This window comes from Streptomyces sp. NPDC046985, assembly GCF_040644415.1.
Classification (GTDB): Bacteria; Actinomycetota; Actinomycetes; order Streptomycetales; family Streptomycetaceae; genus Streptomyces.
In genome coordinates this window covers 57,672-114,977 of sequence record NZ_JBEYWK010000019.1, presented here as the reverse complement: position 1 = coordinate 114,977, position 57,306 = coordinate 57,672, and the positions used below count along the sequence as shown (strand labels likewise).

Sequence of the window (57,306 nt, the reverse complement as noted above, 5' to 3'; positions counted from 1 at the left end):
GCCGGCCCGGGTGGCGCCCGAGCTGGCCGCGCACCGCGGCGAACTGCTCGCGGAGGAGGCGGCGGAGGTCGCCGAGGTCGCCGTCGAAGGCCCGCTCGACCGGCTCGCGCACGAACTGGCGGACGTGGTGTACGTGGCGTACGGCACCGCCCTGGTGCACGGCATCGACCTCGACGAGGTGATCGCCGAGATCCACCGCTCCAACATGACCAAGATCGGCCCCGGCGGACGGATCTCACGACGCGCGGACGGCAAGGTCCTCAAGGGCGATCACTACGAGGCGCCCGACGTACGGGCGGTTCTGCGGGGGCAGGGCTGGGATCCGGCGGAGGACTGACCGGGCCGGGCGGACACGCGCCGGACCCGACCCCCACCCCCGACCCAAGGCGACAGGCTCACGCCGCTGGCCCGCTGGCCCGCTCACGTCGCTGACTGGCTGACTGGCTCATGCCGCTGGCCCGCTGGCCCGCTGGCCCGCTCACGTCGCTGACTGGCTGGCCCGCTGACCGGCTCGGCGCAGCGCGCCGGTCCGCCACCCTCACGGCACCGGGCTCGGCAGCGTCGGCGCGGGGGCGGCCGTCCGCTCGCGCGGCGCCGTCCGCGCGCACCGCACGGCGAGCACCAGCGCGAGACCGACCAGCGTGACCGCGTCCTTGAACGCCCGTCGCGTCGACGCGTCCAGATACGGGAAGGCGAACTCGGGCACCTGCGGCACGAGCGCCGCCCAGAACCAGGGCGAACGCGCCGCCGAGCCCGCCTCCAGCGCCCCGGCGACCAGCAGCGGCACCACCACGACCAGGTAGTGCTGGTAGGACGGCCGGGCCACCAGGTACGAGGCCAGCATGAGCAGCGCGGCCGTTTCGGCCAGCCGCGCCGGACCGGCGCCGCCGCGCCGCCAGCGCCGGGCGGCGCACCCCACGCAGGCCGCCGCCGCGACCAGGCCCACCGCCTCGGCCAGGACCGCCGGGACGCCGAGGCGCGGCAGCACGGCGGGCAGGGAGCAGTCGAACGGGCGCATCAGCGCGTCGCCGCCGCGCAGCAGGAACGGCAGCGTGCGGGTGAAGAACCCGCCGGGATCGGGCATGATCAGCGCCGCGCCCGCCGACAGCGCCAGCGGCAGCGCCGCCATCAAGGCCAGGGCGCGCCACTGCCGGGCCAGGAGCAGCAGCAGGGCGACCGGCAGCAACAGGGGTTTGACCGCCACGGACACCCCCAGGACCAGCCCGGCCGCACTCCACCGCCCGCGGTCGGCCAGCAGCAGCGCCAGCGGCAGCGCGAGCACGCTGACGGCCGTCCAGTTCCCGAGGCTCACCAGGTGGCCCATCGGCGACCAGCACAGCAGCAGGCCGAGCAGCCCCAGCACCGCGAACCGGCTCCGCGCCGGCACCCCGAAGAGCCGCACGGCACAGTGCCATCCGGCCGCGATCAGGCCCACGCACACCACCGGCGCGGCCAGCCGCAGCACCACGGCCGGCAGCACCGCCTGCCCTCCGGCGAACAGCACGGCGCTCGGCAGATAGAGGAAGCGCCGGTCGTCGTACGGGGCGCCGCCGTGCAGCCAGACCTGCCCGGCGTGGACGACGAAGGCGTTGTCCATGCCTCCCTGCGCGCTCACCACCGCCACCTGCGCGGCGCGGGCGGCCAGGACGAGGCCGAGGAGGGCGCGGGCGGCCAGAGGGGCCGGGCGCAGGAGCCAGGCGCGCAGCGCGGCGGCCGGGGACACCGCAGGCGCGCTCGTCCGGGGGGCGTCATGAAGCTGCATCGCACACACCTGTCCGGGAGGGCCGCCGTGCGCATGGCGCGGCCGCACGACTTCCGCATGGGCGCAGGCAGGAGCGCCTGCGGGGACGCGGCCCTCATTGTGAGTCGGCGGTCCGGACGACGGAGCGAGCGACGCCTCGTGTCGCATTCGCACGAAGGTTCGACACAGGCAATGGGCGCGGCGGCGCGATGGTCAGCCGCTCTCCGAACTCCGGGGAATCACAGCACCAGGCCCGGGACGCACGTCCGCTGGAGGGCGGACCTCGCGGTGCGCCTCCGGGGGCGGAGGCTGTCCGAGGGACCGCCTACCCTAAAGAGCATGAGCAGCATCGACCGGAGCCAGCCCGTGGACGTCAAGCGAACCTATGAGGTGCGCACCTACGGGTGCCAGATGAACGTCCACGACTCGGAGCGGCTGTCCGGCCTGCTGGAGGACGCGGGATACGTGCGGGCCCCCGAGGGAGCGGACGGCGACGCGGACGTCGTCGTCTTCAACACCTGCGCCGTCCGGGAGAACGCCGACAACCGGCTCTACGGCAACCTCGGCCGCCTCGCGCCGAGGAAGGCGAGCCGGCCCGGGATGCAGATCGCGGTCGGCGGCTGCCTGGCGCAGAAGGACCGCGACACCATCGTGAAGCGGGCGCCCTGGGTGGACGTCGTCTTCGGCACGCACAACATCGGCAAGCTGCCCGTGCTGCTGGAGCGCGCCCGGGTGCAGGAGGAGGCGCAGGTCGAGATCGCCGAGTCGCTGGAGGCGTTCCCCTCGACGCTGCCGACCCGGCGCGAGAGCGCGTACGCCGCCTGGGTCTCCATCTCCGTCGGCTGCAACAACACCTGCACCTTCTGCATCGTCCCGGCGCTGCGCGGCAAGGAGAAGGACCGCCGCCCCGGCGACATCCTCGCGGAGGTCGAGGCGCTGGTCGGCGAGGGCGCCTCGGAGATCACGCTGCTCGGCCAGAACGTCAACGCCTACGGCTCCGACATCGGCGACCGCGAGGCGTTCAGCAAGCTGCTGCGCGCGTGCGGCGCGATCGACGGCCTGGAGCGGGTCCGCTTCACCTCGCCGCACCCGCGCGACTTCACCGACGACGTGATCGCCGCCATGGCGGAGACGCCGAACGTGATGCCGCAGCTCCACATGCCGCTCCAGTCCGGCTCCGACCCGGTCCTGAAGGCGATGCGCCGCTCCTACCGCCAGGACCGCTACCTCGGGATCATCGAGAAGGTGCGCGCCGCCATCCCGGACGCCGCGATCACCACCGACGTCATCGTGGGCTTCCCCGGCGAGACCGAGGAGGACTTCGAGCAGACTCTGCACGTGGTGCGCGAGGCCCGGTTCGCCCAGGCGTTCACCTTCCAGTACTCCAAGCGCCCCGGAACCCCGGCCGCCGAGATGGACGGCCAGGTGCCCAAGGAGGTCGTCCAGGCGCGCTACGAGCGGCTGGTCGCCCTCCAGGAGGAGATCTCCTGGGCGGAGAACAAGAAGCAGGTCGGCCACACTTTGGAGCTGATGGTCGCCGAGGGCGAGGGCCGCAAGGACGGCGCCACCCACCGCCTGTCCGGGCGCGCCCCCGACAACCGCCTGGTCCACTTCACCAAGCCCGACCAGGACGTCCGCCCCGGTGACGTCGTCACGGTCGAGATCACCTACGCCGCACCGCACCACCTGCTCGCCGAGGGCGCGGTGCGCGACGTGCGCCGCACGCGCGCGGGCGACGCCTGGGAGAAGCGCCACGCGGCCGAGGCGGCCAAGCCCGCGGGCGTCATGCTGGGCCTGCCCGCGATCGGCGTCCCGGCCCCGCTGCCGGCCGCGGCGGGCTGCGGCTGCGACTGACCGGCGACCGACCGCCGGTGACTGACCTGGCCGCCTGTGACGTGACCTGGCCGTCTGTGACTGACCTGACCTGGCCTGACCGGCTGCGGCTGACCTGACCGGCTGCGACTGACCGCCTCCCGGCGGGCGGCCGCGACCGCCCCGCGCGGGAGTCCGGCGGCCGGGGCTACGCTGCGGATCATGCTTGTCGCCGCCGCCGTATGCCCCTGCCCGCCCCTTCTCGTGCCCGCGGTCGCCGAGGGGGCCGCGTCCGAGCTGGACGCCGCGCGCGCCGCCTGCGCCGACGCGCTGGGCGTGCTCGCCGCCGCCCGGCCCGACCGGCTGGCGGTCGTGGGACCGGAGGCCGCTGGTACGGCTGGGGCGTCTGGGTGCCGGCCGTACCCGGAGGGCGCCCAGGGCTCCTTCCGCGGGTTCGGCGTGAACGTCGAGGTCCGCCTCGGCCGGGACACGGGCGGGACGGCCGGGTGGGAGCTGCCGTCCTCGCTCGCGGTCGCCGCGTGGCTGCTGGAGCGCTGCGGCTGGTCCGGCGCCCCGGTCACGGGTCTGGGCGTGGCCGAGTCGCTGGCGCCCGAGCGCTGCCTGGCCGCCGGACGGGAGATCGCCGCGCAGGCCGACCGCGTGGCGCTGCTCGTGATGGGCGACGCGAGCGCCTGCCGGTCCGTCAAGGCGCCGGGGTACCTCGACGAACGGGCCGAGCCCTTCGACGCGGAGGCCGCCCGTGCCCTCGGCGCGGCGGAGGCCGGGGCGCTCGCCGCCCTGGACGCCGAGCTGGCGACCGAGCTGAAGGCGTCCGGCCGTGCCCCCTGGCAGATCCTCGCGGGCGCCGCGGAGGGCGCCGGACTGTCCGGCGCCCTGCTGTACGACGAGGCGCCCTACGGCGTGGGCTATCTCGTGGCCGCCTGGTCGTAACGGCCGCCTGCTCGTAGCACCGCCCGCCCGCTCCCGGAACGCCCCGTCAAGCGGGATGCCCGGCCGGGAGGTCAGATTCTCCCGGCCGGACGTTGAGTGGCCGCCCGAAGCACCGCCGTCAGGGCGCCCGGACCGGCGGGCCGCCCACCTGGGCCGTCAGGGTCGGCGGGGTCAGGTGGGGCATTTGGGCTGGCGGGGCCGCCCGAGCCGCCCGGACGGTTCAGGAGACAGGTGGAGGGGGCGGCTGCGGGGTCGTACGGCCCGGATCGTCGCCCCGCTCCGCGCTCGTGCCAGCGTCGCTGCCGGTGCTCGTCCCGGTGTCCCGGCCGACACCGGCGCCTTGATCCGCGCTGGCGCCTCGACCGGTGCCAGCGCCCTGACCCGTGCCAGCGCCCTGACCCGCGCCGGTACCGCCACCGCTTCCGGTGTCCCGCTCCGCGCCCGGGGGCGTCCCCGGGACCTTGTCGCCTCGGTGGGCGAGACGGTCCACCGCCTCCTTCGCCTTGCCCGTGCCCGACTGGATCGTGCCGCTGTACTTGCCCTTGGTCCTCTCGTCGAGCATCTTCGCGGCCTTGTCGAGGCCGTGCCCGACCGAGTCGCCGTGCCGCTGGGCGAGGTCGGACACCTTGTCCAGGGCCGGTCCGAGCCTGGCCCTCGCGTTGTCCAGCAGACCCATGGTTCACCTTCCCTGTCGGGCGTCAGGTGCGCGCGCCGTCGCCCGCTTCCCGCCCGGCGCCCTCCTCGGCGGACTGCTGACGGGGGATCTCCACTGCGCCCTCGGCGGAAGCGGAGCTTCCGGCAGCATCCGGGTCCGAGGACCCCTCCTCGCTCACGCCTCCGGCGCCGCCCTCGGTTGCCCCCGGGACGGCCGCCGCATGCTCCGCGTCCAGGGCGGCCGTCCCGGACGCGGCCTCCGTCGCGCCGCCCCGCTGCTCGGCGGCCGTCGCCTGTTCCGCCGTCTCCGACGCCTTCGACCTCCGGAAAAGTCGTGCAAATACGCCCATATCCACTCCATACGTTACTCGTGCGGGCGAGACCCCGCGTGACCCGGCCCGCGCGTGCGCCGTGTGTCGGCTGCCGCCTGCCGGAATCCGCCTACGGGAACCTCGCAACGGGCAACGACCCCGGCCGCGCGCTGTCACGTAACTCGTTCGAGTCACCCGCGGAAGGTTTGCGAAACTGGGGCGGTGAGCAGCGCAGCCCCCGCACCCCGTGTCATCGCCGTCGTCGGTCCCACCGCGGCCGGAAAGTCCGATCTCGGCGTCTTCCTGGCCCAGCGCCTCGGCGGCGAGGTCGTCAACGCCGACTCCATGCAGCTCTACCAGGGGATGGACATCGGCACCGCCAAGTTGACGCCCGAGGAGCGAGGGGGCGTGCCCCACCATCTTCTGGACGTGTGGGAGGTGACGGTCACGGCGTCCGTCGCCGAGTACCAACGGCTCGCGCGGGAGCGGATCGACGCCCTGCTCGCCGCGGGCCGCTGGCCGGTCCTGGTCGGCGGCTCCGGCCTCTACGTCCGCGGGGCCGTGGACAACCTGGAGTTCCCCGGCACCGATCCCGACGTGCGGGCCCGGCTGGAGGAGGAGCTGACCCTGCGCGGCGCCGGGGCGCTGCACGCCCGGCTGGCCGCCGCCGATCCCCAGGCCGCGCGGGCGATCCTGCCGGGCAACGGGCGCCGCATCGTCCGGGCGCTGGAAGTGATCGAGATCACCGGCCGCCCCTTCACGGCCAACCTCCCCGGACACGACTCCGTCTACGACACCGTGCAGATCGGCGTCGACGTGGCGCGGCCCGAGCTGGACGAGCGCATCGCCCGCCGGGTCGACCGGATGTGGGAGGCGGGGCTGGTGGAGGAGGTGCACGCGCTGGAGGCGCGGGGGCTGCGCGAGGGGCGTACGGCCTCCCGGGCGCTCGGCTACCAGCAGGTGCTCTCGGCGCTCGCCGGGGAGTGCACGCTCCAGGAGGCGCGCGCGGAGACGGTGCGCGCCACCAAACGCTTCGCGCGCCGCCAGGACTCCTGGTTCCGGCGCGATCCGCGCGTGCACTGGCTGAGCGGGGCCGCGGCGGACGTCGGGGAACTTCCGGGTCTCGCGCTCGCGTTGGTCGAACGACCGGTTACAGCCTGATCACGTGATGGCATCGGGACGCCCAGCCCGTCATCCGCGCCCGCGGGACCGTGCCATCATCGAGCTTCGATCGACCGAGCAGTCCTAGTTGGGAGGGCGCGTGGCGATGGAGGCCGGCCCTCGCGACACCGCGCACGGCACGCACGACGCCGAGCGCGTCGCCTTGCGGCACTCCGACCCGGAGCCGGACGAGGGCTCGTTGAGCCCCGACGGTCCCGACGACCTCGCGGCCGGCGTGACCGAGGACGGTCCCGGCCCCGAGGACATGTTCGCCGGGCCCGCGGTCGAGGTCGAGCTGCGCCCGCAGTGGCGGCTGCGCGTCTGGCAGCTCGCCCCCATCGTGGGGCTGGCCGTCGTCGGCTCGCTGATGTTCGCCTTCCCGCTGGCCTTCGACGGCGACAGCGGGGCGATGATCGCCATGCTGGGGCTGCTGATCTGCTCCTGCGCGGCCGGCTGGGGCATGATGGCCGCGCGCCGGGTGGGCTACGCCTGGCCCGGACTGCCCCCGCTCGACGGCGGCCGCCGCCCCGACTGGCGGGTGGCCGGCGCGTACGCGCTGCTCGTCGCGGTGGTCGTGGTCCTCGCGGTCTGGCGGGTCGCCCGGCTGCGCTGAGCGGCGCCTCCCTCGGATCGTGCCGGGCCCGTGCCTCCCTCGCTTCCGCCGGGGTCGCCGTCCGGTCCCGCCGGGGTCGCCGTCCGCCCGGTGAGCGCGGCCGTCCGGCGCCCGTTCCCAGCCCGTACGATCAGGGCATGAGCACCCGTATCGCCTTCCTCAAGGGTCACGGCACGGAGAACGACTTCGTGATCGTCCCCGACCCGGAGAACGCCGTCGAGCTGTCCCCGGCCGCCGTCGCCGCCCTGTGCGACCGCCGTGCGGGCGTCGGCGGCGACGGCGTGCTGCACGTGGTGCGGTCGGCCGCGCACCCGGAGGCCCGGCCGATGGCGGCCGAGGCCGAGTGGTTCATGGACTACCGCAACGGCGACGGCTCGGTCGCCGAGATGTGCGGCAACGGCGTACGGGTCTTCGCGCGCTACCTCCAGCACGCCGGGCACGTGACGGAAGGCGACCTGGTGATCGCCACCCGCGCGGGCCTGAAAGCCGTGCACCTCGCCAAGGACGGCGACGTCACCGTCGGCATGGGCGCGGCGCGGCTGCCCGAGGGGGACGTCACGGTGAGCGTCGGCGAGCGGAGCTGGCCCGCGCGCCACGTGAACATGGGCAATCCTCACGCGGTCGCCTTCGTCGGCGATCTCGCCGAGGCCGGCGCCCTGTCCTGCGCGCCGCCGGTCAGCCCGGCCGCCGCGTACCCGGACGGCGTGAACGTCGAGTTCGTCGTCGACCGCGGACCGCGCCACGTGGCGATGCGCGTGCACGAGCGCGGCTCCGGCGAGACCCGCTCGTGCGGCACGGGCGCCTGCGCCGTCGCGGTGGCGGCGGCCCGCCGGGACGGGGCCGACCCGGCCGTCACCGGCCTCCCGGCGACCTACACCGTGGACCTGCCGGGCGGCGCCCTCGTGATCACCGAGAAGCCGGACGGGGAGATCGAGATGACCGGCCCCGCGGTGATCGTCGCCGAGGGCGTCCTCGACGCCCAGTGGCTGGAGAACGCCGTCGGCTGACCGCCCGCCGGACGGACGCCGCCGGGCGGCGACCGGGGTGGGACGACCGTTTCCACGGCCCCGCGCCGGATGCGGCAACGAAGCGAAGGCGGATGCTCCGACAGGTGGCCGAAAGATGTAAACCTCTTTCTCGTCGCTCGAATGGGTGATCCGTTTCACGCTCTCCGAGAGAGGGGCGGTCGAGTGTGCTGGGGTCGGTAGCATCAAGCACCGGCCTGGACGGGGGATCCGCAGCCGACCCCTGAGCCGTGTAGGCCCTGGGGCGCCCCGTCCGCCGGTCGACGCGGCCGGAGGTGCACATGAGTGCGGATGCCACGAATCCCGCGGCCCCGGGACCGGTGGCGCCGGAGGCGCCCCGCAGAAGGGCCCGCCCGCGGATCGACCTGCGACGCCTGGGCCGGGCCGCGCTGCTCGGCCCGGCCGCCCGGGACCGCCTGCCGGACGCCATCGGCCACGTCGCCGAGGCGCACCGCGCCCACTTCCCCGACGCCGACCTCGAACCCCTGCGCCGCGCCTACGTCCTGGCCGAGTCCTCCCACCGCGGCCAGATGCGCAAGAGCGGCGAGCCCTACATCACGCACCCGCTCGCGGTGACCCTGATCCTCGCCGAACTCGGCGCGGAGACCACGACGCTGACGGCGTCTTTGCTGCACGACACCGTCGAGGACACCGAGGTGACGCTGGACCTGGTCGGAGACCAGTTCGGCGCGGAGGTCCGCTACCTGGTCGACGGCGTCACCAAGCTGGAGAAGGTCGACTACGGCGCCGCGGCCGAGCCCGAGACGTTTCGCAAGATGCTCGTCGCCACCGGCAGCGACGTCCGCGTGATGTCGATCAAACTCGCGGACCGGCTGCACAACATGCGCACCCTCGGCGTCATGCGCCCGGAGAAGCAGGCGCGCATCGCCAAGGTGACCCGGGACGTGCTCATCCCGCTCGCCGAACGCCTGGGCGTGCAGGCCCTCAAGACCGAACTGGAGGACCTGGTCTTCCAGATCCTGCACCCCGAGGAGTACGCGCACACGCGCCGGCTGATCGCTGAGAACGCCGCCCGGCCCGGCGACCCGCTCGCGGAGGTGGCCGAACAGGTGCGCGGGGTGCTGCGCGAGGCGGACATCGCCGCCGAAGTACTGGTCAGACCACGGCACTTCGTCTCCGTGCACCGCGTCGCCCGCAAGCGCGGACGGCTGCGCGGCTGCGACTTCGGGCGGCTGCTGGTCCTGGTGAACGAGGACGCCGACTGCTACGGGGTGCTGGGCGAACTGCACACCTGCATGACCCCGGTCGTCTCGGAGTTCAAGGACTTCATCGCCGTCCCCAAGTTCAACCTCTACCAGTCGCTGCACACGGCCGTCGCCCGTGCCGACGGACAGGTCGCGGAAGTCCTCATCCGCACCCACCAGATGCACCAGGCCGCCGAAGCGGGCGTCGTCGCGCTCGGCAACCCCTACGCGCCGCCCGCCCAGTTCGACGATCAGTCCGCGGGCGACGGCGAGCGCGTCGACCCCACCCGCCCCGGCTGGCTCTCCCGCCTCCTCGACTGGCAGCGAGCGGCGCCCGACCCCGACACCTTCTGGTCCACCCTGCGCGAAGACCTCGCCCAGGACCGGGAGATCACCGTCGTCCGCCCCGACGGCGCCACCCTGGGCCTGCCCGAGGGCGCGACCTGCGTGGACGCGGCCTACGCCCAGTACGGCGAGGACGCGCACGCGTGCATCGGCGCCCGCGTCAACGGCCGGCTGGCCACGCTCAGCACCGTGCTGCGCGACGGCGACGCCGTCCAGTTGCTCATGGGCCAGGACCCCGCCTCCGAGCCGTCCCGGGAATGGCTCGACCACGCCCACACCCCGGCCGCCCGCATCGCCATCCAGCGGTGGCTGGCGGCGCACCCGGCGCCCCCCCCGGACACGGCGACGGACGCCGAGCGCGCGGCCCCGCAGGACCTTCCCGCCTCCGGCGCGGACGCCACGCCCGCCCCCGTCCTCGCCCCCGGCGCCCCGGGCCCGGCGGCGGAGGACGGCACGGCGACGCAGGGCGCCGCCGAGCCGGTCACGGCCGCCCGGAGCGACGACAGCGCCGCGGCGGGCGCCGACCGGACCGGCACGGCGGGCGCCGACCGGACCGCCGCGGCGGCCCCCGACCAGGCCGGTCCCGCGAGCGCCGTCGTCGTCGACCGCCCGCACGCGCTCGTGCGGCTGGCGGGCTGCTGCACGCCCGTGCCGCCGGACCCGATGACCGCGTTCGACGTGCGCGGGGGCGTGGTGACCGTGCACCGCCTCGAGTGCCCCGCGGTCGACCGGATGAAGGAGGCGGGACGCGCGGAGGTCGCCGTGCGCTGGGGCGGGGCCAGCGCGTGCCGTGTCACGCTGCTCGCCGAATCGTTCGGCCGGCCCCATCTGCTGGCAGACCTGACCGAGGCCATCGCCCAGGAGGGCGTCCAGATCGTCTCGGCGACCATCGCCCCGCCCGCCCAGCAGCGCGTCCACCACACCTACACCCTGCACCTGCCCGACGCCGCCCGGCTGCCCGCCCTGATGCGGGCGATGCGCGACGTCCCCGGGGTCTACGACGTGAGCCGCACCCAGCCGCCTCCCCAGCAGCCCGACGTCTGAGCGTCCGCGGACCACCGGGCGCGGCGAGCACCCGAAGGCGACCGGGCGTCCAGGCGTCCGGCTGCCGGGCGACCGGATGCACGCCCCGCGAGGCCGCCGTTCGGGTGGGACCGGCGCGCGTCGCCGCCAGGGCGCCGCCGTGCGCTGATAGCCGTGGACGCATGCCGCGCACCCCCCGTCACCGCCTCGCCCGCCGTCTGCGCGCGACCGCCGTCGCGTCCGCCGTCACCGGCTGCCTGATCGCCGCGAGCGCCCCGCCCGCCCCGCTCGGCCTCGGCGACCGGCTCTACCCGTACCTGGGCAACCCGGGATACGACGTCTCGTCGTACGACCTGTCCTTCGCCTACCCCGGGGACAACAGCAAGCCGCTCCAGGCCGTCACCGTGATCGACGCCCGGGTGACCAAGACGCTGGACCGGGTGAACCTCGACTTCGCGCACGGCACGGTCGGCTCCGTGCAGGTCGACGGCCTGCCCGCCGCGTTCACCGCCGCGGGGGAGGACCTGGTGGTCACGCCGTCGGTCCCGCTGCCCGCGGGGAGCCGGATGCGGATCACGGTGCGCCACACCAGCGACCCGGCGCCCGCGCCGGGCCGCGACGGCGGCTGGGTGCGCACCGCCGACGGCCTCGCCCTGGCCAACCAGGCCGACGCCGCCCACCTGGTGTTCCCGTGCAACGACCACCCCTCCGACAAGGCGATGTTCACCTTCCGGATCAACGCCCCCAAGGGCTACACGGCCGTCGCCAACGGCCTGCCCGCCGCGCCCGTGCGCTCCGGCGGGTCGGTCACCTGGACGTACCGCACCCGGCACCCGATGGCCACCGAGCTGGCCCAGGTCTCCATCGGCCGCTCCGCCGTGCTGCACCGCACCGGCCCGCACGGCCTGCCCGTCCGCGACGTCGTCCCCGCCGGCGACCGCGCGGCGCTCGCCCCGTGGCTCGCCAAGACCCCGGGCCAGATCGCCTGGATGGAGAGCAAGGTCGGGCCGTACCCCTTCGAGACGTACGGCGTCCTCATGGCCTCCGCCGCCACGGGGTTCGAACTGGAGACGCAGACCCTCTCCCTGTTCGAGAAGGACCTGTTCACCGACCCGGAGTGGCCCCGGTGGTACGTGGAGTCGGTCATGGTGCACGAGCTGTCCCACCAGTGGTTCGGCGACAGCGTCAGCCCGCGCACCTGGTCCGACGTGTGGCTCAACGAGGGACACGCCACCTGGTACGAGGCGCTGTACGCCGACGAGAAGGAGCACCAGCCCCTGGAGACCCGGATGAGGGCCGCCTACGTCGACTCCGACCGCTGGCGCGCGGTCGGCGGCCCGCCGGCGCTGCCCAAGCCGCCCGTGGCCGGCCAGAAGATCGGCATCTTCCGCCCCAACGTCTACGACGGCGCCGCCCTCGTCCTGTACGCGCTGCGCCAGAAGATCGGCAAGGCCGCGTTCGAGCGCCTGGAGCGCGCCTGGGTACGGGACCACCGGGACTCCACCGCGACCACGGCCGACTTCGAGACGCTGGCCTCGACCGTCGCCGGACGCGACCTGGGCGGCTTCTTCAAGGGCTGGCTCTACGGCGCGAAGACCCCGCCGATGCCGGGCCACCCGGACTGGAAGTCCGTGCCGCCGAAGAAGACCGCCCAGCGGTCGCACGAGACGCCGATGTGAAGCGGTGTGAGGGGCGGCGACGGGGCGGGCCGCGCGGTGGCAAGCGGAATAACGCGGTGACGCCGTGAGCCGCGCCGTGGGACCATCGTCGGGCAGGCGCGGCTCGGCGCGACGGGAATTCTCCGGTCCGCCCGCACGTTGCACCAAACGGCGAAGTGGGCCCCGAGCGCCCGCCGGACCGGTCACGGCCCGCCGCCGCACGTAGGGTCTCCGACGACGTAAGGATCCAATGACCTCCTCTTCTTCCCCTTCCCAGGCGTCCCAGGACGGCAAGCGCCTCGCGCACACCTACCCCGACGGTCTTCGGGCCGATGCCCTGATGGAAGAGGACGTCGTCTGGGGCCAGGGGATCGACACCGAGCGCGACGGCGACCAGTTCGACCGCTCCGACCGCGCGGCCCTGCGCCGCGTCGCCGGACTGTCCACCGAGCTGGAGGACGTCACCGAGGTCGAGTACCGGCAGCTCCGCCTGGAGCGCGTGGTGCTCGTCGGCGTGTGGACCACCGGCACCGCGCAGGACGCGGACAACTCCCTCGCGGAGCTGGCCGCCCTCGCGGAGACCGCGGGCGCGGTCGTGCTCGACGGCGTGGTGCAGCGCCGCGACAAGCCCGACGCGGCCACCTACATCGGCTCCGGCAAGGCCGGCGAACTGCGCGACGTCGTCCTGGAGACGGGCGCGGACACCGTCGTCTGCGACGGCGAACTCAGCCCGGGGCAGCTCATCCACCTCGAGGACATCGTCAAGGTCAAGGTCATCGACCGCACGGCCCTGATCCTGGACATCTTCGCCCAGCACGCCAAGTCCCGCGAGGGCAAGGCGCAGGTCGCGCTCGCTCAGATGCAGTACATGCTGCCGAGGCTGCGCGGCTGGGGTCAGTCGATGTCCCGCCAGATGGGCGGCGGCAGCGGCGGCCTGGCCACGCGCGGTCCCGGTGAGACCAAGATCGAGACGGACCGGCGGCGGATCCGCGAGAAGATGGCGAAGATGCGCCGGGAGATCGCGGACATGAAGACCGGCCGCGAGATCAAGCGCCGGGAGCGCCGCCGCAACAAGGTGCCCTCCGTCGCCATCGCGGGCTACACCAACGCCGGAAAATCCTCCCTGCTCAACCGCCTCACCGGCGCGGGCGTCCTGGTCGAGAACGCGCTGTTCGCGACCCTGGACCCGACCGTGCGCCGGGCCGAGACGCCCGGCGGGCGGCTCTACACCCTCGCGGACACCGTCGGCTTCGTCCGGCACCTGCCGCACCACCTGGTCGAGGCGTTCCGCTCCACCATGGAGGAGGTAGGCGACTCCGACCTGATCCTGCACGTGGTGGACGGCTCGCACCCGGTCCCGGAAGAGCAGCTCGCGGCCGTGCGCGAGGTGATCCGGGACGTCGGCGCCACCGACGTGCCCGAGATCGTCGTGGTCAACAAGGCGGACGCGGCGGACCCGCTGGTCCTCCAGCGGCTGCTGCGGGTCGAGAAGCACGCCATCGCCGTGTCGGCCCGCACCGGCCGGGGCATCGCCGAGCTGCTCGCCCTGATCGACGACGAGCTGCCCCGCCCGGCGGTCGAGATCGAGGCGCTCGTGCCGTACACCCACGGCAACCTGGTGGCGCGCGCCCACACCGACGGCGAGGTGATCTCCGAGGAGCACACCGCGGAGGGCACCCTGCTCAAGGCCCGGGTGCACGAGGAACTGGCGGCCGATCTGGCGCCGTACGTCCCGGCCGCCGCGCGCTGAGCTGACCGCGCCGCCGCTTAGAGCACGGCCCGAGGGCCCGGCCCCCCGCGCACCGAACGGTGCGCCGGGGGCCGGGCCCTCCGCGTACGCCGGGCTGTCGCTGTCGCTGTCGCTGTCGCTGTCGCTGTCGCTGTCGCTGTCACCGGTCGCCGTGCCCCGTGCCGTACGTCATGCAGTCGCTGTCACCGGCCGCCGCGCGTCGTGTCGTCCGCTGTCACCGGCCGCCGTAGGTCCGGCTCATGTTCTGGTAGAGCGTCTGGGCGGTCTTGCCGAGTTGCGGTCCGGCGAGCCAGGTGTTGTCGGTGGGGCCTATGGAGGTGTTGGAGACCAGCACGGTCTTGCCGTGCACCTCGCGGAACCAGCCGCCGCCGGAGGCGCCGCCCGTCATGGTGCAGCCGATCCGGTACATCGTCGGCAGGGACGGGCTCAGCGACAGCCGGCCCGGCCGGTCCAGGCAGTGGAACATGTCCGCGCCGTCGTAGGGAGGCGCGGCCGGGTAGCCCCAGGCGCCCATCGCGGAGATCCCGGTCGCGGAGGGAGCGGAGAAGTCCACGTCCAGCGCGGCGCCGACGGTCTCCTCCAGCGACTTCGCGCCGGACTCGGGCTTCACGTGCAGCACCGCGTAGTCGTAGGGCGCGCCCGCGCCGCCCGACTCCGAGCCGCCCCGGATCCACTGGTCGGAGGTCGACGCCCAGTCCGCCCACCACGCGCCGTACGGCGCGACCTCGGTCCGGTCGGCGTCGCTCAGCTCGGACGAGGACTTGCCGAGGTCGTTGTAGTCGGGCACGAACGCGATGTTGCGGTACCAGCCGCCGTCGCCGCCCGCGTGCACGCAGTGGCCCGCCGTCCACACCAGGTTGGACTTCCCCGGGTGGTTGACGTCCTTGACGACCGTCCCGGAGCAGACCATCGGGCCCTGGGGCGAGTCGAAGAAGACCTTGCCGACCGGTGCGGCGTGCTCGTGGTACGGGGTCTTCTCGGCCTGCGCCCGCACCGGGCGCGGCGCCGGGTCGCTGACGCCCTGTCCGGCGGCGGCGGCCTCGGTGACCGTCTTGTCGGCCTCCTCGGCGGACTTCATCCGCTCCGGCTTCCACAGGCCCTCGATGACCGGGTTGACGAAGTCCTTCGCGGAACTGAGCCACTTGTGCCTGTCCCAGTTCTTCCAGCCGCCGTCGCGCCACCTGCCGACGTCGATGCCGTGCTTCTTGAGCCGCTCCGCGAGGTCGGCCGGGATGTGGACCCCGCCGCCGGTCGCGGTGCTGGAGGCGGCGCCGCTGGCGGGCGGCCGGTCGGCGCCGTCGTCCCCGCCGGAGCCGCCGCAGGCGGTCGCCGTGAGCGCCAGGGCCGCGGCGAGCGAGGCGGCGGCCACGGCCGGGCGCCGGGACGCGCGCCTCAGCGCGCGGGACGGATGTATGGAACGCATGTTGCGCTGCACCCCCGTTGGGTCGCTTCTCTGTCGTGCGCTTCACCGGACGGGAAGCGACACCCCACTGTGCACCAGCAGTTGAGCGCGGGCGGCGGTGGGACGGTGAAGGTCCGCGCTCAGCGTCCCGCTGCCCCGTTCACCTGTCGGCGAACCTCTTGCTGACCGAGTCGTATCCGGCCTGCGCCCGCGCCCGCGCTCGCCGGGTCGGTGGCCGCCTGCACGGCGGACGTCCCGCGCCGTGCCGTGCCTCCTCGGCGTGCGAGGGCGGACGGCCGTATGGGGCGCATGCGTCGACTCCCCTGCTGTGAACGAACGGATGAACGGTCGTGCCGGTGCCGCGGTGTCGTCCGCGCGGTCCCGAGCCGGGTTCTGGCCGGGCCCGCACGGCTGCCGCGGCGGGCGGAACGGCACCAGACGCTAGGCGTTCGTCATGGGAGCCCGCCGACGGGACGGCAACGGTTTCGCTACGGGGTGACGTGCCTGACGGAGCGTCAAAGGGAGGTCTGTGGGGAGTGCGGGGGTCACGCGCCGGCCCGGCGCCCCGCTGAGGCGTCGCCGGGGATCGGGCGGGGTGGCCGGTGTCTCGAATCGGGCGGGGTGGCGGGTGCCTTGGATCGGACGGGAATGGCGGGCGCATCGGCTCAGGCGAGGGTCGCGGCGCCTCGGCTCAGTCCGGGGCCGTGGGTGTTTCAGCTCGGTCCGGGGCCGCGAGCGTCTCGGCTCCGGTGGCGTGCCGGTGGGGGAGGGTGCGGCGACGGCGCGGCGGTGGGGGGGCGTGGGCGATGCGGCGTTGGGGGGCGGTGTGTGGGCGGCGCGGCGGTGAGGAGTGGTGCGTCGGCGGCGCGGCGCTCCCGCCGTGACTGGTCGCCGTACCGCACATGCGAGGCAAGATGCGGTGAGCTACCGGCAGAAGCGAGGATCTTCGGCCTCTGTGCCGCGTATACGCGTTTGTGCGGGGGTGGTGTCCGGGTACCGTCACCCAGGAGGTGGTAGCCGTGAGCCAGTCCCTCGCAGCCGCCGGTCCGGCCGCCGGACCGGCGGCGGAACTCGCCCTCACCGGCGACCTGAGCCGCCCGGCGCGCCTCACCGTGGCCGGACTGCTCGCCTGGCCCCAGCACCGGGCCCGGGTCGCCTTCGCGTGCGCCGCCAGCGGCGACCGGCGCCACCTCTTCACCGGACCGCTCCTGCACGACGTGCTCTCCTCCGCCGGACCCGTCTTCGACCCCGCCCGGCGCAAGGACCGCCTGCGCTTCCTGATCGCCGTGCGCGGCGCCGACGGCCACCGCGCACTGCTGTCCTGGGCGGAGATCGATCCGGACTTCGGCGGCGCTCCCGTCCTGCTCGCGGCCACCCTGGACGGCGTCCCGCTCGACCGCGCGGGCGCCCAGCTCGTCCTGCCCCAGGATCGCTGCGGGGCTCGCTACATCAGCGGCATCGACGCGATCCGCGTGGACGGCGGTTACACCGCGGCCGCGTGGAGCTGACGGGCCGCCGGGGGAGCGGCCCGACCGCCCGCAGGGCCCCACAGGGCCTCCGCCTGACCCGGCCGCACGCCTCACCAGCCCCATCCGCCCCACCGGCACCTGTTTCAGGGAGCGTCGTCACCTGCTGCCCGGCAGCCCGTAACCGCGCGGGCGGGACACGGTTGTAGCGGTGGGGGTCCTGCTGTCCGCGTCCGGGCCCCCGACGGCGGCAGGGGGGCCGGGCGGCGGCCTGGCGCCTGGGGACGGCGGGAGGACAGGGGACCGTGCACGTGACGGAGTCTTCACCCGGAGGGCGCGCGGCCGCTCCGGCGCGCGCCGCGCAGGAGGCGATCCCGCGGCGCCAGGCGGCGCGCGAGTCGGCGGCGCGCACCATCGCGCGGTCGCTGCCGATCGTCCCGGTCCGGGCCCGCGGCCTCACCATCGAGGGCGCGGACGGCCGCCGCTACCTCGACTGCCTCTCGGGCGCGGGCGCCCTCGCCCTCGGGCACAACCACCCCGTCGTCCTGCACGCCCTGCGCAAGGCCCTCGACTCGGGCGCGCCCCTGCACGCCCCCGGCCTGGCCACCCCCGTCGAGGACGCCTTAGTCGCCGAGCTGTTCGGCACGCTGCCCGCCGGGCTCGCGGACCGCGCCCGCGTACGGTTCTGCGGTCCGGCGGGGACGGACGCGGCGGAGGCCGCCCGCACGCTCGTCGAGGCGGCCACCGGCCGAACCGGGATCATGACGTTCACCGGCGCCCACCGCGGGACGACCGCCGGGGCGCTCGCCGCGTCCGGGCACGCACCCGACGTCCGGGCCGCCCGGCCGCCCGCCCGGCTGCCCTCCTCGCGGGACTTCCGCTGCCCGTTCGGCGTCGACGGCTCGCACGGGGCCGAACTCGCCGCCCGCTGGAGCGAGTCCGTCCTCGACGCTCCCGGACCGGGGGCGCCCCTGCCCGCCGGGATGATCTTCGAACCCGTTCAGGGCGAGTGCGGTGTGACGCCCGCGCCGGAGGACTGGATGCGGCGGCTGCGGCGGATCACCGCCGCACGCTCGGTGCCGCTGATCGTCGACGAGACCCGGACCGGGGTGGGGCGCACGGGCGCGTTCTGGGTGGTGGAGCACAGCGGCGTGACCCCTGATGTGATGGTGCTGTCCAAGGCCGTCGGCGGCAGCCTGCCGCTGGCCGTCGTGGTCCACCGGGACGACCTCGACGTCCGGGAGCAGAGCGACCGCGAGGCCGCCTTCCACGGCGACTTTCGCGGCAACCAGCTCGCCATGGCGGCCGGCGCCGCCACCCTGGCCCACGTACGCGAGAACCGCCTCGCCGCACGCGCCGGGGTCCTGGGCGCCCGCATGCTCGCCCGACTCCGCGCGCTGTCCGAGGAGCACTCCTGCATCGGTGACGTACGGGGCCGGGGCCTGATGATCGGCCTGGAACTGGTGGACCCCGACGCCGTGCCGGACCCGGCCGCCGCGGAGCGCCCGGAGGCGCACGATCCCCGGCCGGCCGCACCCGAACTCGCCGCCGCCGTGCAGCGGGAGTGCCTGCGGCGCGGCCTGATCGTCGGACTGGGCGGGCGGCACACGAGTGTCGTCCAGCTCCTGCCGCCCCTCACGATCACCGATGAGCAGTCGGCGGCGGTCCTCGACCGGCTCGCCGACGCGATCGGCGCGGCGGCCCGGGACCTGCCCCGGCATCTGGCGGGCCGCAGCGGCCGCCCGCCGGGTCAGGCCGGGCCACCCGGCCCGCTCGGTCCGTCCGGTCCGCCGGGGAGACCGCGGCGGGCTCGGGGACATGGGGAGGCACCGGGGTAGCCGCCCGGGGCGCCGGGCCTCGGGCCGCTGGGTCCCGGTTCGGGGCCGCCGGGTGCCGGTTCGGGGCCGCCGGGTGCCGGTTCGGGACTGCTGGGACTCGGCTCAGGACCGCTGGGCCTTGGCTCGGGTCCGCCGGGTCTCGGCTGCGGGCCTGACGACGGCTGAACCCGGGCACGGACCCGAGCCAGGCGGGCGCGGCTCGTCCGTGCGCCCCTGCCCCGTCCTCCCGGGGGCGGTTCGCCCCGGCCACGACCCGCCCGCTCCCGTCCGCCCCCGCCCCGCACCCTCCGCTTCAGCCGCCCCGCTCATCCGCTTCAGCCGTGTCCCGTCCGATCCGCCCTGGTCGGTCCCGTGCATCGGAGCCGTCGCCGTTACAGGCGCCGTCGCCGGGGCCGGGTGAAACGGTCTCGCCCCCGCCGCGCCGTACCACCACCGGCTGAGCCGGACCGTCTCTACTTCCCGAGGAACCCCGTGAACACCACTCCGCCCCCGACACCGCCCGACCGGTCCGCCATCCGTCAGGAGGCGACCGAGACGTTCCCCCGTCAGTCCAGCGGGGCGCCGCATCCGCCGCGCCCGGACCGTAGGGCCGCCGATCCCCTGGACGACCCCGACGCGCACACGGCCGCACAAGCCGCCGCCGTGGAGAACCTGTTGCGCTGCTGGGTGCGCGAGACCGTCACGCCCGCACCGGACGGCGGCACGCTGCGCATCCCGCTCCCGGCCACCGGAACCGCCCTCCTCGTTCCGGTCCTTCACTGGTCCGCTACCGGCTGGCACCGCTTCGGCCTTCCCGTCCTCGCCGGCGCCCCACGGAGCGCGCCGGCCGCCGACGCCGTGACGGTCGCCAGCCTGCTCGCCCGAGAGGCGTCGTCCTCTGACCGGGCCGACCCGGACACCGCGTCGGCTTGCGGCCCCGCTCCCAGCGCCGCGCCCGCCATCGGGGCAGCGCACGGCACCGCGCCCGGCCCTGACGCGACCGTCGCCCCCGACGCGATCTCCGCCCCCGACGCGATCTCCGCCCCCGACGCGATCTCCGCCCCCGGCGGGACCTCCGGCCCCGATGCGGCCCCCGCCTCCGGCGTGATCGCTGCCCCTGACGCGATCTCTGGCCCTGACGCGACCTCCGGCCCCGATGCGGCCCCCGCCTCCGGCGTGATCGCTGCCCCTGACGCGATCTCTGGCCCCGGCGCGACCTCTGGCCCCGACGCGACCTCCAGCCCGGACGCGACCTCCGCCTTCGGCCTCGGCGCGACCGCTGTCCCCGACACGATCTCTGACCCCGGCGCGACCTCCAGCCCCGACGCGACCTCCGGCCCCGACGCGACCCCCGCCTCCGGCGCGACCGCTGCCGCCGGCCCCGACTCCGCTTTCGCTGCCGCCCCCGACTCCGTTCCCCGCCCCACCCCGACCGGCGCCCCCGTATCCGCCCCCACCCCTCTCGCCGACGCCGACGCGGTCGATCTCGTGGCCCGGGTGGCCGACTCCGTCCGCCGCACCGCGCTTTTCCTCCGTGACCGCTGGGAACGCCCAGCCGACGGGACCGACCTCTTCCTGTCCGCCGAGCAGGCCCTCGTCCTCGGCCACCCGCTGCACCCGGCCCCGAAGAGCCGTGAGGGGCTGTCGGACGGCGAAGTCGAGCGCTTCTCACCGGAGACGCGCGGCGCCTTCGCCCTGCACTGGGCAGGGGTCGCCCCGTCCGTGCTGGCCTCCGACTCGGCCTGGACGGAAGGCGGCCGGCAGGTTCCCGCCGCCGCGCTCACCGCCCGGCTCGCCGGTTCCGGGCTGCCGCTGCCCGACGGGTTCGCCGCCCTCCCGCTGCACCCCTGGCAGTGGCGCGAGATCAGCCCGCGCGCGGACGTCGCCGCGCTGCTCGACGCCGGACTCCTGCGCGACCTGGGCGCGTACGGCCCCTCCTGGCGCCCCACCTCCTCGGTGCGCACCGTCTACCGCACCGGCGCCCCGGCCATGCTCAAGCTGTCCCTGGGTCTGCGGATCACCAACTCCCGCCGGGAGAACCTTCGTAAGGAACTGCATCGCGGCGTCGAGGTGCACCGCCTCCTGCGCACCGGCCTGGCCCAGCGGTGGCGGGCGGCGCATCCGGGCTTCGACGTCGTGCGCGACCCGGCCTGGCTGGCCGTCGACGACCGGGACGGACACGCGGCACCTGGACTGAACGTGATGATCCGGCACAACCCGTTCGGACCGGCGGACGACGTGTCCTGCGTGGCAGGGCTCGTCGCGCCCCGGCCCCTTCTCCGACCGGGCGCGGCCCCTGCCCTCGGCTCCCGCCTGGCCGATGTTCTCACCCGCATCGCCGCCCAGACCGGGCGCCCGCGCGGCGCCGTCGCCGCCGAGTGGTTCCTGCGCTACCTCGACCACGTGGTCCGCCCGGTGCTGTGGCTGGACGGCGAGGCGGGCATCGCCCTGGAAGCCCACCAGCAGAACACGCTGCTCCTGCTGGACGCCGACGGCTGGCCCGTCGGCGGCCGGTACCGCGACAACCAGGGCTACTACTTCCGCGCCTCCCGGCGCGCGGAACTCGCCGCCCTGCTGCCCGGGATCGGCGAGCGGAGCGACACCTTCGTCTCCGACGAGGTCACGGACGAACGGTTCGCCTACTACCTCGCCGTCAACAACGTGTTCGGTCTCATCGGCGCCCTGGGCGCTCAGCGGCTCGCCGACGAACGGCTGCTCCTGGCCGCCTTCCGGCGCTTCCTGCGCGACCGCGCCTCCGACCCCGCCGCCGCCTCCACCCTGCCCGCCCGCCTGCTCGACTCGCCGGTGCTGCGCTGCAAGGCCAACCTGCTGACCCGGCTGCGCGGCCTGGACGAACTCGTCGGCCCCGTCGACACCCAGTCCGTCTACGTCACCCTCGCCAACCCCCTGCACGCCTGACCCCGCCCTCCGAGAGGAGCGCGCCATGCCCCCCACCGACGCCCGAGCCGCCGACCGCGTCCCGGCCCCCACCGCCCAGGCGCACGCGGCCACGCCCGACCCCGACGCCGAGGACACCCTCCACCTGCGCCTGCCCGACGGCTTCCACGCGCCCCTCACGGCACCTGCACCTGCACCGGCAGCAACTGCACCGGCACCTGCACCGGCAGCACCGACAGCACCGGCACCGTCCGGCGTGGCGCCGCCGCCGTCCAGCGCTCCGCCCGCCGCCCGCGACCTCCTGGACGGCGTAGGCCAGTGGGGCCCCACCGCCACCCCGGCGGGCGCCTTCCAGCTCGTCCCCGTCCGGCTCGACCGCGACCTGCCGCTCGTCAGCCGCTGGATGAACGATCCGGCCGTCGCGGAGTTCTGGCAGCTCGCCGGGGAGCGGAGCGTGACCGAGGACCATCTGCGCGTCCAGGCGGACGGCGACGGACGCAGCGTGCCCTGCCTGGGCCTGCTCGACGGCACGCCGATGAGCTACTGGGAGATCTACCGCGCCGATCTCGACCCGCTGACCCGCAGCTATCCGGCCCGGCCGCACGACACGGGCGTCCACCTCCTCCTCGGCGCCGCCGCCGACCGCGGCCGCGGCCTCGGGACCGCCCTGATCAGGGCCGTGACGGGCCTGATCCTCGGCAACCGCCCCGCCTGCGCCCGCGTCGTGGCCGAGCCCGACGTGCGCAACGCGCCCTCCGTGGCGGCCTTCCGCAGCGCCGGTTTCCGGTGCGCGGCCGAGACCGACCTGCCCGGCAAACGGGCCGCCCTCATGATCCGCGACCGTACCCGGAGCGTGCCGCTGTGACCGTGACCGCTCCGCCCGCCTCGATGACCCGTTTGTCAGTCCCGAGCCGTAGGGTGGTCGCGCTATGACGAAGCCCTCCCTCCCTGAACTCCTGCACGCCGCCGTCGCCGCCGTCGGCGGGACGGAGCGCCCCGGCCAGGCGACCATGGCCCAAGCCGTCGCGGACGTCGTCGACGACGGCTCGCACCTCCTGGTCCAGGCCGGCACCGGCACCGGAAAGTCCCTCGGCTACCTGGTGCCCGCGCTCGCGCACGGCGAGCGCGTCGTCGTGGCCACCGCCACCCTCGCGCTCCAGCGCCAGCTCGTCGAGCGGGACCTGCCGCGCACCGTCGACGCCCTGCACCTGCTGCTGCGCCGCCGCCCGGAGTTCGCCATGCTCAAGGGCCGGTCGAACTACCTGTGCCTGCACCGCCTGCACGAGGGCGTCCCGCAGGACGAGGAGGAGGGCCTGTTCGACCAGTTCGAGGCGGCGGCGCCCAGCAGCAGACTGGGCCAGGACCTGCTGCGGATGCGCGACTGGGCCGACGAGACCGAGACGGGCGACCGCGACGACCTCACGCCCGGCGTCTCGGACCGGGCCTGGGCGCAGGTCTCCGTCTCCTCACGGGAGTGCCTGGGCGCGACCAAGTGCGCCTACGGCGCCGAGTGCTTCGCCGAGACGGCCCGCGAGCGCGCCAAGCTCGCCGAGGTGGTGGTCACCAACCACGCGCTGCTCGCGATCGACGCCATCGAGGGCGCCCCGGTCCTCCCGCAGCACGAGGTGCTGATCGTGGACGAGGCGCACGAACTGGTCTCCCGGGTGACCGGCGTCGCCACCGGCGAACTCACCCCGGGGCAGGTCAACCGGGCGGTGCGCCGCGCCGCCAAGCTGGTCAACGAGAAGGCCGCCGACCAGTTGCAGACGGCCGCCGAGGGCTTCGAGCGGCTGATGGAGCTGGCGCTGCCCGGCCGGCTGGAGGAGATCCCGGAGGACCTCGGCTACGCGCTGCTGGCGCTCCGGGACGCGGCACGGAACGTCGTCTCGGCCCTCGGCGCGACCCGTGACAAGTCCGTCCAGGACGAGGACGCGGTGCGCAAGCAGGCGCTCGCCTCCGTGGAGTCGGTGCACGACGTGGCGGAGCGGATCACCAACGGCTCCGAATGGGACGTCGTCTGGTACGAGCGCCACGACCGCTTCGGCGCGTCCCTGCGGGTCGCCCCCATGTCCGTGTCGGGGCTGCTGCGCGAGAAGCTCTTCACCGACCGCTCCGTGGTGCTGACCTCGGCGACCCTGAAGCTGGGCGGCGACTTCAACGGCGTCGGGGCCTCGCTCGGCCTCGCCCCCGAGGGGACGGAGGGGGAGGACGTGCCGCGGTGGAAGGGCGTCGACGTCGGCTCCCCGTTCGACTACCGCAAGCAGGGCATCCTGTATGTCTCCAAGCATCTGGCCCGCCCGGCCCGGGACGGCGACCGGGGGGACATGCTGGACGAGCTGACCGAACTGGTCCAGGCGGCGGGCGGCCGGACCCTCGGCCTGTTCTCCTCGATGCGCGCCGCCCAGCTCGCCGCCGAGGAACTGCGCGGCCGCCTTCCCGAGTTCCCGATCCTGCTCCAGGGCGAGGAGACGCTCGGCGAACTGATCAAGAACTTCGCGGCGGACGCCCGTACCTGCCTGTTCGGCACTCTCTCGCTGTGGCAGGGCGTGGACGTCCCCGGCGCGAGCTGCCAGCTCGTCGTCATGGACAAGATCCCGTTCCCGCGTCCGGACGACCCCCTGATGAGCGCTCGCCAGAAGGCCGTGGAGGAGGCGGGCGGCAACGGTTTCATGGCCGTCGCCGCCACCCACGCCGCGCTGCTGATGGCCCAGGGCGCCGGACGCCTGGTCCGCGCCACGGAGGACCGGGGCGTGGTCGCCGTCCTCGACCCGCGGCTGGCCACGGCACGGTACGGCAGCTATCTCAAGGCGTCGCTGCCGGACTTCTGGTACACCACCGACCGCAACCAGGTGCGCAGGTCGCTGACGGCCATCGACGCGGCGGCCCGGCAGGCGGAGGCGGCCCGGCAAGCCGAGGCGGCTCAGCAGGCGGACACGGCTCAGCAGGCGGAGACGGCCCAGCACGCGGAGACGGCGCCTGCCGCGCAGGAGTAGACCGTCGGCGCACAGCACAGGGCCCCGGAACCGGCGCAGAGGTTCCGGGGCCCGATCAAGGGGCGAGGCGAGGTGTCCTGCGCGGCTTCGGCGTCGTTCAGACGCGCCGCAGGACGGCGACCACCTTGCCGAGGATGGTCGCGTCGTCACCAGGGATGGGCTCGTACGCCGCGTTGTGCGGGAGGAGCCAGACATGGCCGTCCTCGCGCTTGAAGCGCTTGACCGTGGCCTCGCCGTCGATCATGGCGGCCACGATGTCGCCGTTCTCGGCGACCTGCTGGCGGCGGACCGTCACCCAGTCGCCGTCGCAGATCGCGGCCTCGATCATGGAGTCGCCGACGACCTTCAGGACGAACAGCTCGCCGTCGCCGACCAACTGCCGGGGGAGGGGGAAGACGTCCTCGACCGACTCCTCGGCGAGGATCGGGCCGCCGGCGGCGATCCGGCCGACCAGCGGCACATAGGACGCGGCCGGCTTGCCCACCGTGTCCGTGGGCTGGAGCGTGGCGGCCTGGTCGGAGCCGCGGACCTCGTAGGCGCGCGGACGGTGCGGGTCGCGGCGCAGGAAGCCCTTGCGCTCCAGCGCCATGAGCTGGTGGGCCACCGAGGAGGTGCTGGACAGGCCGACCGCCTGGCCGATCTCGCGCATGGACGGCGGGTAACCGCGCCGCTGCACCGAGTCCCTGATCACCTCGATCACCCGCCGCTGCCGCTCGGTGAGGCCCGAGCTGTCCGCGCGGATGCCCGGAGGTCGGCCTGGAAGGGAGCGCTTGGGCCCCTCTGGGTTCGCGGCTTCGTTCCTCGCATGCACCGGCTCGAGTCGGCCCTGGGAGCGGTCCTGGGCGGTGATGGCGGCGCTGTCTGCGGTGGTGGTCACGTCGGCCCCTCTCGATGGTCTCCCTCCGGCACAACGGTAGATGCTTTCGAAAGGTTGCGCCAAACACACGTTCGAGTGAAAAAGGGTCGATCGCCTGACTTGATCTTGTTTGGCGGTGTAGGGCCGCTGAAGGGCTCGGCGGACGAGGAGGCTCATCGCTGTACCCTTCACCGCCGGAGCGGAGTCCGCGCGCGGCGCCGCCCCAGTCTGTCATCCGGCGCCGGGCCGACCGGGCGGCGGTCGCGTCTCCGCCCGGGACGGCCGCACGTCCTCCGTGCGGCGCCCACGGTATCTCCGCGCACCCGCCTCCGGCGCGGGGCGCGGCGGTGTGTCCTGCGCCTCCCGGGCTCGTTCGGGGAGCCGCCCGGCGTGTTTTCCCCGGCGGGGCGGGCATCCGGCTTCCGGCGCGTCCGCGCGACACACGCGCATCACTCGGACGCGTACGGGTGAATCCCTACATGTAGTGGTCGAACGGCTACGGCGTCCCAGAACTTGTGGCTACCCGGGTCCTCAGCCCTCCGGAGATCCCCTATGCTGGGTGCTGCTTCGAGGGGCCCCTGCGGTTCGCGAGGCCGCCGAGTCTGCTGTGAGAAGGGTTGGAGTCCCATGCACTGCCCCTTCTGCCGGCACCCGGACAGCCGCGTCGTGGACAGCCGTACGACGGACGACGGCACGTCGATCCGACGGCGCCGTCAGTGCCCCGACTGCTCGCGCCGCTTCACGACCGTGGAGACCTGCTCGCTCATGGTGGTGAAGCGCTCCGGGGTCACCGAGCCCTTCAGTCGCACCAAGGTCATCAACGGCGTGCGCAAGGCGTGCCAGGGGCGGCCGGTCACCGAGGACGCCCTGGCGCAGCTCGGCCAGCGGGTCGAGGAGGCCGTGCGCGCCGCCGGCAGCGCCGAGGTGGCGACCCACGAGGTGGGTCTCGCGATACTCGGCCCCCTCCAGGAGCTGGACCTCGTCGCCTATCTGCGGTTCGCGTCCGTGTACCGGGCGTTCGACTCGCTGGAGGACTTCGGGGCGGCCATCGAGGAACTCCGGGAGGCGTCGCAGCGCCCCGCCGCCGAGCACGCGGACGACGGCGTCCGCGAAGCGGGCGCGGAGCGCCGGGAAGCGCAGGGCCGGGAAGCGCAGAACCGGGAAGCGCAGAACCGGGAGGCGCAGAGCCGGGAAGCGCGGCGCCCGGAACAGGAAGACGACCGCGGGAGCGGCGGGGCGGCGGACGTCCCCGTGACCGCGCGCGCCGCCGACTGAGCGGCCGATCGGCGGCCGGGTCCGCGGGCCGGATCAGGCGCGGCGGCGAGAGAAGACGGCTGCGGGCGAGGGCGAAAGCGGACGCCCGCAGCACCAGACAGGACACCGTGTTCCCGGAACATCGGGGCACTTCAGGGCGTTTCAGCCCGTAGAGGGAGGCGGCATGACAGAGACGGCGAGCGGTCCGGCGCGAGGTTCCCGCGCCAAGGGCTCCAAGGCGGGGAGCAAGGGGCTGCACATCGAGCGCATCCACACCACCCCCGGCGTGCACCCGTACGACGAGGTGAGCTGGGAGCGCCGTGACGTCGTCATGACCAACTGGCGCGACGGCTCGGTCAACTTCGAGCAGCGCGGCGTGGAGTTCCCCGACTTCTGGTCGGTGAACGCGGTCAACATCGTCACCAGCAAGTACTTCCGCGGCGCCGTCGGCACCCCGCAGCGCGAGACCGGTCTCAGGCAGCTCATCGACCGCATCGTGAAGACGTACCGCGCGGCGGGCGAGGACCACGCGTACTTCGCCTCGCCCGCCGACGCCGAGATCTTCGAGCACGAGCTGGCCTACGCCCTCCTGCACCAGATCTTCAGCTTCAACAGCCCCGTCTGGTTCAACGTCGGGACCTCGCAGCCCCAGCAGGTCTCCGCCTGCTTCATCCTGTCCGTCGACGACTCCATGGAGTCGATCCTCGACTGGTACAAGGAAGAGGGCATGATCTTCAAGGGCGGCTCCGGCGCCGGCCTGAACCTCTCCCGCATCCGCTCCTCCAAGGAGCTGCTGTCCTCCGGCGGCAACGCGTCCGGCCCGGTCTCCTTCATGCGCGGCGCCGACGCCTCCGCGGGCACCATCAAGTCCGGCGGCGCCACTCGCCGCGCCGCCAAGATGGTGATCCTCGACGTCGACCACCCCGACGTGGAGGACTTCATCAAGACCAAGGTCACGGAGGAGGAGAAGATCCGCGCCCTGCGGGACGCGGGCTTCGACATGGACCTGGGCGGCGACGACATCACGTCCGTCCAGTACCAGAACGCCAACAACTCCGTCCGCGTGAACGACACCTTCATGAAGGCGGTCGAGCAGGGCGGCGAGTTCGGCCTGCGCGCCCGGATGACCGGCGAGGTCATCGAGAAGGTCGACGCCAAGGCCCTCTTCCGCAAGATGGCCGAGGCCGCCTGGGCCTGCGCCGACCCCGGCATCCAGTACGACGACACCATCAACCACTGGCACACGTGCCCGGAGTCCGGCCGCATCAACGGCTCGAACCCGTGCAGCGAGTACATGCACCTGGACAACACGTCCTGCAACCTCGCCTCGCTGAACCTGATGAAGTTCCTCAAGGACGACGGCAAGGGCAGCCAGTCCTTCGAGGTCGAGCGCTTCTCCCAGGTCGTCGAGCTGGTCATCACCGCGATGGACATCTCCATCTGCTTCGCGGACTTCCCCACCCAGAAGATCGGCGAGAACACCCGCGCCTTCCGCCAGCTCGGCATCGGCTACGCCAACCTCGGCGCCCTGCTGATGGCGACCGGCCACGCCTACGACTCCGACGGCGGCCGCGCCCTCGCCGGCGCCATCACCTCCCTGATGACCGGCACCGCCTACAAGCGCTCCGCGCAGCTCGCCGCGGTCGTCGGCCCGTACGACGGCTACGCCCGCAACGCCCAGCCGCACCAGCGCGTGATGAAGCAGCACGCCGACGCCAACTCCGTCGCCGTGCGCATGGACGACCTGGACAGCCCGGTGTGGGCCGCCGCCACCGAGGCGTGGCAGGACGTGCTGCGCCTCGGCGAGAAGAACGGCTTCCGCAACTCCCAGGCGTCCGTCCTCGCGCCCACCGGCACCATCGGCCTGGCCATGTCGTGCGACACCACCGGTGTCGAGCCCGACCTCGCGCTGGTCAAGTTCAAGAAGCTGGTCGGCGGCGGCTCGATGCAGATCGTCAACGGCACCGTCCCGCAGGCCCTGCGCCGCCTGGGCTACCAGGAGGAGCAGATCGAGGCGGTCGTCGCCCACATCGCCGAGAACGGCAACGTGATCGACGCGCCCGGCCTGAAGCCCGAGCACTACGAGGTGTTCGACTGCGCCATGGGCGAGCGGGCCATCTCCCCGCTGGGCCACGTGCGGATGATGGCCGCGATCCAGCCGTGGATCTCCGGCGCCATCTCCAAGACGGTCAACATGCCGGAGTCGGCGACCGTCGAGGAGGTCGAGGAGATCTACTTCGAGGCGTGGAAGCTGGGCGTCAAGGCGCTCGCCATCTACCGCGACAACTGCAAGGTCGGCCAGCCGCTCTCCGCCAAGACCAAGGACTCCGCGCAGCAGAAGACGGAGCCGGCCCAGGGTGCGCAGCCCAAGGTCGAGAAGGTCGTCGAGTACCGCCCGGTCCGCAAGCGCCTGCCCAAGGGCCGCCCCGGCATCACGACCTCCTTCACCGTCGGCGGCGCCGAGGGCTACATGACCGCCAACTCCTACCCGGACGACGGTCTCGGCGAGGTCTTCCTGAAGATGTCCAAGCAGGGCTCGACCCTCGCGGGCATGATGGACGCCTTCTCCATCGCGGTCTCGGTCGGCCTCCAGTACGGCGTGCCGCTGGAGACGTACGTCTCGAAGTTCACCAACATGCGCTTCGAGCCGGCCGGCATGACCGACGACCCGGACGTGCGGATGGCGCAGTCGATCGTCGACTACATCTTCCGCCGCCTGGCGCTGGACTTCCTGCCCTTCGAGACGCGCTCCGCGCTCGGCATCCACTCCGCCGAGGAGCGCCAGCGCCACCTGGACACCGGCTCCTACGAGCCGACCGAGGAGGACGTCGACGTCGAGGGCCTGGCCCAGTCGGCCCCGCGCCAGACCGACCTGAAGGCCGTCGGCACGCCGAACGCCGAGTCCGAGGCGCCCCGCCCCGCCCCCCGGCAGGCGCACACCAGCGCCGAACTGGTGGAGATGCAGCTCGGCATCCAGGCCGACGCCCCGCTGTGCTTCTCCTGCGGCACCAAGATGCAGCGAGCCGGCTCCTGCTACATCTGCGAGGGCTGCGGCTCGACCAGCGGCTGTAGCTGAGTCCCCGCTGAGCCTCCTCTGAGGGGGCTCAGCGGGCGCCCGCCGGTCGGCGAGGTGACGTGTGAACCGAGGGCCCGGCGACTGCGCCGGGCCCTCGGCCGTCTCCGCCGGGGCCTGCCCGCAGGGGCGCCGTCTCCGCAGGGGCCCGCGCGCAGGGGGAAGTGTCCAGTCCGCGCCAGCGGGGCCGTCTCGTTCGCTGGGCCCCGTGCTTCCCCGCGCCGTGGTGCGCGGGGGACACTGCGGCCACCGGCGAAACGGGGGGCGGGTGAGGATGGCCGAGCAGGACACCGTGCGCGTGGGGGCGTTCACCGTCGGGATGGCCGAGGCGGAGGGCTGGGTTCGCAGGTACTTCGACGAGAGCCGGAACCGGGAGGTCGCCGCGACGGGCGGCAGGACCAGGCCGTACGCCTATCCCGTCTACGACCGTTTCGCCGCCGGCGGCGCCGAGTCCGAGCTGTCCGACGGCGACCTTCTGGCGCCGTCGCTGCTGAACGCGAGCCTCGGCATCAGGGCCGTGTACAACCTCCAGACCCTGCGTCCCCGGCTCGAGAAGGGGCTCGCCGCGATCCCCCCGACGCTCACGTTGACCGACGCGGCGGCGCGGGGCACGCTCGCCTCACTGCTGACCGACCTGTTCGGGGTGCTGGACGGCCCGGATCCCGCCGTCGGCCTCGGACTCACCACGCTGTCGAAGATCCTGCACCGCAAGCGGCCGCTCATGATCCCCCTCTACGACAGAAGGGTGAAGCGCTGCTACTGCGGCGACTCCGGCGACCATCCGGTCGAGCCCGTCTCCCGCTCCGCTCCGGACGGCCCCTTCTACGCCGCCGTGGCGGCCGGCATCGCCCGCGACCTCGCCGAACAGCCGGTTCAGTGGCGGTACTTGGCGTCCGTCGCCCCGGCGGACGTCTCCCTGCTCCGCGTCTTCGACGTCGTCGCCTGGGAACGCGGCGGCACCCGAGACGCCTGAGAGCCGCCGCCTCGCGCAGACCGCCGCCGCCCCTAGCACGGACTAGGACAGACGCGCGCGGCCCATCGTGCGCAGGAACGTCTCCGGGTCGTCCTCGAAGCCCTGCACGCCGGGGCGGAACTCCCAGGCGCCGGACGCGTCGCGGACGAACTGCGCGACCGTCGCCGCCGTCGCCCCGAGCACTCCGCCGAAGTCGTCCTCGGCGAGGACGGTGTAGCCCTCGCGGACGCGCAGCCCCGGGCCGACCACGTCGACGAAGGTGCGGCGCGCGGGGCGCTGCTGGATCACGACCCCGACGACCACGCGCGCGTAGTGCTCGGCGATCCGGTCGAGTTCCACGGTCATCACCTCGTCCCATCCGAAGCCCCGGCCGTCCAGGCTGTCCCGGTCGAGGTAGATCGTGCCGTCGGGGGAGCGGCTGTCGAAGTGCACCACGTAGGCGGGAGCGCCGTACGGATCGGCGGCCTCGTAGGCGCCGGCCACGACGTCGAGATCGGTGGGCGGCTGCCCCGCCGGACTCGGATCCCACTTCAGCGCGACCTCGACCTTGCGGATCCCCTTGCTGAGCCCGCTCACCGGACTCCCCCTTCCCCGTCCCCAGGCGTCCTTCCTGCCCCAACCCCCGTCGCACGGACGCTCTTTGTCCATCGTGCCACGCAACGTAAGGCAATGGAGAGGGTGTTGTGCCGCCGAGCGTGACCGGCGCCGGCCTCCGGGGCCTTACCATGGCGCGGTGCTGGTCAAGTGGATTCGCTGCACCGTGGTGGACCGCCGCGGCTTCGAGCGGGGGCAGCGGAAGTGGGCGGGGCTTCTGGGGGAGCCGGGGTTTCGCGGGCAGGGAGGCGGCTGGAGCCGCGGGCGGCCGGGGGTGGCCCATACCTTCGCCTTCTGGGAGAGCCGCGCCTTCTACGACTCCTTCATGGCCCGCTCGCACGACCGGCTGGCGGCGGCCCAGGCGGGCGCCTTCAAGGACGCGCAGGTCAAGCTGTTCGACTACCGGTTCGACGTGAAGACGGGCTTCCAGCCCCGGTTCGCGGACGCCGACCTGCTGCGGGTGGCGCTGTGCCGGGTGCACGAGGAACGCGCCGAGCACTTCACGCTGATGCAGGAGAAAGTCTGGAACCCGGCGATGGCCGGATCCCCCGGCATGATCCGGGGCCTGTTCGGCGAGGCGCCGGGCCACGAGTTCCTGGTGCTGTCGATGTGGCAGTCGTCCGCCGAGCACGGCAAGTACCGCGAGGAGCGGGTGGAACGGCTCGCCCTGCGCGCCCAGACGGAGACCGACGTCGTCTCCCTCACCGGCGACGTCGTCGACCTGGAGCCTGCCTGGACGGTGTGAGCTGCGACAGCGGCCCGCGCTGGCGGCCGACGGGGCCCGCTCGGTGTGACCTGCGCCGTATGGGGGCCGCTCGACTCTTCGGACGGCCCTCATCCGGCCTAGGGTTTCGGCATGGCACGACCACAGCGCATCGTCCTAGTCCGGCACGCCGAGTCGACGGGCAACGTCGACGACACCGTGTTCGAACGCGTACCCGACCACGCGCTGGCCCTGACCGAGCGGGGTCGGCGGCAGGCCGAGGAGCGGGGCGAGGAACTGCGCGCGCTGTTCGGGCGGGAGCGCGTCAGCGTGTACGTCTCCCCCTACCGCCGCACGCGCGAGACCCTCAGCGCCCTGCGTCTCGACCCCGGCCTGATCCGGGTCCGCGAGGAGCCCCGGCTGCGCGAGCAGGACTGGGGGAACTGGCAGGACGGTGACGACGTCCGCGTCCAGAAGGAGTACCGGGACGCCTACGGGCACTTCTTCTACCGCTTCGCCCAGGGCGAGTCCGGCGCGGACGTCTACGACCGGGTCGGGAACTTCCTGGAGAGCCTCTTCCGCAGCTTCGACGCCCCCGACCACCCGCCCAACGTGCTCCTCGTCACTCACGGCCTGGCCATGCGGCTGTTCTGCATGCGGTGGTTCCACTGGACCGTCGCGGAGTTCGAGTCGCTGTCGAACCCGGGGAACGCCGAGACGCGCACGCTCGTGCTCGGGGACGACGGCCGGTACACCCTGACCCGGCCGTTCGACCGGTGGCGGGACCCGGAGCCGTACGGGATCGGCGGATAGGGTGACGGACCGATGACCCCTGACTCCTCTCCGACGACCCCTGACTCCTCTTCCGGCGCGCGCCTGGAGCGCGCCCTCGCCAGTCTGCGCGGACTCTCGGTCGGAGACGCGCTGGGCTCGCAGTTCTTCGTGCCGGCGCACTATCCCCTGCTCCAGCGGCACGAGCTGCCGCCCGGCCCGTGGCAGTGGACCGACGACACCGAGATGGCCTGCTCCGTCGTGGCCGTCCTGGCGGCGCACCACCGCATCGACCAGGACGCCCTGGCGCAGTCCTTCGCCCACCGCCACGACTTCGACCGCGGATACGGCCCCGCTGTCAACCGCCTGTTGCTCCTCGTCCGTGAGGGAGGTGACTGGCGGGAGCTGGCCGCCGCGCTCTTCGAGGGCCGGGGCTCGTGGGGCAACGGCGCGGCGATGCGGATCGCTCCGCTGGGCGCCTGGTACGCGGACGATCCGGAGCAGGCCACCCACCAGGCCGAGATCTCGGCCTACCCCACCCACCAGCACCGCGAGGCCGTCGTGGGCGCGATGGCCGTCGCCGCGGCCGCCGCGCTGGCCGCCGCCCCCGGCGGGCCGCCGGCCCCCGGGGCGTTGCTCGACGGGGTGATCGCGCTGGTGCCGGCCCGCAGCGCCGTCGGCGCGGGCCTGCGGCGCGCCCGCGACATGCTGGACTACGCCGACGCGGCCACGGTCGCGGCCGTCCTCGGGTGCGGCCGGCGGACCACGGCGCACGACACGGTGCCCTTCGCGCTGTGGTCGGCGGCGCGGGGCCTCGGGGACTTCGAGCACGCCTTCTGGACGACCGCCCAGGTCGGCGGGGACATGGACACCACCTGCGCCATCGTGGGCGGCGTCCTGGCCTCCGGGGAGGCAGGCGCTCCGCCGGCCGCGTGGGCGCACCGGACTGAGGCGCTGCCCGGCTGGGCCCCGGGGTCCGGCTGATCCCTTCGCGTTCCGTGTCGCAAGGTCATTCGCACATGCGATTCTCGCTGAGCGGGGTGACCCGTCGGTGCGCTTCCTCGGGGTGAGCTTCCCGGGCGGTTCCCGGGGGTTCCGGGGTGTCGTACGGCTCCTGCGAGACGCCAACTCCTATGGTGCGTCCGCCTGACGCGCCCGCCGCCAAGAAGCGTACCGACTGGGTGGACGGACCCGCCTCCGCGGGCCATCCCGTGAGGGCGACGCGCCGATCTGCTCTGTGCGTCAGCGAATGAGCGCACGGGTTCCGTGAGGGGGCGACCGACCGTCCGGCGGCCGCCCCGCCGCGTCCGGCCGCACGCCCGGCGACCAGTCCGCGCGCGTGCCGCGTGCGCTGGGGGAACCGGGTGTCGCGGCCCGATCCGGGCGGCGTAGGCTAAGGGCGCCATGGCGTACGAACCACCCACCCACACCGTCGAGCGCTCCCTCCGCGCCACGACCGGAGCGAAGATCATTGCCGGTGTCGACGAGGTGGGCCGGGGCGCGTGGGCCGGTCCGGTCACCGTCTGCGCGGCGGTCACCGGACTGCGTCGGCCTCCCGTGGGCCTCACCGACTCCAAACTGCTCACCGTGAAGCGGCGCACCGCGCTGGCCACGGAGCTGCGGACGTGGGTGACGGCGTACGCGCTCGGACACGCCTCCTCGGAGGAGATCGACGAGCGGGGCATGACCGCCGCCCTGCGGCTCGCGGCCGTCCGCGCCCTGGAGTCGCTGCCCGTGCGGCCGGACGCGGTCATCCTCGATGGAAAGCACGACTACCTGGGCGCGCCCTGGCTGGTCCGCACGGTCATCAAGGGCGACCAGTCCTGTGTGTCCGTCGCGGCGGCCTCGGTGATAGCCAAGGTCTATCGCGACGAAAAGATGGCCGAACTCGGCGTCGACCATGCAGACTTCGGGTTCGCGGCCAACGCCGGATACCCGTCGCCCGTGCACAAGGCCGCGCTGGCGGAGCGGGGGCCCACCCCGTACCACCGGCTGTCGTGGGCGTATCTTGATGCGCTGCCCCGGTGGCGGCACCTCAAGAAGGCCCGCCTGTGGGCGGAAGGGGGCGTTCCGGGGAGCGAAGGCCAGCTCGGCTTCGACTTCTGACCGTTCCGACGGCCGGGACGCACCACCCGCCCTTCTGCGCCGCACGACTGTTTGATAAACATCAGCCCATGCCTCTCATCCCCGAGGAGCCTCAGATTCACGAGAGCGCCCAGGGTCCCCGCGCCACGCCGGTCACCGGCCGCACCGCGCCGACCCCCCGTCCTGTACCCGGCCCCCGTCCCGCGGCGCCGTCGCGCCCCGGACGCCCCGGCCCTCCGCGGCCCGCGCCGCCGATGCAGCGCACGCCGCGGGACGCGGCCGCGACCAAGCCCGCGCCCGCGCCCGCACCCTCCGGTCCGGTCGCTGCCGCCGCCTCGTCGGCGCCGCAGATCCAGTTGATCCCGGCCTCGGCCGAGGGCGCGCTGGACGCGGCCGAGGAAGCGGTCGACCTGCTGCTGGACGCGGGCCGCGCCCCCGGTGAGGTCCTGGTGGTCACCACCGGCGACCCGCACCCGTGGGCCGTCCACGAGCTGTCCTTCGGCGAGGCGTCCTACTGGACGCAGCACGACGCCGGCGACGACGTCTTCTACGCGGACGCCGCCGCGGTCTCCCGTGCCGCCTCCCGTCCGGTGGTCGTGGTCGCCGTCAACGGCGAAAGCGGCGCCACCGCCGACACGGCCCTGCCTCTGGCCCACTCCCGGGCCGGTGCGCTGCTGATCGTCTGCGGCGACCCGCAGCGGATCAACGCGGTGCTGGGCGCGGGCGTCTGAGCCGCCTCCGGCCGCGAGGCCGGGAACGGCCGGGCCTCCCCTCCCGGGAGGCCGCGCACGACGACAGCCGTCGCCGCCGGGTGACCGGGCGGCGGCTGCTTCGGCGTGCGCGGGTCGCGGCCCGCGCACGCTCCGATCTTCGGCGCGTATGCCCACGCGTGTGGGTGCGCGCAGGCGTGCGCTGGCGCATACGCGGCGTGCGAGGGTGATGGGCGGTGCGCCGCGCGCCAGGAGTGTGCCGCGCGCCAGGGGTGCGCCGTGTGCCGAGGGTGTGCGGTGTGCTCATTGTGCGCCGAGTATCCGGCGCATACACCGTGTTGACGGTGCGTCACGAGCCGTGGCTAGCGACCGTAGCCGTAGCCGTAGCCCTGACGACCGCCTCGCGGTGGCCGGTCCGGCGCGAGGCGTCAGCGTGCGGCGGCGCGGCGCAGTACTTCGGAGGCCGCGCCTCCGGTACGCGGCGGCAGGGGCGGCGTCTCGGCGGCGCCGAAGAGTTCGGGCGGTGAGCCCGTGTTCGGACGGCGGCCGCCGCGGCCTTCCCCCAGCACCTGCCAACCGTCCCTGGTCAGCGTGATGTACGCCCCGCAGCGCAGCCCGTGCAGGGTGCAGGCGTCCCGCAGGCCCCACATCCAGGCGCCGTCCTCCTCGGTCCACCGCGCGTCGCCGTCACGGCAGTAGAGCAGCACGGCGGTGCGCACCGGAGTGCGGCGCCGCAGATCGTGCGGGATGACGCGGCGCAACTGGTCGAGCAGCGCGTTGCGGAACATCCAGCCGTCGGCGGGGGAGGGGCGCCGCGTGAACGAGGCGCTCGCCCGCAGCCGTTCGTCCGGGTCGAGCACCGCGATCACGCCGGTGGCCGGTCCGGGCCGGTGGCGCGCGTGCAGCCCGCTGACGACCTCGCGTGGGTTGCGCAGCAGAGGGATGCCCGCCGCGGCCCACTCCGCGGGTTCGAGCACGCGATGGACGGATGCGGCGGACGTCGACAGTGATGCCGCCGAGGACGGAGCGAATCCGAAGGTCATGGTCCTCCCTTCGGCTACGCGCCCACACTGCGGGCGAGGTCGGATTCGGAGGGGGCGCACACCGCAGCAGAGCCCTACCGGACCACGGCCGAGCCGTACGGGGAGCGGACTCCGATTCTTCCTGTCGAACTGGGATGCGGCAACGAGCAATTGGGGCCACTGACCGTTATCGGGCCGCGCGCTCTATATGTCCCCACCGCGTGTGCCGTCTCCTATCCCTACCCCGCGTGCCGCCGCATGACGCCCGGCCCGCCCGCGCTCGGCCCTGAACGGCCGGGACCGGCGCCGTCATCCCGAGGTGTCGGCCTTCCTCGGCGGCTGTGTCGCGACCGCGCGGCCGGAGGAAGGCGGTGACCTCCTCGGCGGCGGCCCCGGCCAGTGGAGCTGAGGTCCCTGAACTGGGAAAACGTCACCGGGAGGCCGGACAGGGCGGGGCTCGCTCCGGTTCGTCCCGTTCCTCGGGCGGCCGGTCGACTAGTGGACATGCCGTCCGTCACGTGGGGTGAAGTGGCCGATTGTCCGTGGCGTCGGGTTGCATAGAGGCATGAACGATGTGGAGCTGCGTGCCGAAGCCGACGCCGTCCTCGCCGAGCTGGTCGGTGATCCGTCGGGGTCGGCGCGGCTGCGGGAGGACCAGTGGCAGGCGGTGGCGGCCCTGGTGGTGGAGCGCCGTCGCACGCTGGTGGTGCAGCGCACGGGGTGGGGCAAGTCGGCGGTGTACTTCGTGGCCACCGCCCTGCTGCGCCGACGCGGCGCCGGGCCGACGGTGATCGTCTCGCCGCTGCTGGCGCTGATGCGCAACCAGGTCGAGTCGGCGGCGCGGGCCGGCATCCACGCGCGCACCGTCAACTCGGCCAACCCGGAGGAGTGGGAGACGATCTACGGGGAGGTCGACCGCGGGGACGTCGACGTTCTCCTGGTGAGTCCTGAACGTCTCAACTCCGTGGACTTCCGCGAGCAGATGCTGCCCAAGCTCGCGGCCACGACGGGCCTGCTGGTGGTGGACGAGGCGCACTGCATCTCCGACTGGGGCCACGACTTCCGCCCCGACTACCGCAGGCTGCGGGCGATGCTGGCCGAGCTCGCTCCGGGCGTGCCGGTGCTGGCCACCACGGCGACCGCCAACGCCCGGGTCACAGCGGACGTGGCCGAGCAGTTGGGCACCAGCGGCGGCGAGGCGCTGGTGCTGCGCGGCCCGCTGGAGAGGGAGAGCCTGCGGTTGGGCGTGGTGCGGCTGCCGGACGCCGCGCACCGGATGGCCTGGCTGGCGGAGCATCTGGACGAGCTGCCGGGTTCTGGGATCATTTACACGCTCACCGTGGCAGCGGCCGAGGAGACCACCGCGTTCCTGCGGCAGAGCGGCCTCGAGGTGGCCTCGTACACGGGCCGGACGGAGAACGCCGACCGTCAGCAGGCGGAGGACGACCTGCTGCACAACCGGGTGAAGGCGCTGGTGGCGACGTCCGCGCTGGGAATGGGCTTCGACAAGCCGGACCTGGGCTTCGTCGTCCACCTGGGGTCGCCCTCCTCCCCGATCGCCTACTACCAGCAGGTGGGCCGGGCGGGCCGCGGCGTCGAGCACGCCGAGGTGCTGCTGCTGCCGGGCAAGGAGGACGAGGCGATCTGGCGCTACTTCGCCGAGACCGCTTTCCCGCCGGAGGACCAGGTCCGTCAGACCCTCGCGGCCCTCGCCGGGGCGTGCCGGCCGCTCTCCGTCCCGGCCCTGGAGGGCTCGGTGGATCTGCGGCGCAGCCGGCTGGAGACGATGCTGAAGGTGCTCGACGTGGACGGCGCCGTGCGGCGGGTGAAGGGGGGATGGACGGCCACGGGGTCCGGCTGGGTGTACGACGCGGAGCGGTATGCGCGGGTGACGGAGCAGCGTGCGGCCGAGCAACAGGCCATGCGCTCCTACGTCACCACCGCCGGCTGCCGTATGGAGTTCCTGCGTCGCCAGTTGGACGACGAGGAGGCGGCGCCGTGCGGTCGTTGCGACAACTGCGCGGGCGCCTGGGCCGACGCCGCCGTCTCGACGGAGACTCTGGCGGGGGCGACGAAGGAACTGGGCCGCCCGGGGACGGAGGTCGAGCCGCGCCGGATGTGGCCGACGGGCATGGCCGCGCTGGGCGTCGACCTCAAGGGGCGCATCCCGCCCCAGCAGCAGTGTTCCTCCGGCCGGGGTCTGGGACGGCTCTCCGACATCGGCTGGGGCAACCGGCTGCGCCCGCTGCTGTCCGAGCAGGCGCCCGACGGCCCCGTCCCCGAGGACGTGCTGAAGGCCGTGGTGACGGTCCTCGCCGACTGGGCGCGCTCCCCGGACGGCTGGATGTCGGACGGCCCGGACGCCCCTGCCCGGCCCGTGGGGGTCGTCGCCGTCCCCTCCCTGTCCCGCCCCCGGCTCGTCGACTCCCTCGCTCGGGGAGTCGCGAACGTCGGGCGCCTTCCTTTCCTGGGCGCCCTGGCGCACACCGGGCCGAGCGGCGCGCACACGGCACGACGCAGCAACTCCGCTCAACGGCTCCGGGCCCTGGACGCCGCCTTCACCGTCCCCGAGGACCTGGCCGCCGCCCTGGCCCGTACCCCAGGTCCCGTCCTGCTGGTGGACGACTACACCGACTCCGGCTGGACCCTCGCGGTCGCCGCCCGCCTGCTGAGGCAGGCGGGAGCGGCCCAGGTCCTGCCGCTGGTGCTCGCCGCGTCAGGCTGACGATCCCGACCGGGCCGCACCCGGCGTGCAGCCCGGCTCGTCTGCCTTTCCCTGCCGGTCATTCTTGTGCAGTGCCGACCGAGCCGGAGCGCCAGCAGTCCGGTGGAGGTCAGGGAGAAGGCGGAGGCGAGCGTCAAGACCTGGCTGCATGGACGGGGCAGCGCCCTGGCTTGCGGTCACTGCCTTCGGGCAGGATCGCGGCCATGAAAATCCTCGTGCTCGGCGGAAGTTGGTTTCTCGGTCGCGCAGTTGTGCGAGCTGCACTGGACCGCGGGTGGGAGGTGACGGTCTTCAACCGGGGCCGCTCCGGGGCCGCTCCGGAAGGCGCCTGGACGGTACGCGGTGACCGCACCGTCGCGGCCGACCTGGCGCGGCTTGCCGGTGAAGGACCGTGGGACGCCGTGGTGGACACATCAGCCTCCGAGATGGCGCCGCGTGACGTACTCGCTGGCGCGCGCCTCTTGGAGCCGTTCGCTGGCCGGTACGTCTACCTCTCCACCGTGAACGCCTACCGTGGGTGGCCGAACGACTCTCTGACGGAAGACTCGGAAGTGCTGGACGGCCCGCCGGACGCTGACGCCGGGTACGGCCGACTCCCTGAAGACTGGGATGGGCCGGATTGGTACTACGGCAGGCAGAAGGCAGGCGCTGAGCGGGCAGTCACCGCGGCGTTCGGCGAGGACCGAGCGGTCCTCCTGCGGCCGGGGGTCATTCTCGGTCCGGGCGAGTACGTCGGCCGACTGCCGTGGTGGCTGAACCGAGCTGCCCGCGGCGGTCGGATGCTCGCTCCGGGCGCCCCGGACAAGCCCATCCAGCCGATCGACGTACGCGATGTGGCCACGTTCGCACTCGACCAGGGCGCGGCCGAGCGGGGCGGCGCGTACAACTGCGTCGCACCGATCGGGCGGCAGACGATGAGCGACTTCCTCACGGCCTGCGTGCTCGCCACAGGCGGTGACGCGCGACTGGCCTGGGCGCCGGACAAGCTGCTCTTGGACAACGACGTGAAGCAGTGGACTGAGCTACCGCTGTGGCGAACCCACGCGGGCGTGTGGAAGATCGAGTCGACGCGGGCGCAGGCCGCAGGGCTGGTGTGCCGCCCGCTGTCGGAGACGGTGGCGGACACCTGGGCCTGGCTCCGCGACGGCGGGATGCCGGTGGAGCACCCGCGCTGGGCCGAGCACGGGATCACGCCTGAGAAGGAGGCCGTGATCCTGGCCGCGCTGGCTCGGCTCGGCCGGTAGGGGTCAGGTTTCGATCGCCAGCGGGCTTTGGGCGCCGAGCCGGCGTACCGGGGAGAGGGCGCTGAAGTCCTCGATCTGCTCGGCGAGGGAGAGCGCCGCCGGCGAGCCCCGGAACTGGGGGCGTGTGAGCTCGATCCGGGCGGCGACCAGTCGCTCCATCATGCCCGAGCCGCGCCAGCCCGGCGGCACCTGGAAGACGGGCGTCAGGGCTTCCTGAGCGCCCTCGACCTCGTCGCGCATCAGCCGTGCACGCGCCAGGTCGATGGCGGCCGGCCCTGAGACCACGATGGGTACCTCGGCCTGCGGTCGGCTGCTGAGCAGGCTGAGGGCCGCTGAAGCGAACTCCTCCGCGCCTGTGGGGTCGCGCAGGAGCAAGCAGGTGGTGGCGTTGCTCATGGCGGTGCGAGCGGCGTCGAATCCGAACTCCCCGCCGATGTCGTCGTGTAGCTCGTCGCGTTGGCCGCCCGTCTGTTCCAGGGCTGACCGGATGGCGCGCTGCGCCTGGTCGTCGGCGCGCAGGTGCCCATGTGCGCGAGCCTCGATGGCGTGGAGGCGGCGGCGAGCAGTGTCCCCCAGGCCGCCGAACTGCTGGCCGGCCTTGGCCAGCCGGACGGATTCGCTGGGGCGGCCGTCCCAGAACGCCATGAACGCCAGCATTCCGTAGGCGTAAGCCTGCACGGGGCCGTTGTCGATCGTCTTGCCGTACTGGGCAGCGGACCGCGCGAAGGACACCGCCGGTGTCAGTGCCCCGAGGCCGAAGGAAACGGCGGCGAGCAGCGCGCTGGCCTGCGCGGCGGCGTAGTAGAGGCGGGCGTGCTGCTCAGGGGACCGGGTACGTTCGAGGTTCACCTGCACTTGCTGAAGCAGGTTCTTCGCCTCCTCGAAGACTTCGGACGGCGCCGTGCAGCCGTACTTGCGGCTGAGTGTCAGCAGGTCGTCGTGGAGTTGGTCGAGGGTCAGCTCGTCCAGGCGCAGCGCGGCGGCCTCGCCGGAGTGAGAGGCGGCGTCCCGAGCGGTCATCAGCAATTCGCTTTCGTCGGACACAGGGGGAGAAGGAGCCCAGTCGGTGCCCTCACGCTCGTCCGTAGGCTCTTCGGCAGCCGAGCGCAGCAGGTTCCCGATGGTCCGCTGGAACATCTGCTCCAGGACACGGGCCGTGGGGGCGTGCGGCGCCGTTCTCACGCCTCCGACGACCAGCAGACGCTCGTAGTGGCGAGCTCCTGGGGGCGGAGCTACGTCGTAGCCCTCATCCCGTAATCGCTGCGCGACGCGCGCGTATTCTTCGCTGAACGCCCTGTGAGAGCGGATGCCCTTACTGGTCGTCAGCCGAAACAGAACCGTGCGCCGACCCTCGTCCATGTCCCCTCCGGAATCGGTTCCCCTCCATGGGATACCGCTTCGGTGCCCTGTTGGAACTGTCCACCCTCAGAAGGCGGCAAGAAGTCATAGCGGCGTCATCGTGTCACTCGAAAGGTCCGTCAGAAGTCATATTCGCGACATAGTCACAACCTGCCTCCTCGCACGACGCTGAGTGCTCGGTCCGCGACGAGGAGGGGTCAATGGGGACGGCTACAGCGCGGAGCACGATCTTTACGGCGAGGGAGGCATTAGCCGACTGCAAAGGGCTCCCACTCGGCATTGGTGACCAGTCTCGGCCCGGGGGCCTGATGCAGACCTCCTTCGAGATCGCCCGGCGCCCACAAGGCGAGGAGATTCCCCTGCGGGACGCCCTCCGGGTCGGTGCGACGAGGCGTATCACTCACGCCTTCCTCTCCTATCACAGCTTGTCCAGCCTGGCGTTCCCCGTCTCGCTCATTGTCTCCGAGTTGGTGACCAACGCCATCCAGCACAGCGGCGGGACGGCGGTCGACGTCACGATGCAGCACCAGGACGACTTGCTGTACGTCGGCGTGACGAGCAACGTGCCCGGCGACCTCGCCCTCCGCGAGACCAGCGACGACGCCGAGAACGGCCGGGGCTTACTGCTCATGACGGTCACGGTCGGCGGACTCGACGGCACGTGGGGCGTCAGCGACGACAAAAGGACCGTATGGTGCCTTCTCCCGACGCAGGGGAAGGCGCGGTGAGCACCACGGTCGCCCCCTCACGGCCGGTTGAGCAGAGGACACCGCCACTGGGTCCAGGCGGCTTGCGGAATGTCCTGGAGCGCGTAAAAGCCTGGCAGCCGCTTGACGTCGAGGAAGTGTTCGACGATCTCGCCACGGCGATCGGCGACCAGCCGCCGCCTGCGGCTACGACCGCGGAACCTCCCGGCCGCCGGCGCCCGGCGCCGGCCTCCCTCCCCCCGGCACGAACGACCGAAGGAAGTCCATGACGAACCCGACCATCGAGCCCGACGAGGCGACCCGCCTGCGGAACAAGGTGGTGGACGAGCTGCGCGCGGACGGCGACGTCTCCTCCCCGGAGATCGAAGCCGTGATGCGCAAGGTGCCCCGCCACGCGTTCATCCCCGACACCCCGCTGGACAAGGCGTACGACACCTACGCCGCCGTGATCACCAAGACGGACGAGCGCGGTGTGCAGCTCAGCTCCGTGTCTGCCCCGCAGATCCAGGCCATGATGCTGGAGCAGGCCCAGGTGAAGCCCGGTATGCGGGTGCTGGAGGTTGGTTCGGGCGGGCTGAACGCGGCCTACCTCGCCGAGCTCGTCGGTGAGGACGGTGAAGTCGTCACCGTGGACATCGACCCCCTCGTCACCGATCGGGCACGTCGGCTCTTGAACGAGCACGGCTACGACCGGGTGCACGTCGTCACCGCCGACGCCGCCGAGCCCATGCCGGACCTCGGCGAAGTCGACGTCGTGATGGTGACCGCCGGGGCCTGGGACATCTCCCCGGCGTGGACCAGTCAACTCAAGCAGGGCGGTCGGCTCGTGGTGCCGCTGCGGATGCGCGGCTTGACCCGGTCGGTTTCCTTCACCCAGGTCACGGGCGGACACGGCCCCTACCTGGAGAGCGAGTCGGCAAGGATCTGCGGCTTCGTCCCGATGCAGGGCTCGACCGCCCACCGCGAAGAACTCCTTCTGGTCAACGGCACTCCGGAGATCGGGCTCAAGTTCGATGACGGCCTGCCGGCCGACCCACACCGGCTCGACAACGCCGTCACGACACCGCGCCACGAACTGTGGACCGGCGTCACCGTGCGTATCCAAGAACTCATCGACACCCTCCAGATGGCGATGGCGATCAGCCTGCCGGGCTTCTGCACGATGGCCGTCGATGAGGATCTGGACACGGGCCTGGTCGCCCCCGTGAACAAGCGGTTCGCCCTCGCCGCCGTCGAGGACGACACCTTCGCTTACCTCGTCACCCGCCGAACCGAGGACGACAAGCACATCGAGTACGGCGTGCACGCCCTCGGCCTGAACGCCGAGCAGCTCGCTCACAAGATCGCCGATGTGCTCCGCGCCTGGGAAGCCAACCGGCGCGGCGGCCCCAGCCCGGTCATCCGGGTCTATCCGGCTGTCACCCCCGACTACCAGATCCCGGCCGACCGGGTCATCGACAAGGTGCACAGCCGGATCTCGCTCTCCTGGCCCCCGGTGTGACACCGGAGGCCAGGTAGTTCCGCACCATCCGAACGATCCGAACAAGAGGAAGGGCACCATCATGACGAGCGCCACCCTGGCCCCGCCCGCCCTACTGGCGGGACTGGACGACGACGACTTCGCGCCGCTGGACGTCAAGGTCGTCATCGCCGAGCACCCGTACGGCAAGCTCATGTGCTCCACAGGTGACGGCTGCGGCACCACCTGCGCGACCGGCGCCTCCGCCTGCGGTTCCTTCACGGAGGACCCGGCCTGATCCAGGCCGCTCCCCGTCGCTGGGCCGGGCGACGTGCTTCGCCCGGCCCACCAGACCTCACTCCTTCTCCGCGCCGCCTGACGGAAGGGCCTCATGGCTTCCCGAACAGTCGTCGGCTATCAGTGGCAGGGCGCCGCGTTGCTGCGCGCCACCACCAGCCCCGGACCGGCAGACATCCCGCGCACCCTCGACCTGGACAACGTGGCCGTCACTCGTGGATGGCTGAACCGCGTGTGGCAGCGCGGAGACTTCCGCAGCGCGCTGGAGCTGGCCACCCCCGTCCTGTCCGACGCCATCGAGGCAGTCGTCCGGGGCCGGCAGACCGATCCCCGTCACGTCCGCCGCACCGCGTTGTCGACGGTTTCCTACCTCCTGCGGTGGCAGCACCGGCCCACGCCGCTGGGCCTGTTCGCCGGCATCGCTCCGGTGACGGTCGGGCCCCGGGCGAGCGCGCGATGGCGCGACAAGCACCGCGTGCTGATCCGGCCGGACGCCGAATGGGTCACCGAACTGGTTCTACGGCTCCAACGCACCCCCGCGTTACTGAAGCGGCTGCCGCTCGTCGCTAACAACGCCGTGCACACGCGCGGCGACCGGCTCGTGGCGCCTGGGCCGCCCTCCGACAGCCACGCCGTCCTCCTGGCCCCCGTCGAGATATCCGTCCGCAACGCCCGGCCGGTGGCCGCCGCCATGCACGCGGCCCGCACTCCCATCCCCTACGGCGACCTCTACGCTCACCTGCGCGACAGCTTCCCGCAGGCCAGTTCGGAGAAGACAGACGCTCTCCTCCTGGGCCTGGTCGAGCAGCAGTTCCTCATCACCAGCCTGTGGGCGCCCATGACCACCGTGGACGCCTTCCAGCACCTGTGCCGCGAGTTGGACCAGCACCAGGCGGACAGCGTCCCTGACGTACGGGACCTGGTCCACGAGCTGTACGCGCTGCGCGACGACATCTCCGCCCACCAGCCGACGCTCTCCGACACCAGCGTGAGCGCCCTCGCCGCGCGGATGCGCGCCCTCACTCCCGTCACCCCCACACCGCTGCTCATCGACACCGCCCTCGACTGCGAGACCCAACTCCCGCAGACCGTGATCGCGGAAGTGCAAGCAGCCGTGTCGGCCCTCTACCGGACCACCCCGCAGCCCTACGGCTACCAGCACTGGCGTGACTACCACCGCCGGTTCCGGGCCCGGTACGGCGTCGGCGCTCTGGTGCCGGTGATGGATCTGGTCTCCGACAGCGGCCTGGGCCTACCCGCCGGATACATGGGCTCCGAACGCGGTGCCGCCCTGAAACTGCGCACCGACCGCGATGAACTACTGCTCGCTCTGGTGCAGCAAGTCCTCTTGGACGGCCGCGATGAACTCCGGCTGACGGACGACATGATCGACGCATTGGAGAGCGCCGCCGGAAGCGACGAGCGGCTGTTCGAGCCCCGTGTAGAGGCCGCCTTCGAAATTCACTCGCCCAGCACCACTGCTCTGTCCCGTGGCTCCTTCGACGTCCTGCTCACCGCAGCGCCCCGACCCGGCAGCAGCATGGCGGGCCGGTTCGCCCATGTTCTGCCGCCCCAGCAACAGGAAGCGCTCCGTGCCACATACGGCGGAGCGCCGGGCGCCCTCACAGCGCAGCTCGTGTTCCCACCGCGCCGGCACCGCAACGAGAACGTCACCCGTACACCGCGGCTCCTGCCGAACGTCATCGGGCTGTCCGGCCACACGGAGGCCGACGAGACGACGATCCAGCTCGCCGACATCGCCGTCGCCGCCGACCCGCGCAGCTTCCACCTCGTACAGCTCTCCACCGGCCGGCGCATCGACGTGCGAGTCCTGCACGCCCTGGAGGCCGGGACCCAGACCCCACCGCTGGCCCGGTTCCTCGCCGAAGTGGCCAACGGGCGGTTCGCCGCCTACAAACCGTTCGACTTCGGCGCTGGCTCCCGGCTCCCGTTCCTTCCGCGGGTGCGCTACCGCCGCACCCTCCTCGCTCAGGCCCGGTGGCTGATGACGGCCGACGACCTGCCCGGACGCAAAGCCCCCACGGAGGAGTGGGAGCACGCCTTCACTGTCTGGCGCGGCCGACTGCGGGTCCCGGAGCAGATCGCCGTCGTCGAGTACGACCAGCGTCTCCCCCTCGATCTGTCCCACCCGGTCCACCGCCGGGTCCTGCGCACACATCTTGACAGCACCCGCCGCCTGGAGCTGCGCGAGGCGCCGGACGGCGACGCCCACGGCTGGATCGGGCGGGCACACGAAATCTGGCTGTCTCTGAGCAGGTCCGAACCCGACATCACCGATGTGCCCCGGTTCCGCACCAGCACGTCGGCGCCCGCCGGGCTACACCTCCCGGGCGCTGGCGACGTCGTCCTCGCGCAGCTCCACGCCCACCCGCGCCGCTACGACGAGATCCTGGTCCGACACCTTCCCCACCTGCTCGCCGCCTTCGGCGACACCCCGCCGACCTGGTGGTTCATCCGGCGCCGGGAGATGGCTCGTCCGGACGCCGACCAGCACCTCGACCTCGCGCTGCACCTGTCGCAGGACGCATACGGGACCGCCGCCCAACACCTGCGTACGTGGGCGGACAGCCTGCACAGGATGGGTCTGGTGTCCGGACTCGTCCTGGCTCCCTACCAGCCGCAGACCGGGCGCTTCGGCGGCGAGGCGGCCATGGACGCGGCGCACCAGGTGTTCGCCGCGGACTCCGCCGCCGCCCTCGCGCAGATCCAGCTCGCCGAGCGCACTGACGTCTTCGCCTTGCAGGCCCTCGCAGCGGCCAGCGCCCTGCATCTCGTCAGCCCCCTGGCGCCGGACACCGCAGCAGCCGAAGAGTGGCTGGTGCGCAACCTCCCCCAGGGGAAAGGGCGACTGGACCGGGCCCTGCGCAGCCAGGTACTCGAACTCGCTTCGTCGAACGGCGCCTCCGCTCTCGCGACCCTCCCCGGCGGCTCCCTGGTCACGGAAGCATGGCGGGCCCGCGCGACAGCCGTGGACACCTACCGGACGGCATTGATCGGTGAGCGTGATCCGCTCGATGTCGTTAGATCACTGCTGCACCAGCACCACGTCCGGGCTCTCGGCGTCGATCCGCGCACCGAGGAGACCACGATCCGACTCGTGCGAACCGCGGCCCTTCAGCACCGGATGGCGGCCCGATGACCGCGTCGGCCGCGGCGGTCCTGGAAGAGTACGCCGCTCATCTCGCGGAACCCCCTCCCCCGGAGGAGCCCTGGGCGGTGCAGTCCCTCGCCGACGGCGCCGCCGGAATCAGCCTGCTGCACATCGAGACGGCCAGCCGGTACGGCGGCTCCTGGCGCCCTGCCCACCGGTGGATCACCGCCGCAGCCGCCGGAGACATCAGCGCGGCCGACACTACCGGGCTGTTCCTCGGCGCCCCGTCTGTCGGCTTCGTCCTCACCACCGTGCCGCCGCCCTTCCAGCACCTGCACGACCCAGCACGCAAAACCCTGCACCAGCACATCACCGGCCTGACCCACCGCCGCGTGGACGCCGCCCTCACCCGCGTCCACAAGGGCGACCTGCCCACCTTCGCCGAGTACGACCTGTTCTACGGCCTCACCGGCATCGGGGCGTACCTCTTGCGGACCGATCCGGGAGGGCTCGCCCTGGAAAGAGTCCTGAAGTACCTCGTTGCCCTGACCCGCCCTCTCGTCTCCGACAGCCGCGGTCTGCCGGGCTGGTGGGTCCGCCACGACCCGTTCCGCGGTGAATCACCCCACTTCCCCGGCGGCCACGGCAACTTCGGCGCCGCGCACGGCATCACCGGCCCGCTCCTCCTCCTGGCCCAAGCCATGCGCCGCGGCATCACCGTCAGCGGCCACCGCGAAGCCATGTGGGCCATCTGCGAGCACCTCGACGTCTGGTGCCAGCTCAGTCCCTCCGGTCCCTGGTGGCCCGAGCACATCTCGCGCCGCGACCTCGACTTCGGGCGCCCTCACCACGACGTTCCCACCCGGCCGAGCTGGTGCTACGGGACGACGGGCATCGCACGGGCCGGGCAACTCGCCGGGCTCGCCCTGCGCGCCCCCGATCTCCAGGCGTTCTACGAGGACGCCCTGTACCGAGCGCTGACCGATCCCAAGCAGCTCGCCCAGGTCACCGACACGGGCCTGTGTCACGGCTGGGCAGGCGTCTACCAGACCGCTGTCCGCGCCGCCGCCGACGCCCTCGATCCTCGGCTGGAAATCCTCCCGACGCGCCTAGGCGACACCCTTGCCGCGCAGGCTCGGCCCGGGGCCGTCTCGGCGACGGGGCTGATCAACGGTGATGCCGGCACCGCGCTCGCCCTCACTGCCTTCGCCTCGCAGCAGGCCCCGATCTCCGGATGGGACGCATGTCTCTTGATCAACTGATCCAGGCGGAACCGAGTCCGATCCAGCGCGCGGTCCTCGCCGTCCTCGCCGGTCTGCCGATCGTCGATGCGGCACGCCAATACCGGATGGACGTCATGACCCTGTCCGACGCCGTCGCCGTCTATGACCGGGCTGGCCGGGATGCCCTGGCCCGCCACACCGCCACCGGCGACTGGCGGCAGATGTATCTCCACTTCACCGACTGGACGAACGCGGACGCCACCTTCATCGCCTACGTGCTGCCCTTGCTGCGAGAAGCGGAGGCCGACGGCGCCCTCGACGGCTGGTGGTACACCAGGAAGCGCCCCTGCTGGCGTCTGCGCCTTCGCCCACGACCCCGGATCGGAGCCATGCTCGACATCGGCGACGGCCTCGACCGTCTCGTTGCCGATGGCCGCCTGCAACGGTGGTGGCCCGGCGTCTACGAGCCGGAGACCGCAGCATTCGGCGGCGTGACCAGCATGACGACCGCGCACTCTCTCTTCATCGCCGACAGTCGGGAGGCTCAGCGGTTGCGGCAGCGTGGCGACCTTGCCGTGGGGCCAAGGGAGCTGTCTGTCCTCCTCTGCACGATCATGATGCGCGCCACCAGACTGGAGTGGTACGAGCAGGGAGACGTCTGGCATCGCGTCATCACGGAGGAACACCGATCGGCCCTCAGCGACGTACCCGCGGAGCGGCTTGACGCCCGTGCCCAAGAGATTCGCTCTCTGCTACTCGCCGACAGCGACGCTTTGCTGCGTTCCGGCGGTCCGCTGGAGCCCGTCGCCGAGTGGGCAGCCGCCTTCCGCAGCACGGGGCAGGCTCTCGGTCACGCCGTACAGGACGGGACACTCGACCGGGGACTGAGGCAAGTGCTCAGCTACCACGTGATCTTCCACTGGAACCGGCTCGGGCTTTCGATGCGAACACAGAGCATCTTGGCCTGGGCGGCGAGGTCGGCGATCCTGCACCAGGACGGCGGTACCTAGTGCCGCGTCAGGCAACGTTCGCCCTGTCGATGACGGCGCATAGGCGTCGGTCGTCGGCGTGGCGGTTTCGCCAGATGATGTAGCGGCGGATCATGCTGCCCTGTTCCTTGCGGTGGGCATGGTCGGCGCCGGCGGGGGTGAAGTAGCGCAGGGCGGTGAACTGGGCCTCGATCCGGTTGAGCCCGGAGCTGTTGGTCGGGGTGTAGGCGATCTCGACGTTGTTCGCCTCTGCCTAGGCGCCCACCCGCCGGCACTTCTTCGTGGTGAGGTGCGGGGAGTAGTTGCCACAGACAATCGCGATGCGGACCTCGGGCGGATAGAGGCTGCGCAGGTAACGGCAGGACTCCAGGAACTGGGTGCGCTTCTTGATCGCCTTGATGTGGCCGTAGAGCTTGTCCCTGGTAAGGTCCAGAGCGGCGAACAGGTGCCGTACTCCGCCGCAGCGGTTGTAGGTCGCCCGCCGGCCGCCCTTGCTACTTTGGACACAGCGACTCGAAGCCGTGGGCGTTGAAGTTGTGGATCACATCTCGGACCCGGTCCGCGCTGGTGAACGACACCTCGGCGATCTTCACCACCGGCATGCCCTGCGCGGACAGCAGGACCATCTGGGCGCGCCGCCACGTCACCACCGACTCGGTGCCCCGGCGGATGATCCGCAGCAGCCGTCTGCCCTCGTCATCATTGATCTCGCGTCCCCGCACCCGCTCCGCCACAGATCAGCCTGACCGATCCGTCCAGCCCACACCAGGTCCATCGCCGACACTGGCATGCCGCCGCAACCACGCCGCCTCCGTGGGCGTCAGATTCGGGTCGTCCAGCTTCACCCGGACCGCCTCCTGCATCCGTCCGGCCGGGTCGGTCCGGCAGCCGCTGCGGATACCGCGCAGCAACAGCCCCCGCCCAAAGCGGGCGGCGAATCCCGGCACGTCCGCACTGCCCACGGTCACCATGGTCATCGCCACATCGGCAGCCGGATCACCAGCGCCCGCATTGCACCAGTCGATCACCACCGGTCCCCGCCGGGTCAGAATGACGTTGCCTGGATGCAGGTCCAGATGCAGCACCCGGTCACCGTCCGCCGTGCCGAACCGCTTGGGCAGCCACTCCGGCGCCGGAAGCGCATGCAGCCGATCGTGCAGGCGGCCCAGCTCCCGGCCGAGAGAACCCACCCGCCACGGACGCCGGGCCAGCACATCCAGCATCGTCGGCCCGGTCAGCCGCTCAAGAACCATGTCCGTGTCGGTGATCTCATACACCCGCGGCACCGGATACCCGCATGCCGCAAGGTGCGTCATCAAGCGTGACTCCAGACCGGTGGGCCCCCCGTGCCGGTATCGCCGCAACACCCTGGACTCATCCAGGGCATACACATCAGCGTCCCGGCCCTGCGCGATCAACTCCATGCGGTGCAGTCTGCATTGACGGCTCAGCCCTCGCCAACAAGGCGAACGTCGGCTGACGCGGCACCAGCTAGGTTCTGCCCAGCGGACCATGGTGGGGTCCGTCAGCGGACGGCGGCTGTGGCGACGGCACTGCCTCGGCTGCGACGCAACCCGCACGGCTGCCGGTGGCGACGTCCTCCGTGAGGCCGTCGTCGTTTCAGTGGCGGCCCTCGACGACGACGGCGCTCAGCAGGCAGGCGGGGGATGCCCCGGCGTCGACCGGCTCACCGCCTCGCGGGCTCTCCGACACCGCTCAACCCCTCGGCCAGCGCATTGCTGACGGCCGTCGTCGCCGTACGCGCCACAGACCGCAGCTCGGGCTCGGAGAAGCCGGCCCTGCTGAGCACGGTGAGCGACTGATTGGTCGCGCACACGAACAGAGCGAGGTCGTGCAGCACGTCAGACGGCAGACCCGAGGGCTCCAGCGCGGCGCGGATGCGCTCGCACTGGCGGTCGAGGAGGTCGCGGACCGCCGCGGCCGACTCGGGACTGAGCGACGCCGACTGGGACGCAGACTGCGCCACCAGGCAGCCGTCCGGCACCGTCGGGTCCGTCAGCCGGTCGACGATGACCTCGAAATAGGCCCGCACGGCGGCCACGGCATCGTCGGGATGACCGGCCAACGCGCGGTCGTACTGGTCGCCCCAGGTCCGTGCGTACCGCGCCAACGCCAGCCGGAAGAGCACGTCCTTACCGCCGAACGTCCCGTAGAGCGACCCCCGGCCGAGCCCCGTGGCCCGCCCGATCACGTCAAGCGACGTGTCGGCGTAGCCGAGGCGCCAAAACGTCACCATCACCGCCTCAAGCGCCGTATCGACGTCGAACTGCTTGCGACCGGACACCCGGCGCCCCCTTCCTCCGCGATCGTCACGCGTCACGGTACTCCATTCTGGACTAATCCGTCCAAGATGGGGGCGAGGTCGAAGGGGGGTGTCGAAGGGAGGGGTGCGGGGCGAGGGGTGCGGGTGCGTTGTCCCATCATCTTGGACTGATCCGTCCAACTATCTTGTATCGATCAGTCCAGGATAGTAGCGTCGACATCATGAGCAAGACGAGCACCCCTCTTCGGAGACGGGACAAGACGTCCGCGACGGAGGTCCGGCAGCGCGGATCGCGCACGTTCTGGCTGGTCGCCGCCGTTTACGTGCTGGCGATGCTGGGCGGCACGCTGCCGGTGCCGCTGTATCTCCTCTGGGCGCCCCGTATGGGGTTCGGGCCCCTCACCACGACACTGATCTTCGCCGTCTACGCGATCGGGGTCGTGGTCTCCCTGATGCTCTTCGCGTCGATGTCCGACCGGTCGGGCCGCCGCCCGCTGCTGTTCGCGGCGCTGGCGCTGGCGGCGGTGAGCACGGTCGCGTTCCTCCTCGCCGACGATGTCATGGTCCTCCTGGCAGCGCGCCTTTTCAGCGGGCTCGCGACCGGAATCGTCACCGCGACGGCGACCGCCGCCCTCGAGGAACTCGCCGGGCACGGCAGGACACGGCGCGCCACGATCACGGCGACCGCGGCCAACCTCGGCGGACTCGGAATCGGGACCCTCATCGCCGGTCTTCTCGCGGAGTTCGCCCCGGACCCGACCTCCCTTGTCTTCTGGATCTACCTCATCGCCCTCGTGCCCGCGGTGCTCGCCACCGCGCTCGTCCCCGAGACCGTGGTCCAACCGCGACGCCCGACCCTCGCGGTGCGCCGACCGACGCTGCCGACCGGCCGCGCGGACCGGGTGCTCTTCCTCCGGGTCGCGGCGGCGGTGTTCGCGGCGTTCGCCGTGAACGCGCTCTTCTCCTCGCTCGTCCCGGACTTTTTGCACGGAGTGCTCCATGTGGCGAGCGAGGCGACGGTCGGGGGCGTCGTCGCCCTGCTCTTCCTCTCCGCCCTGGTCGCTCAGCTCGGCGCGCCGGCCCGCTGGCTGGAGCGCCGGTGGCTCGCCCCGGGCTTCTTGGTCGTCGGCGTCGCGGTCTTCGTGGCCGGGCTCTGGACGCGTTCGTTCCCGGTCTTCGTCGTCGGCACGGTGCTCGCCGGAGTCGGCAGCGGCCTGGCCTTCCGCCGCGGCATCGCCGTGACCGCCCGCCTCGCCGATCCCCGTCGTCGCGCCGACCTCAACGCCACCTACTTCCTCGCGGCCTATGCCGGGACCATCGTCCCGACCCTCGCTCTCGGCGGTCTGGACCAGGTTCTCGACGCGAAGCTCGCGACCGCGATCCTCGCCGCCTTCATCATCGTGATCACCGTGGCGGCGGCGGTCGCCCCCCAGCGGTCCCCTGCGCGCGCCGTCCCGAGGCGCCCCCGCTCCTGACCCGTCACCGGATCCGAGAGGAAAAATCATGTCCCCGAGCACGAACCCGCTGCCCGCTCCGACCGGTCCCGGATCGGCCGAAGGCACGCCTGGGCTCCCCGACGGCTTCGGCGAGGTGTTCAGCAGCCGCTGGGTCGACCTCGACGGGCTGCGCCTGCACGCCGTCGTCGGCGGCGAAGGTCCCCCGCTCCTGCTGCTCGCCGGCTGGCCGGAGACCTGGTACGCGTGGCGGCTGGTGATGCCGGAACTGGCGCGCGACTACACCGTCGTCGCCCCTGACCCGCGCGGCGTGGGCCTGTCCGACAAGCCCGACGCCGGCTACGACACCGGCACTCTCGCCGCCGACATGGTCGCGCTGATGGCGGCGCTGGGCCACGACCGGTTCGCCATGGTCGGGCACGACGTCGGCATGTGGACCGGCTACGCGGTGGCGGCCGACTTCCCCGACCGGGTCGAGCGCCTCGCGCTCGCCGAGGCCGTCATCCCCGGGCTCGCCCCCTCGCCGCCGATCTTCGCCCACCAGGACGTGATCAACCGTCTCTGGCACTTCATGTTCAACCGGCTCGACGACCTCAACGAGCAGCTCGTCCGCGGCCGCGAGGACCTGTTCTTCCGCTGGCAGTTCGCCAACAAGGCGGTGCGTCCACTGCCCGAGACCGCGATCGAGCACTACATCGACTCGATCACGCGCGACCCTGCCGTGCTGCACGCGTGCTTCGGTTTCTACCGCGCCATCACCGAGAACATGGCCCAGAACGCCGAGCGCGCCAAGAAGACGCTGAGCCTGCCGATCCTCACCATCGCGGGCGGCCGATCCACGGGGGTCCTGGTCGAGCAGACCATCGCCCCGGTCGCGACCGACGTACGCGCCGTCGTGTTCGACGACTGCGGTCACTTCCCCGCCGAGGAGGCCCCCGAGGCCACTCTCGCCGCGTTGACCGAGTTTCTCCGGCCCTACCACGAGGCCCGCGCCGGCGACCGCCGCTGAGCGACGACGCTGCTGCGGCGTACGGCAGCCCGGCGCACGCTCTGCCCCAGGCCGTCCGTGCGCAGCGCGGTCATCCCAGTCGACGGGTAGTGTCGAAGGAGGGCGACGGCGGGTCAGCCGAGCTGACGGGCGAGCCGCTGCTCGTGGCGTCGAGCGCCGCGCCCACCCCAACGCCGTCCCGGGCCCCGGCGAGGATCACCGCGGTCCTCCTCGCCGCCGTCGCCGACCGCGCTCCCTGCGCCAGCCCCTCGCCCTCGGCGCGCCCATCGCGTCACTCGTGCACGCCCCTGCGCGAGGGGCGACACCCCTTCCCGCGCCGGTCGCCCTCGGCGTCGCGCTCGCATCGCGTAGCGACGGCGAAGGCGTTCCGCGACCGGCGCCGAGCCCGCCGGAGTACCCCATGACCACGCGAACCGACCCGAACTTCCCCACCGGGAGCACCGGACTGATCGCCGTCGACAAGGCCGGCAATCAGATTCTGTTCCTCGATCCGCACACCTACGCGACCCTTGAGGTCCTCCAGGGCTTCGCGCCCCGGGTCCACGAGCTGGCGATCTCGCCCGACCACGCCACCGCGTACGCCCCGATCTACGGCGACGGGCGCCACGGCGACAACCCTCACCCCGGTCATCAGGTCGCTGAGATCGACCTGGCGCGGCGCCGGCACTCCGGCGACATCGACGTGGCGCCGTACGTCGCGCCGCATGGACTGCGCTGGGGCGCCGACGACGTCCTGTACTGCGTCTGCGAGGACAGTGGGGTCGTGCTCGCACTCGACCCGCGGACCGGGGAGCAACGCGCCGTCATCGACGTCGGCTCCACCAACGCCCACCGCATCGAGGTGCTGCCCGACGGCTCGAAGCTCTACACCGAGAACGAGGAGGACGCCACCGTCACCGTCGCCGACCTGGCGCAGCGCCGCTCGATAGCCGAGATCCCCGCGCCGCGAGGACTGGCCGGGCTCGCCGTGTCGCCGGACGGCGCCACGATCGTCCTGGTCGACGGCGACGTTCCGGCCCTGCACGTGCTCGACACCGCCACCGACGCCTTGCGCGGCACGGTCGCACTGGAGGGTCACCGGGAGGCGGCCCAGATCGCCCGCTTCAGCCCTGACGGGCGCTGGCTCGTCGTGACGAGCCTCGACGGGGACCTCGCCACGGTGCTGACCGGGGACGACCTCGCCGAGCAGCGCGACATCGCCGTCGGGCACGACCCGATGGACATGGCCTTCGCCCCCGACGGCCGCACGGTCGTCGTCGGGAACCAAGGCGACGGCTCCCTGAGCGTGCTCGACCTCGAGCGGGGCGTCGTCGACCGCACCGTGGAGGCCGGTGTGGGGGTGGAGTCGCTGGCCTTCTACTGACGACGTCGACACCACCCGTGGACCGGGGCAGACCGGGTTCCAAGACGTACGTCCTGGCGGGTGCGAACGACTGACCTGCACCCTCTCGTCGGTCTCACCCCAGAGGACGGTCCAGACGTTCTACAGGGGCAGGGTCCAGTCCGCGTCGGAGCGGGTGAGCCGGAAGGAGACCAGGGTGACGAAGGCGAGGAGGACAGTGGCGAGCAGCAGCGGGAGAGCCGGTAGGCCGTGCAGCACGGCGACGGCGCCGATCAGGCTGCCCGCGAGGATCGCGGCCGTCGACAGCATGCGCCGCCCGATCCGGCCGCCCTTGCCGCCGGCCGCGCGGCTGTCGGAGGCCATGCCGGTGATCGTGAGGGTGAGGACGGTGGTGGTCAGGTCCGGGACCGCGAGCGCGCGGGCGGTGGCGTTCTGGTGGCCCATCGCCACGCCGAGCAGGGCGATCAGCGCGTAGCGGGGGACGGCCGCGTGAGCGGGGTCGGCGCCGGCGGCGATCAGGCAGGCGGCGAGGACCAAGACGGTCTCCAGGATGAGCGCCTGGTGCAGCACGCGCCCGCGGTGGGCGCGGGAGCGGTGGCCGAGGCGTCCGCCGAGGAAGGCGCCCGCCGCGAACGCGGCCAGCGCGGCGAGGGAGGCGGCGAGCGAGAACCCGGCGGCGCCGGCCAGGGCGAATCCGGAGAAGACCACGTTGCCCGTCATGTTGGCGACGAAGACGTGCCCGAGCAGCAGGTAGCTGTAGGCGTCCACGAGGCCGGTCACCACGGTCAGCGCCAGCATGACCGGGGGCAGCGGGCCGTGCCGGTCCGCCGGATCGGGGGCGACGGTGGCCCATGCCTCGCGAAGTGTGACGTGCTTGGTGTCGAGCGCCATGATCCGTCCAAGGGGAGTGCAGAAGGCAAGGGGAAGTCAGGGGGAAGTCCTGTCTCTTCAGCATGAAAGCGCGCGGCGCAGCAGTCCAACATATGGATTTGCTGTCTACGATCGGTAAAACAGATCGCCCGTCCGCCCGTCCGCCCGTCCGCCCGTCCGCTCGCCCGCTCGCCCGCTGGCGGTCACCGGTCCGGGGCGCGGCCGGTCCGGCGGACCGTGCTGCCCGGCGCCCGTTCCGGTGGACCGCCCTGCCCGGCGTCCGCTCCGGTCAGGGCTCGGTCCGTTCCGGCAGCAGGTCGAGGAAAGCGGTGGCGGCGGGAGCGAGGCGGTCCTCGTCGTAGACGG

General features: G+C 72.9%; 45 protein-coding genes and 1 pseudogene (2 of these 46 running past the window's edge). 33 read left to right on the top strand and 13 right to left on the bottom strand.

From position 1 onward, the window contains the following. Nucleotides 1-337 carry the 3' portion of a MazG nucleotide pyrophosphohydrolase domain-containing protein gene (locus tag ABZ861_RS23995; protein WP_361633459.1) on the top strand. It extends 128 nt beyond the left edge of the window, so 337 of the gene's 465 nt are visible here — the last part of the coding sequence; the start codon falls outside the window, past its left edge; it ends in the stop codon at nucleotides 335-337. Nucleotides 338-538: 201 nt separating this feature from the next. On the opposite strand, the gene ABZ861_RS23990 is transcribed toward ABZ861_RS23995, so the two are convergent. Further along, nucleotides 539-1,762 (bottom strand): glycosyltransferase 87 family protein, encoded by a 1,224-nt coding sequence (locus ABZ861_RS23990; RefSeq protein WP_361633456.1) that lies wholly within the window; start codon nucleotides 1,760-1,762, stop codon nucleotides 539-541. Nucleotides 1,763-2,080: 318 nt separating this feature from the next. On the opposite strand from ABZ861_RS23990, the gene miaB reads away from it, so the two are divergent. After that, nucleotides 2,081-3,595: a tRNA (N6-isopentenyl adenosine(37)-C2)-methylthiotransferase MiaB gene (miaB, locus tag ABZ861_RS23985; protein WP_361633453.1), complete on the top strand. Its 1,515-nt coding sequence runs from the start codon at nucleotides 2,081-2,083 to the stop codon at nucleotides 3,593-3,595. Nucleotides 3,596-3,775: 180 nt separating this feature from the next. Further along, nucleotides 3,776-4,504 carry a class III extradiol dioxygenase subunit B-like domain-containing protein gene (locus ABZ861_RS23980; protein ID WP_361633450.1) on the top strand — a complete coding sequence of 243 codons (729 nt, stop codon included), beginning with the start codon at nucleotides 3,776-3,778 and terminating at the stop codon, nucleotides 4,502-4,504. 220 nt (nucleotides 4,505-4,724) lie between these two features. Here the strand turns inward: ABZ861_RS23980 and ABZ861_RS23975 are convergent, their stop codons facing one another. Beyond that, the gene (locus ABZ861_RS23975) at nucleotides 4,725-5,180 is read right to left on the bottom strand and encodes an antitoxin (protein WP_361633447.1); all 456 of its coding nucleotides are present in this window, start codon (nucleotides 5,178-5,180) and stop codon (nucleotides 4,725-4,727) included. Between the two features lie 22 nt (nucleotides 5,181-5,202). Continuing rightward, on the bottom strand, nucleotides 5,203-5,508 hold the full coding sequence (locus ABZ861_RS23970; RefSeq protein ID WP_361633444.1) for a hypothetical protein: 306 nt from the start codon (nucleotides 5,506-5,508) through the stop codon (nucleotides 5,203-5,205). Between the two features lie 183 nt (nucleotides 5,509-5,691). On the opposite strand from ABZ861_RS23970, the gene miaA reads away from it, so the two are divergent. The 6 genes from miaA to hflX all read left to right on the top strand — a co-directional run bounded on the left by miaA (nucleotide 5,692) and on the right by hflX (nucleotide 14,249). Continuing rightward, the gene (miaA, locus tag ABZ861_RS23965; RefSeq protein ID WP_361633441.1) at nucleotides 5,692-6,630 is read left to right on the top strand and encodes a tRNA (adenosine(37)-N6)-dimethylallyltransferase MiaA; all 939 of its coding nucleotides are present in this window, start codon (nucleotides 5,692-5,694) and stop codon (nucleotides 6,628-6,630) included. A gap of 106 nt (nucleotides 6,631-6,736) precedes the next feature. Continuing rightward, on the top strand, nucleotides 6,737-7,243 hold the full coding sequence (locus ABZ861_RS23960; RefSeq protein WP_361633562.1) for a hypothetical protein: 507 nt from the start codon (nucleotides 6,737-6,739) through the stop codon (nucleotides 7,241-7,243). A gap of 137 nt (nucleotides 7,244-7,380) precedes the next feature. After that, nucleotides 7,381-8,250 (top strand): diaminopimelate epimerase, encoded by an 870-nt coding sequence (gene dapF, locus ABZ861_RS23955; RefSeq protein ID WP_361633438.1) that lies wholly within the window; start codon nucleotides 7,381-7,383, stop codon nucleotides 8,248-8,250. 299 nt (nucleotides 8,251-8,549) lie between these two features. Beyond that, a complete protein-coding gene (locus tag ABZ861_RS23950; protein ID WP_361633436.1) occupies nucleotides 8,550-10,862 on the top strand; it encodes an HD domain-containing protein in 2,313 nt (770 codons plus the stop codon). 161 nt (nucleotides 10,863-11,023) lie between these two features. Continuing rightward, on the top strand, nucleotides 11,024-12,520 hold the full coding sequence (locus ABZ861_RS23945) for a M1 family metallopeptidase (protein ID WP_361633433.1): 1,497 nt from the start codon (nucleotides 11,024-11,026) through the stop codon (nucleotides 12,518-12,520). Between the two features lie 229 nt (nucleotides 12,521-12,749). Continuing rightward, nucleotides 12,750-14,249, top strand: a complete 1,500-nt coding sequence (gene hflX / locus ABZ861_RS23940) for a GTPase HflX (RefSeq protein WP_361633430.1) — start codon at nucleotides 12,750-12,752, stop codon at nucleotides 14,247-14,249. A gap of 214 nt (nucleotides 14,250-14,463) precedes the next feature. Here hflX and ABZ861_RS23935 read toward each other — a convergent pair whose 3' ends face one another. Then, nucleotides 14,464-15,672, bottom strand: a complete 1,209-nt coding sequence (locus ABZ861_RS23935) for a hypothetical protein (RefSeq protein WP_361633427.1) — start codon at nucleotides 15,670-15,672, stop codon at nucleotides 14,464-14,466. Between the two features lie 998 nt (nucleotides 15,673-16,670). On the opposite strand from ABZ861_RS23935, the gene ABZ861_RS23930 reads away from it, so the two are divergent. The 5 genes from ABZ861_RS23930 (at nucleotide 16,671) to ABZ861_RS23910 (ending at nucleotide 24,825) form a co-directional block, all read left to right on the top strand. Continuing rightward, nucleotides 16,671-17,159: a hypothetical protein gene (locus ABZ861_RS23930; RefSeq protein ID WP_361633424.1), complete on the top strand. Its 489-nt coding sequence runs from the start codon at nucleotides 16,671-16,673 to the stop codon at nucleotides 17,157-17,159. Nucleotides 17,160-17,488: 329 nt separating this feature from the next. After that, nucleotides 17,489-18,955 (top strand): aminotransferase class III-fold pyridoxal phosphate-dependent enzyme, encoded by a 1,467-nt coding sequence (locus ABZ861_RS23925; protein WP_361633559.1) that lies wholly within the window; start codon nucleotides 17,489-17,491, stop codon nucleotides 18,953-18,955. A gap of 471 nt (nucleotides 18,956-19,426) precedes the next feature. Further along, on the top strand, nucleotides 19,427-21,853 hold the full coding sequence (locus ABZ861_RS23920; RefSeq protein ID WP_361633421.1) for an IucA/IucC family protein: 2,427 nt from the start codon (nucleotides 19,427-19,429) through the stop codon (nucleotides 21,851-21,853). Nucleotides 21,854-21,878: 25 nt separating this feature from the next. Continuing rightward, nucleotides 21,879-22,697 (top strand): GNAT family N-acetyltransferase, encoded by an 819-nt coding sequence (locus ABZ861_RS23915; RefSeq protein ID WP_361633419.1) that lies wholly within the window; start codon nucleotides 21,879-21,881, stop codon nucleotides 22,695-22,697. A 64-nt stretch (nucleotides 22,698-22,761) separates the two neighbouring features. Beyond that, complete coding sequence (locus tag ABZ861_RS23910) at nucleotides 22,762-24,825, top strand: ATP-dependent DNA helicase (RefSeq protein WP_361633417.1); 2,064 nt, start codon at nucleotides 22,762-22,764, stop codon at nucleotides 24,823-24,825. Nucleotides 24,826-24,922: 97 nt separating this feature from the next. Here the strand turns inward: ABZ861_RS23910 and lexA are convergent, their stop codons facing one another. After that, entirely contained in the window at nucleotides 24,923-25,702 is a 780-nt protein-coding gene (gene lexA, locus ABZ861_RS23905; protein ID WP_361633414.1) for a transcriptional repressor LexA, read from the bottom strand. A gap of 606 nt (nucleotides 25,703-26,308) precedes the next feature. On the opposite strand from lexA, the gene nrdR reads away from it, so the two are divergent. From nrdR to ABZ861_RS23890, 3 genes are all read left to right on the top strand, one after another. Beyond that, entirely contained in the window at nucleotides 26,309-26,956 is a 648-nt protein-coding gene (gene nrdR / locus ABZ861_RS23900; protein ID WP_361633412.1) for a transcriptional regulator NrdR, read from the top strand. 163 nt (nucleotides 26,957-27,119) lie between these two features. Further along, on the top strand, nucleotides 27,120-30,011 hold the full coding sequence (locus ABZ861_RS23895; protein ID WP_361633410.1) for a vitamin B12-dependent ribonucleotide reductase: 2,892 nt from the start codon (nucleotides 27,120-27,122) through the stop codon (nucleotides 30,009-30,011). A gap of 271 nt (nucleotides 30,012-30,282) precedes the next feature. Further along, nucleotides 30,283-30,981, top strand: coding sequence for a DUF6308 family protein (locus ABZ861_RS23890; protein ID WP_361633408.1), 699 nt, complete (start codon nucleotides 30,283-30,285; stop codon nucleotides 30,979-30,981). A 42-nt stretch (nucleotides 30,982-31,023) separates the two neighbouring features. Here ABZ861_RS23890 and ABZ861_RS23885 read toward each other — a convergent pair whose 3' ends face one another. Then, nucleotides 31,024-31,557 carry a TerD family protein gene (locus ABZ861_RS23885; RefSeq protein ID WP_361633406.1) on the bottom strand — a complete coding sequence of 178 codons (534 nt, stop codon included), beginning with the start codon at nucleotides 31,555-31,557 and terminating at the stop codon, nucleotides 31,024-31,026. 157 nt (nucleotides 31,558-31,714) lie between these two features. Here ABZ861_RS23885 and ABZ861_RS23880 point away from each other — a divergent pair, with 157 nt between their 5' ends. The 5 genes from ABZ861_RS23880 to ABZ861_RS23860 all read left to right on the top strand — a co-directional run bounded on the left by ABZ861_RS23880 (nucleotide 31,715) and on the right by ABZ861_RS23860 (nucleotide 35,865). Then, nucleotides 31,715-32,320, top strand: coding sequence for a YdbC family protein (locus ABZ861_RS23880; protein WP_361633403.1), 606 nt, complete (start codon nucleotides 31,715-31,717; stop codon nucleotides 32,318-32,320). A 111-nt stretch (nucleotides 32,321-32,431) separates the two neighbouring features. After that, nucleotides 32,432-33,091: a histidine phosphatase family protein gene (locus tag ABZ861_RS23875; RefSeq protein ID WP_361633401.1), complete on the top strand. Its 660-nt coding sequence runs from the start codon at nucleotides 32,432-32,434 to the stop codon at nucleotides 33,089-33,091. Between the two features lie 12 nt (nucleotides 33,092-33,103). Then, complete coding sequence (locus ABZ861_RS23870) at nucleotides 33,104-34,033, top strand: ADP-ribosylglycohydrolase family protein (RefSeq protein WP_361633399.1); 930 nt, start codon at nucleotides 33,104-33,106, stop codon at nucleotides 34,031-34,033. A 420-nt stretch (nucleotides 34,034-34,453) separates the two neighbouring features. Then, nucleotides 34,454-35,155 (top strand): ribonuclease HII, encoded by a 702-nt coding sequence (locus tag ABZ861_RS23865; protein ID WP_361633396.1) that lies wholly within the window; start codon nucleotides 34,454-34,456, stop codon nucleotides 35,153-35,155. Between the two features lie 68 nt (nucleotides 35,156-35,223). Beyond that, complete coding sequence (locus ABZ861_RS23860; RefSeq protein WP_361633393.1) at nucleotides 35,224-35,865, top strand: hypothetical protein; 642 nt, start codon at nucleotides 35,224-35,226, stop codon at nucleotides 35,863-35,865. A gap of 407 nt (nucleotides 35,866-36,272) precedes the next feature. Here ABZ861_RS23860 and ABZ861_RS23855 read toward each other — a convergent pair whose 3' ends face one another. Next, nucleotides 36,273-36,887, bottom strand: a complete 615-nt coding sequence (locus ABZ861_RS23855) for a hypothetical protein (RefSeq protein ID WP_361633390.1) — start codon at nucleotides 36,885-36,887, stop codon at nucleotides 36,273-36,275. A gap of 544 nt (nucleotides 36,888-37,431) precedes the next feature. Between ABZ861_RS23855 and ABZ861_RS23850 the strand changes: the two genes are divergently transcribed. Both ABZ861_RS23850 and ABZ861_RS23845 read left to right on the top strand, forming a co-directional pair. Beyond that, nucleotides 37,432-39,591 carry a RecQ family ATP-dependent DNA helicase gene (locus ABZ861_RS23850; protein ID WP_361633387.1) on the top strand — a complete coding sequence of 720 codons (2,160 nt, stop codon included), beginning with the start codon at nucleotides 37,432-37,434 and terminating at the stop codon, nucleotides 39,589-39,591. A 203-nt stretch (nucleotides 39,592-39,794) separates the two neighbouring features. Next, nucleotides 39,795-40,835: an NAD-dependent epimerase/dehydratase family protein gene (locus ABZ861_RS23845; RefSeq protein WP_361633556.1), complete on the top strand. Its 1,041-nt coding sequence runs from the start codon at nucleotides 39,795-39,797 to the stop codon at nucleotides 40,833-40,835. A gap of 3 nt (nucleotides 40,836-40,838) precedes the next feature. Here ABZ861_RS23845 and ABZ861_RS23840 read toward each other — a convergent pair whose 3' ends face one another. Beyond that, nucleotides 40,839-42,017, bottom strand: coding sequence for a hypothetical protein (locus tag ABZ861_RS23840; protein WP_361633384.1), 1,179 nt, complete (start codon nucleotides 42,015-42,017; stop codon nucleotides 40,839-40,841). 485 nt (nucleotides 42,018-42,502) lie between these two features. On the opposite strand from ABZ861_RS23840, the gene ABZ861_RS23835 reads away from it, so the two are divergent. From ABZ861_RS23835 to ABZ861_RS23810, 6 genes are all read left to right on the top strand, one after another. Further along, nucleotides 42,503-42,922 carry an ATP-binding protein gene (locus ABZ861_RS23835; RefSeq protein WP_361633381.1) on the top strand — a complete coding sequence of 140 codons (420 nt, stop codon included), beginning with the start codon at nucleotides 42,503-42,505 and terminating at the stop codon, nucleotides 42,920-42,922. A gap of 244 nt (nucleotides 42,923-43,166) precedes the next feature. Then, nucleotides 43,167-44,402, top strand: a complete 1,236-nt coding sequence (fxlM, locus tag ABZ861_RS23830; RefSeq protein WP_361633378.1) for a methyltransferase, FxLD system — start codon at nucleotides 43,167-43,169, stop codon at nucleotides 44,400-44,402. A gap of 61 nt (nucleotides 44,403-44,463) precedes the next feature. Then, the gene (fxlA, locus tag ABZ861_RS23825) at nucleotides 44,464-44,658 is read left to right on the top strand and encodes an FxLD family lanthipeptide (protein WP_361633375.1); all 195 of its coding nucleotides are present in this window, start codon (nucleotides 44,464-44,466) and stop codon (nucleotides 44,656-44,658) included. A 93-nt stretch (nucleotides 44,659-44,751) separates the two neighbouring features. Further along, nucleotides 44,752-47,817 carry a lantibiotic dehydratase gene (locus ABZ861_RS23820; protein WP_361633372.1) on the top strand — a complete coding sequence of 1,022 codons (3,066 nt, stop codon included), beginning with the start codon at nucleotides 44,752-44,754 and terminating at the stop codon, nucleotides 47,815-47,817. Beyond that, nucleotides 47,814-49,031 carry a lanthionine synthetase C family protein gene (locus ABZ861_RS23815; RefSeq protein ID WP_361633369.1) on the top strand — a complete coding sequence of 406 codons (1,218 nt, stop codon included), beginning with the start codon at nucleotides 47,814-47,816 and terminating at the stop codon, nucleotides 49,029-49,031. The genes ABZ861_RS23820 and ABZ861_RS23815 overlap by 4 nt, the downstream gene beginning before the upstream one ends. After that, a complete protein-coding gene (locus ABZ861_RS23810) occupies nucleotides 49,013-50,002 on the top strand; it encodes a thiopeptide-type bacteriocin biosynthesis protein (RefSeq protein WP_361633367.1) in 990 nt (329 codons plus the stop codon). The genes ABZ861_RS23815 and ABZ861_RS23810 overlap by 19 nt, the downstream gene beginning before the upstream one ends. Nucleotides 50,003-50,009: 7 nt before the next feature. Here the strand turns inward: ABZ861_RS23810 and ABZ861_RS23805 are convergent. From ABZ861_RS23805 to ABZ861_RS23795, 3 genes and pseudogenes are all read right to left on the bottom strand, one after another. Continuing rightward, nucleotides 50,010-50,715, bottom strand: a pseudogene (locus ABZ861_RS23805) (helix-turn-helix domain-containing protein). Nucleotides 50,716-50,718: 3 nt separating this feature from the next. Then, complete coding sequence (locus ABZ861_RS23800) at nucleotides 50,719-51,405, bottom strand: aminoglycoside phosphotransferase family protein (protein WP_361633364.1); 687 nt, start codon at nucleotides 51,403-51,405, stop codon at nucleotides 50,719-50,721. 263 nt (nucleotides 51,406-51,668) lie between these two features. Then, nucleotides 51,669-52,286, bottom strand: coding sequence for a TetR/AcrR family transcriptional regulator (locus tag ABZ861_RS23795; RefSeq protein ID WP_361633362.1), 618 nt, complete (start codon nucleotides 52,284-52,286; stop codon nucleotides 51,669-51,671). A gap of 200 nt (nucleotides 52,287-52,486) precedes the next feature. Here ABZ861_RS23795 and ABZ861_RS23790 point away from each other — a divergent pair, with 200 nt between their 5' ends. The 3 genes from ABZ861_RS23790 (at nucleotide 52,487) to ABZ861_RS23780 (ending at nucleotide 56,091) form a co-directional block, all read left to right on the top strand. Further along, nucleotides 52,487-53,740 (top strand): MFS transporter, encoded by a 1,254-nt coding sequence (locus tag ABZ861_RS23790; protein ID WP_361633359.1) that lies wholly within the window; start codon nucleotides 52,487-52,489, stop codon nucleotides 53,738-53,740. A gap of 28 nt (nucleotides 53,741-53,768) precedes the next feature. Further along, nucleotides 53,769-54,728: an alpha/beta hydrolase gene (locus tag ABZ861_RS23785; protein WP_361633356.1), complete on the top strand. Its 960-nt coding sequence runs from the start codon at nucleotides 53,769-53,771 to the stop codon at nucleotides 54,726-54,728. A 400-nt stretch (nucleotides 54,729-55,128) separates the two neighbouring features. Further along, nucleotides 55,129-56,091, top strand: a complete 963-nt coding sequence (locus ABZ861_RS23780) for a hypothetical protein (RefSeq protein WP_361633353.1) — start codon at nucleotides 55,129-55,131, stop codon at nucleotides 56,089-56,091. A gap of 120 nt (nucleotides 56,092-56,211) precedes the next feature. On the opposite strand, the gene ABZ861_RS23775 is transcribed toward ABZ861_RS23780, so the two are convergent. Both ABZ861_RS23775 and ABZ861_RS23770 read right to left on the bottom strand, forming a co-directional pair. Further along, nucleotides 56,212-56,961, bottom strand: coding sequence for a YoaK family protein (locus ABZ861_RS23775; protein WP_361633351.1), 750 nt, complete (start codon nucleotides 56,959-56,961; stop codon nucleotides 56,212-56,214). 268 nt (nucleotides 56,962-57,229) lie between these two features. Next, a protein-coding gene (locus ABZ861_RS23770) for a LysR family transcriptional regulator (protein WP_361633348.1) crosses the window boundary here: on the bottom strand, nucleotides 57,230-57,306 show its end. It continues 817 nt past the right edge of the window; 77 of the gene's 894 nt are visible here — the last part of the coding sequence; the start codon falls outside the window, past its right edge; it ends in the stop codon at nucleotides 57,230-57,232.

What these genes read in the sequence shown, in the direction of transcription:
- ABZ861_RS23990 (WP_361633456.1), bottom strand. Translation starts at nt 1,762, where the DNA reads ATGCAGCTTCATGACGCCCCCCGGACGAGCGCGCCTGCGGTGTCCCCG.
- miaB (WP_361633453.1), top strand. Translation starts at nt 2,081, where the DNA reads ATGAGCAGCATCGACCGGAGCCAGCCCGTGGACGTCAAGCGAACCTAT.
- ABZ861_RS23980 (WP_361633450.1), top strand. Translation starts at nt 3,776, where the DNA reads ATGCTTGTCGCCGCCGCCGTATGCCCCTGCCCGCCCCTTCTCGTGCCC.
- ABZ861_RS23975 (WP_361633447.1), bottom strand. Translation starts at nt 5,180, where the DNA reads ATGGGTCTGCTGGACAACGCGAGGGCCAGGCTCGGACCGGCCCTGGAC.
- ABZ861_RS23970 (WP_361633444.1), bottom strand. Translation starts at nt 5,508, where the DNA reads ATGGGCGTATTTGCACGACTTTTCCGGAGGTCGAAGGCGTCGGAGACG.
- ABZ861_RS23960 (WP_361633562.1), top strand. Translation starts at nt 6,737, where the DNA reads ATGGAGGCCGGCCCTCGCGACACCGCGCACGGCACGCACGACGCCGAG.
- dapF (WP_361633438.1), top strand. Translation starts at nt 7,381, where the DNA reads ATGAGCACCCGTATCGCCTTCCTCAAGGGTCACGGCACGGAGAACGAC.
- ABZ861_RS23950 (WP_361633436.1), top strand. Translation starts at nt 8,550, where the DNA reads ATGAGTGCGGATGCCACGAATCCCGCGGCCCCGGGACCGGTGGCGCCG.
- ABZ861_RS23945 (WP_361633433.1), top strand. Translation starts at nt 11,024, where the DNA reads ATGCCGCGCACCCCCCGTCACCGCCTCGCCCGCCGTCTGCGCGCGACC.
- hflX (WP_361633430.1), top strand. Translation starts at nt 12,750, where the DNA reads ATGACCTCCTCTTCTTCCCCTTCCCAGGCGTCCCAGGACGGCAAGCGC.
- ABZ861_RS23935 (WP_361633427.1), bottom strand. Translation starts at nt 15,672, where the DNA reads ATGCGTTCCATACATCCGTCCCGCGCGCTGAGGCGCGCGTCCCGGCGC.
- ABZ861_RS23915 (WP_361633419.1), top strand. Translation starts at nt 21,879, where the DNA reads ATGCCCCCCACCGACGCCCGAGCCGCCGACCGCGTCCCGGCCCCCACC.
- ABZ861_RS23910 (WP_361633417.1), top strand. Translation starts at nt 22,762, where the DNA reads ATGACGAAGCCCTCCCTCCCTGAACTCCTGCACGCCGCCGTCGCCGCC.
- nrdR (WP_361633412.1), top strand. Translation starts at nt 26,309, where the DNA reads ATGCACTGCCCCTTCTGCCGGCACCCGGACAGCCGCGTCGTGGACAGC.
- ABZ861_RS23895 (WP_361633410.1), top strand. Translation starts at nt 27,120, where the DNA reads ATGACAGAGACGGCGAGCGGTCCGGCGCGAGGTTCCCGCGCCAAGGGC.
- ABZ861_RS23890 (WP_361633408.1), top strand. Translation starts at nt 30,283, where the DNA reads ATGGCCGAGCAGGACACCGTGCGCGTGGGGGCGTTCACCGTCGGGATG.
- ABZ861_RS23875 (WP_361633401.1), top strand. Translation starts at nt 32,432, where the DNA reads ATGGCACGACCACAGCGCATCGTCCTAGTCCGGCACGCCGAGTCGACG.
- ABZ861_RS23870 (WP_361633399.1), top strand. Translation starts at nt 33,104, where the DNA reads ATGACCCCTGACTCCTCTCCGACGACCCCTGACTCCTCTTCCGGCGCG.
- ABZ861_RS23865 (WP_361633396.1), top strand. Translation starts at nt 34,454, where the DNA reads ATGGCGTACGAACCACCCACCCACACCGTCGAGCGCTCCCTCCGCGCC.
- ABZ861_RS23860 (WP_361633393.1), top strand. Translation starts at nt 35,224, where the DNA reads ATGCCTCTCATCCCCGAGGAGCCTCAGATTCACGAGAGCGCCCAGGGT.
- ABZ861_RS23855 (WP_361633390.1), bottom strand. Translation starts at nt 36,887, where the DNA reads ATGACCTTCGGATTCGCTCCGTCCTCGGCGGCATCACTGTCGACGTCC.
- ABZ861_RS23850 (WP_361633387.1), top strand. Translation starts at nt 37,432, where the DNA reads ATGAACGATGTGGAGCTGCGTGCCGAAGCCGACGCCGTCCTCGCCGAG.
- ABZ861_RS23845 (WP_361633556.1), top strand. Translation starts at nt 39,795, where the DNA reads ATGAAAATCCTCGTGCTCGGCGGAAGTTGGTTTCTCGGTCGCGCAGTT.
- ABZ861_RS23835 (WP_361633381.1), top strand. Translation starts at nt 42,503, where the DNA reads ATGCAGACCTCCTTCGAGATCGCCCGGCGCCCACAAGGCGAGGAGATT.
- fxlM (WP_361633378.1), top strand. Translation starts at nt 43,167, where the DNA reads ATGACGAACCCGACCATCGAGCCCGACGAGGCGACCCGCCTGCGGAAC.
- fxlA (WP_361633375.1), top strand. Translation starts at nt 44,464, where the DNA reads ATGACGAGCGCCACCCTGGCCCCGCCCGCCCTACTGGCGGGACTGGAC.
- ABZ861_RS23820 (WP_361633372.1), top strand. Translation starts at nt 44,752, where the DNA reads ATGGCTTCCCGAACAGTCGTCGGCTATCAGTGGCAGGGCGCCGCGTTG.
- ABZ861_RS23815 (WP_361633369.1), top strand. Translation starts at nt 47,814, where the DNA reads ATGACCGCGTCGGCCGCGGCGGTCCTGGAAGAGTACGCCGCTCATCTC.
- ABZ861_RS23810 (WP_361633367.1), top strand. Translation starts at nt 49,013, where the DNA reads ATGTCTCTTGATCAACTGATCCAGGCGGAACCGAGTCCGATCCAGCGC.
- ABZ861_RS23800 (WP_361633364.1), bottom strand. Translation starts at nt 51,405, where the DNA reads ATGGAGTTGATCGCGCAGGGCCGGGACGCTGATGTGTATGCCCTGGAT.
- ABZ861_RS23790 (WP_361633359.1), top strand. Translation starts at nt 52,487, where the DNA reads ATGAGCAAGACGAGCACCCCTCTTCGGAGACGGGACAAGACGTCCGCG.
- ABZ861_RS23785 (WP_361633356.1), top strand. Translation starts at nt 53,769, where the DNA reads ATGTCCCCGAGCACGAACCCGCTGCCCGCTCCGACCGGTCCCGGATCG.
- ABZ861_RS23780 (WP_361633353.1), top strand. Translation starts at nt 55,129, where the DNA reads ATGACCACGCGAACCGACCCGAACTTCCCCACCGGGAGCACCGGACTG.
- ABZ861_RS23775 (WP_361633351.1), bottom strand. Translation starts at nt 56,961, where the DNA reads ATGGCGCTCGACACCAAGCACGTCACACTTCGCGAGGCATGGGCCACC.